Origin of the sequence: uncultured Ruegeria sp. (assembly GCF_947489545.1) — a bacterium.
GTDB lineage: Bacteria > Pseudomonadota > Alphaproteobacteria > Rhodobacterales > Rhodobacteraceae > Ruegeria.
Genome location: NZ_CANLDZ010000025.1, coordinates 1 through 42,603, shown reverse-complemented (window position 1 = coordinate 42,603; position 42,603 = coordinate 1). Strand labels below are relative to the sequence as shown.

Annotated in this window: 35 protein-coding genes and 2 pseudogenes; 16 read left to right on the top strand and 21 right to left on the bottom strand. The window is 55.0% G+C overall.

Annotated elements, in window-relative coordinates:
• The first annotated feature begins 96 nt into the window (after positions 1-96).
• From Q1B13_RS23540 to Q1B13_RS23520, 5 genes are all read left to right on the top strand, one after another.
• Positions 97-1,074: a CoA ester lyase gene (locus tag Q1B13_RS23540; protein ID WP_299084773.1), complete on the top strand. Its 978-nt coding sequence runs from the start codon at positions 97-99 to the stop codon at positions 1,072-1,074.
• Between the two features lie 273 nt (positions 1,075-1,347).
• Entirely contained in the window at positions 1,348-2,598 is a 1,251-nt protein-coding gene (locus Q1B13_RS23535) for a sarcosine oxidase subunit beta family protein (RefSeq protein WP_299084775.1), read from the top strand.
• A 13-nt stretch (positions 2,599-2,611) separates the two neighbouring features.
• Positions 2,612-2,899: a sarcosine oxidase subunit delta gene (locus Q1B13_RS23530; protein WP_299084777.1), complete on the top strand. Its 288-nt coding sequence runs from the start codon at positions 2,612-2,614 to the stop codon at positions 2,897-2,899.
• Positions 2,896-5,841, top strand: coding sequence for a sarcosine oxidase subunit alpha family protein (locus Q1B13_RS23525; RefSeq protein ID WP_299084779.1), 2,946 nt, complete (start codon positions 2,896-2,898; stop codon positions 5,839-5,841). The genes Q1B13_RS23530 and Q1B13_RS23525 overlap by 4 nt, the downstream gene beginning before the upstream one ends.
• Positions 5,834-6,394, top strand: a complete 561-nt coding sequence (locus Q1B13_RS23520) for a sarcosine oxidase subunit gamma (RefSeq protein WP_298934559.1) — start codon at positions 5,834-5,836, stop codon at positions 6,392-6,394. The genes Q1B13_RS23525 and Q1B13_RS23520 overlap by 8 nt, the downstream gene beginning before the upstream one ends.
• 7 nt (positions 6,395-6,401) lie before the next feature.
• Here the strand turns inward: Q1B13_RS23520 and Q1B13_RS23515 are convergent, their stop codons facing one another.
• Positions 6,402-7,406 carry a GlxA family transcriptional regulator gene (locus Q1B13_RS23515; RefSeq protein WP_299084781.1) on the bottom strand — a complete coding sequence of 335 codons (1,005 nt, stop codon included), beginning with the start codon at positions 7,404-7,406 and terminating at the stop codon, positions 6,402-6,404.
• Between the two features lie 360 nt (positions 7,407-7,766).
• On the opposite strand from Q1B13_RS23515, the gene Q1B13_RS23510 reads away from it, so the two are divergent.
• Together Q1B13_RS23510 and Q1B13_RS23505 are read left to right on the top strand one after the other, a co-directional pair.
• Positions 7,767-9,140: an aspartate aminotransferase family protein gene (locus Q1B13_RS23510; protein ID WP_299084783.1), complete on the top strand. Its 1,374-nt coding sequence runs from the start codon at positions 7,767-7,769 to the stop codon at positions 9,138-9,140.
• 21 nt (positions 9,141-9,161) lie between these two features.
• Positions 9,162-10,346, top strand: a complete 1,185-nt coding sequence (locus Q1B13_RS23505) for a M24 family metallopeptidase (protein WP_299084786.1) — start codon at positions 9,162-9,164, stop codon at positions 10,344-10,346.
• Positions 10,347-10,490: 144 nt separating this feature from the next.
• On the opposite strand, the gene glf is transcribed toward Q1B13_RS23505, so the two are convergent.
• Genes glf through Q1B13_RS23490 form a run of 3 tightly spaced genes read right to left on the bottom strand, consistent with a single transcriptional unit; the run spans position 10,491 to position 13,338 of the window.
• Positions 10,491-11,648, bottom strand: coding sequence for a UDP-galactopyranose mutase (gene glf, locus Q1B13_RS23500; protein ID WP_299084789.1), 1,158 nt, complete (start codon positions 11,646-11,648; stop codon positions 10,491-10,493).
• The gene (locus Q1B13_RS23495) at positions 11,645-12,541 is read right to left on the bottom strand and encodes a hypothetical protein (protein ID WP_299084791.1); all 897 of its coding nucleotides are present in this window, start codon (positions 12,539-12,541) and stop codon (positions 11,645-11,647) included. Before Q1B13_RS23495 ends, glf begins: the two co-directional genes overlap by 4 nt.
• Positions 12,538-13,338 carry a glycosyltransferase family 25 protein gene (locus Q1B13_RS23490; RefSeq protein WP_299084793.1) on the bottom strand — a complete coding sequence of 267 codons (801 nt, stop codon included), beginning with the start codon at positions 13,336-13,338 and terminating at the stop codon, positions 12,538-12,540. The genes Q1B13_RS23495 and Q1B13_RS23490 overlap by 4 nt, the downstream gene beginning before the upstream one ends.
• Before the next feature lie 582 nt (positions 13,339-13,920).
• Between Q1B13_RS23490 and Q1B13_RS23485 the strand changes: the two genes are divergently transcribed.
• Positions 13,921-15,705: an ABC transporter ATP-binding protein gene (locus Q1B13_RS23485; RefSeq protein ID WP_299084796.1), complete on the top strand. Its 1,785-nt coding sequence runs from the start codon at positions 13,921-13,923 to the stop codon at positions 15,703-15,705.
• A gap of 308 nt (positions 15,706-16,013) precedes the next feature.
• Here Q1B13_RS23485 and bhcD read toward each other — a convergent pair whose 3' ends face one another.
• From bhcD to bhcA, 4 genes are all read right to left on the bottom strand, one after another.
• Positions 16,014-16,979 (bottom strand): iminosuccinate reductase BhcD, encoded by a 966-nt coding sequence (gene bhcD, locus Q1B13_RS23480; protein WP_299084799.1) that lies wholly within the window; start codon positions 16,977-16,979, stop codon positions 16,014-16,016.
• Positions 16,980-17,040: 61 nt separating this feature from the next.
• A complete protein-coding gene (bhcC, locus tag Q1B13_RS23475) occupies positions 17,041-18,204 on the bottom strand; it encodes a 3-hydroxy-D-aspartate aldolase BhcC (protein WP_299084802.1) in 1,164 nt (387 codons plus the stop codon).
• 14 nt (positions 18,205-18,218) lie between these two features.
• A complete protein-coding gene (gene bhcB, locus Q1B13_RS23470) occupies positions 18,219-19,169 on the bottom strand; it encodes a beta-hydroxyaspartate dehydratase BhcB (protein WP_299084804.1) in 951 nt (316 codons plus the stop codon).
• A 14-nt stretch (positions 19,170-19,183) separates the two neighbouring features.
• Positions 19,184-20,374 (bottom strand): L-aspartate--glyoxylate aminotransferase BhcA, encoded by a 1,191-nt coding sequence (bhcA, locus tag Q1B13_RS23465; protein WP_299084807.1) that lies wholly within the window; start codon positions 20,372-20,374, stop codon positions 19,184-19,186.
• A 149-nt stretch (positions 20,375-20,523) separates the two neighbouring features.
• Here bhcA and bhcR point away from each other — a divergent pair, with 149 nt between their 5' ends.
• Positions 20,524-21,393 carry an HTH-type transcriptional regulator BhcR gene (gene bhcR / locus Q1B13_RS23460; RefSeq protein ID WP_299800578.1) on the top strand — a complete coding sequence of 290 codons (870 nt, stop codon included), beginning with the start codon at positions 20,524-20,526 and terminating at the stop codon, positions 21,391-21,393.
• Between the two features lie 91 nt (positions 21,394-21,484).
• Here bhcR and Q1B13_RS27090 read toward each other — a convergent pair whose 3' ends face one another.
• Both Q1B13_RS27090 and Q1B13_RS23455 read right to left on the bottom strand, forming a co-directional pair.
• Positions 21,485-21,724, bottom strand: coding sequence for an integrase core domain-containing protein (locus tag Q1B13_RS27090; protein ID WP_366871127.1), 240 nt, complete (start codon positions 21,722-21,724; stop codon positions 21,485-21,487).
• Between the two features lie 27 nt (positions 21,725-21,751).
• The gene (locus Q1B13_RS23455; protein WP_299084813.1) at positions 21,752-22,453 is read right to left on the bottom strand and encodes an aldehyde dehydrogenase family protein; all 702 of its coding nucleotides are present in this window, start codon (positions 22,451-22,453) and stop codon (positions 21,752-21,754) included.
• Positions 22,454-22,533: 80 nt separating this feature from the next.
• Here Q1B13_RS23455 and Q1B13_RS23450 point away from each other — a divergent pair, with 80 nt between their 5' ends.
• The gene (locus Q1B13_RS23450) at positions 22,534-22,686 is read left to right on the top strand and encodes a hypothetical protein (protein ID WP_299084816.1); all 153 of its coding nucleotides are present in this window, start codon (positions 22,534-22,536) and stop codon (positions 22,684-22,686) included.
• Positions 22,687-23,003: 317 nt separating this feature from the next.
• Here the strand turns inward: Q1B13_RS23450 and Q1B13_RS23445 are convergent, their stop codons facing one another.
• Genes Q1B13_RS23445 through Q1B13_RS23435 form a run of 3 tightly spaced genes read right to left on the bottom strand, consistent with a single transcriptional unit; the run spans position 23,004 to position 24,962 of the window.
• Positions 23,004-23,879 (bottom strand): DMT family transporter, encoded by an 876-nt coding sequence (locus Q1B13_RS23445; RefSeq protein WP_299084819.1) that lies wholly within the window; start codon positions 23,877-23,879, stop codon positions 23,004-23,006.
• Between the two features lies 1 nt (position 23,880).
• Positions 23,881-24,003, bottom strand: coding sequence for a hypothetical protein (locus Q1B13_RS23440; protein ID WP_298934574.1), 123 nt, complete (start codon positions 24,001-24,003; stop codon positions 23,881-23,883).
• A gap of 47 nt (positions 24,004-24,050) precedes the next feature.
• A complete protein-coding gene (locus Q1B13_RS23435; protein ID WP_299800574.1) occupies positions 24,051-24,962 on the bottom strand; it encodes an EamA family transporter in 912 nt (303 codons plus the stop codon).
• 98 nt (positions 24,963-25,060) lie between these two features.
• Between Q1B13_RS23435 and Q1B13_RS23430 the strand changes: the two genes are divergently transcribed.
• Complete coding sequence (locus tag Q1B13_RS23430) at positions 25,061-25,564, top strand: Lrp/AsnC family transcriptional regulator (RefSeq protein ID WP_299084824.1); 504 nt, start codon at positions 25,061-25,063, stop codon at positions 25,562-25,564.
• A gap of 849 nt (positions 25,565-26,413) precedes the next feature.
• Positions 26,414-26,665: a hypothetical protein gene (locus tag Q1B13_RS23425; protein WP_299084827.1), complete on the top strand. Its 252-nt coding sequence runs from the start codon at positions 26,414-26,416 to the stop codon at positions 26,663-26,665.
• Positions 26,666-27,404: 739 nt separating this feature from the next.
• Here the strand turns inward: Q1B13_RS23425 and Q1B13_RS23420 are convergent.
• The gene (locus Q1B13_RS23420) at positions 27,405-28,145 is read right to left on the bottom strand and encodes a class I SAM-dependent methyltransferase (RefSeq protein WP_299084830.1); all 741 of its coding nucleotides are present in this window, start codon (positions 28,143-28,145) and stop codon (positions 27,405-27,407) included.
• A gap of 217 nt (positions 28,146-28,362) precedes the next feature.
• Between Q1B13_RS23420 and Q1B13_RS23415 the strand changes: the two genes are divergently transcribed.
• Complete coding sequence (locus tag Q1B13_RS23415) at positions 28,363-28,728, top strand: VOC family protein (protein WP_299084833.1); 366 nt, start codon at positions 28,363-28,365, stop codon at positions 28,726-28,728.
• A 430-nt stretch (positions 28,729-29,158) separates the two neighbouring features.
• Here the strand turns inward: Q1B13_RS23415 and Q1B13_RS23410 are convergent, their stop codons facing one another.
• Both Q1B13_RS23410 and Q1B13_RS23405 read right to left on the bottom strand, forming a co-directional pair.
• Entirely contained in the window at positions 29,159-30,118 is a 960-nt protein-coding gene (locus Q1B13_RS23410; protein ID WP_299084835.1) for an FAD-dependent monooxygenase, read from the bottom strand.
• Between the two features lie 9 nt (positions 30,119-30,127).
• On the bottom strand, positions 30,128-32,392 hold the full coding sequence (locus Q1B13_RS23405; RefSeq protein ID WP_299800570.1) for a hypothetical protein: 2,265 nt from the start codon (positions 32,390-32,392) through the stop codon (positions 30,128-30,130).
• A 625-nt stretch (positions 32,393-33,017) separates the two neighbouring features.
• Here Q1B13_RS23405 and Q1B13_RS23400 point away from each other — a divergent pair.
• Positions 33,018-33,194 carry a hypothetical protein gene (locus Q1B13_RS23400; RefSeq protein WP_298934581.1) on the top strand — a complete coding sequence of 59 codons (177 nt, stop codon included), beginning with the start codon at positions 33,018-33,020 and terminating at the stop codon, positions 33,192-33,194.
• Positions 33,195-33,398: 204 nt separating this feature from the next.
• Here Q1B13_RS23400 and Q1B13_RS23395 read toward each other — a convergent pair whose 3' ends face one another.
• Complete coding sequence (locus tag Q1B13_RS23395; RefSeq protein ID WP_299084841.1) at positions 33,399-34,238, bottom strand: LysR family transcriptional regulator; 840 nt, start codon at positions 34,236-34,238, stop codon at positions 33,399-33,401.
• An 81-nt stretch (positions 34,239-34,319) separates the two neighbouring features.
• Here Q1B13_RS23395 and Q1B13_RS23390 point away from each other — a divergent pair, with 81 nt between their 5' ends.
• Both Q1B13_RS23390 and Q1B13_RS23385 read left to right on the top strand, forming a co-directional pair.
• Complete coding sequence (locus Q1B13_RS23390; RefSeq protein ID WP_299084844.1) at positions 34,320-35,306, top strand: aldo/keto reductase; 987 nt, start codon at positions 34,320-34,322, stop codon at positions 35,304-35,306.
• Between the two features lie 122 nt (positions 35,307-35,428).
• Positions 35,429-36,021 (top strand): annotated as a pseudogene (locus Q1B13_RS23385) (IS6 family transposase).
• 164 nt (positions 36,022-36,185) lie between these two features.
• On the opposite strand, the gene Q1B13_RS23380 reads toward Q1B13_RS23385, so the two are convergent.
• The 4 genes and pseudogenes from Q1B13_RS23380 to Q1B13_RS23365 form a co-directional block, all read right to left on the bottom strand.
• Positions 36,186-39,386 (bottom strand): endonuclease/exonuclease/phosphatase family protein, encoded by a 3,201-nt coding sequence (locus Q1B13_RS23380; protein ID WP_299084846.1) that lies wholly within the window; start codon positions 39,384-39,386, stop codon positions 36,186-36,188.
• A 903-nt stretch (positions 39,387-40,289) separates the two neighbouring features.
• Entirely contained in the window at positions 40,290-40,637 is a 348-nt protein-coding gene (locus tag Q1B13_RS23375; protein WP_299800565.1) for a hypothetical protein, read from the bottom strand.
• 608 nt (positions 40,638-41,245) lie between these two features.
• A complete protein-coding gene (locus Q1B13_RS23370) occupies positions 41,246-41,752 on the bottom strand; it encodes a hypothetical protein (protein ID WP_299084852.1) in 507 nt (168 codons plus the stop codon).
• Between the two features lie 587 nt (positions 41,753-42,339).
• A pseudogene (locus Q1B13_RS23365) lies at positions 42,340-42,603 on the bottom strand (integrase); the annotation flags it as partial.

Genomic DNA, 42,603 nt, shown 5'->3' with positions numbered 1-42,603 from the left:
AACGCCGCCGTCGAAGCCAAGGTCAAAGCCGAAGTCGCCAACCTATGCGCCAAATTCCCCCTATATCCTAACTTGTAAGACGAAGGACCCAAACCCATGAGCTTTCATTCCATTGAACAGGCCCCTGCCCGCCTGAACCGCAGCGAGTTGGCTGTCCCCGGCAGCCAACCCGGCATGTTCGAAAAAGCCGCGCAGTCTGATGTGGACGTGATCTTCCTCGATCTGGAAGATGCGGTTGCACCCGATGAGAAGGAACAGGCGCGCAAGAACATCATTCAGGCCCTGAACGACATCGATTGGGGCAGCAAGACCATGTCGGTGCGCATCAACGGTCTGGATACGCACTACATGTACCGCGACGTGGTCGATGTGGTCGAACAGGCGGGCGAACGGTTGGATCTGATCATGATTCCAAAGGTTGGCACCGCGGCAGATGTCTATGCGGTCGATATGATGGTCACGCAGATTGAAGACGCCAAAGGGTACAAAAAACGGATCGGGTTCGAACACATTATAGAAACCGCGCTTGGCATGCAGAATGTCAGCGAGATTGCTGCGGCCTCGAAACGCAATGAAAGCCTGCATTTTGGTGTTGCAGACTACGCCGCCTCAACCCGTGCACGCACGACCATCATCGGCGGCGTGAATCCAGACTATTCGGTTTTGACCGATCCGGATGCGGGCGCCAATCGCGCCACCCATTGGGGCGACATGTGGCACTATGCGCTGGCCCGCATGGTGGTTGCCGCACGGGCCAATGGGTTGCGCCCAATTGACGGCCCGTTCGGAGATTTTCAGGACCCAGAAGGTTATAAGGCCGCCGCCAAACGGGCCGCTGTGTTGGGCTGCGAAGGCAAGTGGGCAATTCACCCCAGCCAGATCTCACTGGCAAACGAGGTCATGTCACCCGGTGATGCCGAAGTGACAAAGGCTCAGCGTATCTTGGAAGCAATGGCCGAGGCTGAGGCCGACGGTAAGGGCGCAGTGTCTCTGGATGGTCGACTGATCGATTATGCCTCGATCCGTCAGGCCGAAGTCATGGTGGAAAAAGCCCGACAGATCGCCGCCGCCTGACATCAACCTCTCTTCCCGGCAAAATGAAAACCGCTGTTGGCGGAACAACCACAACGAAAGGGCGCAGCATCCTGATTATTGCCAGGACGGCTGCGCCCAAAGTGTTGCGACTGGTATCGCCTTACGCCGAATGCGGCTGTGCCGTGAGGTGTTCCTAAAACCTGCGCGGCCAGTCGACCTGCCCAAATGCGTCCGATTTTGTGCCATCGATGTCGGATTTGAGAGTATGCAAACGGTATTTTTTTGTTGATTCTAACAAAAAAGGTCCGATTCATGCGATATTCTGGCTTTCAGGTCATCAAACAGGCGTTAACCGGGCATAAGGGGTGGATCCCGGCCTGGCGTGATCCTGAACCCAAGGCACATTATGACATTGTGATCATAGGCGGCGGCGGTCATGGTCTGGCAACGGCGCATTATCTTGCCAAAGTATATGGCCATCGCAAAGTAGCTGTGATTGAAAAAGGCTGGATCGGCGGCGGCAATGTGGGCCGGAACACGACCATCATCCGTTCAAACTATCTGTTGGACGGAAACGAGCCGTTTTACGAATTCTCTCTGAAACTGTGGGAAGGGCTGGAGCAGGATCTAAACTACAATGCAATGGTCAGCCAGCGCGGGATCCTCAACCTGATCCATTCGGATGCGCAACGCGACGCCTATACGCGCCGCGGCAACGCAATGATACTGAATGGCGCCGATGCTGAATTGCTGGATGCCGAACAGGTTCTCAAGGAATGCCCGTTCCTGAATTTCGATGACGCCCGATTCCCGATCAAGGGCGGTTTGGCTCAGCGACGCGGCGGCACAGTGCGCCATGACGCGGTGGCCTGGGGCTATGCGCGCTCGGCCGATGGTTGCGGTGTCGACATCATCCAGAATTGCGAGGTCAGCGGGTTCCGCATCGAAGATGGAAAATGCCTTGGGGTCGAGACCTCGAAAGGGTTTATTGGCGCGGGCAAAGTCGGCTGTGCGGTCGCCGGAAACTCGGGACGGGTGATGGGTATGGCGGGCATGAAACTGCCCATCGAAAGCCATGTTCTGCAAGCATTTGTTTCCGAGGGGCTCAAGCCGGTTCTCCCGGGCGTCATCACCTTTGGTGCCGGGCATTTCTATGTCAGTCAGTCCGACAAGGGCGGTCTGGTGTTTGGCGGCGATCTTGACGGGTACAATACCTATGCACAACGCGGGAACCTGCCCGTGGTCGAAGATGTTTGCGAAGGCGGTATGGCGCTGATGCCAATGATCGGACGTGCGCGCCTGCTACGAATGTGGGGCGGTGTGATGGACATGTCGATGGACGGCTCGCCCATTATCGACCGGACCCCTGTCGACGGGCTCTATTTCAATGGCGGCTGGTGTTATGGCGGGTTCAAGGCGACCCCGGCCTCGGGCTATTGCTTTGCCCACCTGCTGGCGCAAGATGAGCCACATCCAACCGCAACCGCCTATCGCCTCGACCGGTTCCGCACGGGCCGGATGATTGACGAAAAAGGCGTAGGCAACCAGCCCAACCTGCATTGAGGGGACCAGAACCATGATCATTCCACATCCCCTTCTGGGACCTCGCGACAGTTCGGAATTTGTCTATCTGGGGGACGCGTCGCTGATCGACCGGCCTGACTGGCAGGCTGAAAATGCGGCAGAGGCGTTTTATGACTACGCGTATTTGCGCGGCAATCCAGCCGGAGAACATCACGAGCTTTGGTATCACGAAGGGGGGGACAGGTCCTGGCTGGTAGTGACACGCAACACAGTGACTCATGAGATTTCAAAGGTGGAACTGGCCCGTGATGTGGCCCGGGCGCAGGGGCGATCCAAATGACTCAAGTAAACCGGCTGAGCGGCGGGTTGGTCGATCGCAATTCAACCCTGAGCTTCCGCTTTGACAATCGTAGTTACACCGCACACCCCGGCGATACGCTGGCTTCGGCCTTGTTGGCGAACGATGTGCGATTGATCGGACGATCATTCAAATACCACCGCCCACGCGGCGTATTGACCGCCGGGTCGGAAGAGCCCAATGGCATCGTCGAATTGCGCACGGGCAACCGGCAAGAGCCCAATACGCGCGCCACAACGGCAGAGGTTTACGAAGGTTTGGAAGCACGGTCCCAAAACCGCTGGCCCAGCCTGAAGTTTGACGCATTGGCAATCAACGACCGGTTCTCGAACTTTCTGACAGCCGGGTTCTACTACAAAACGTTCATGTGGCCAGCAGCTTTCTGGGAAAAGCTTTACGAACCCATCATTCGCAAAGCCGCTGGTTTGGGGTCTTTGTCGATGGAGGACGACCCGGATGAGTATGACAAGGGCTTTCGCCACTGCGACCTGCTGATCATCGGTGCAGGGCCAGCGGGCCTGATGGCCGCGCTGACAGCTGGGCGCGCTGGGTCAGAGGTCATTCTGGCGGATGAAGATTTCGCTCTTGGTGGACGACTGAACAGCGAAAGTTTCTCGCTGGGCGATGACAGCGCAAGCGACTGGGCCGCAGCAACCGTGGCTGAACTGTCTGCATTGCCCAATGTCCGCCTGATGCCGCGCACAACCGTGATCGGCGCATTTGATCACGGCATCTTTGGCGCGGTCGAACGAATCGGAGACCACGTGGCCGCCCTGCCCGCTGGCAAACCGCGTCAGATCTTGTGGCGGATCTATACCAAACGCGCCCTGCTCTGCGCCGGCGCGACCGAGCGCCCGATTGCCTTTGAGAACAACGACCGCCCCGGCATCATGCTGGCCAGCGCAATGCGCACCTATGCCAATCGGTTTGCCACTACGGCGGCGCAGCGGGTTGCGATTTTCACCAACAATGATGATGGACATCGCACAGCCATAGACCTGCGCGCAAAAGGCGTGAAGATCGCTGCCGTGATCGACGTGCGCGACGATGCACCAATCAACTATGACTTTGAAGTTCTGAAAGGCGCGCAGGTTGTCGATACCAAAGGCCGCCTTGGCCTGACTTTTGTTGAGGTCGCACTGGCAGATGGATCGCGACGGGTATTGGAATGCGGGGCGCTGGGGGTTTCAGGTGGGTGGAACCCGAATGTGCATCTGACGTGCCATCACCGCGGGCGTCCTGTCTGGAACGACGACTTGGCAGCCTTTGTCCCCGGTGGCGACCTGCCGCCCGGCATGACCGTGGCCGGTGCCGCAAACGGAACCCTGTCCACACATGGCGCCCTGCTGTCGGGCGCTGAAGGTGCGGCAAAGGCATTGGGCTTGAAAGGCACCCTGCCTGACGTGCCCGAGGCCGAGGATGCCCCGATCAATCAGACGCCCTTTTGGTATGTGAAGGGCTGCGCGCGGGCCTGGCTGGATCAGCAGAACGATGTGACCGTCAAGGACGTGAAGCTCAGCCATCAAGAGGGCTTCCGCTCGGTCGAACATCTGAAACGGTACACGACGCTGGGTATGGCTACCGATCAGGGCAAGACCTCGAATATGGGTGGGCTGGCCATCATGGCCGAACTGGCGGGCAAATCGATACCGGAAACCGGAACCACCATTTTCCGCCCCCCCTATACCCCAGTCCCTATCGCCACTTTCGCTGGACGGATGAAGGGGCAGGATTTCCACCCGACCCGCCTGACGCCGTCGCACTATTGGGCGAAGGAGCGTGGCGCAGTGTTTGTCGAAGTGGGCAACTGGCTGCGTGCGCAGTGGTTCCCGCTGCCGGACGAAACCCATTGGCGTGAATCGGTCGACCGCGAGGTGCGCCAAACCCGTGCGTCGGTCGGCGTGTGTGACTGTACGACCCTTGGCAAAATCGATGTACAAGGGACAGATGCCGCGGCTTTCCTGAACAAAGTGTACTGCAACGGTTTTGCCAAATTGGCCGTCGGCAAAACCCGCTATGGTCTGATGCTTCGCGAAGACGGTATCGCCATGGATGACGGAACGGCCGCTCGGTTGGCCGAGGATCACTTTGTGGTCACGACCACAACGGCCAACGCCGTCAATGTCTACCGTCACATGGAATTCGTGCGCCAATGCCTATTCCCGGACATGGATGTTCAGCTGATCTCAACCACAGAAGCCTGGGCGCAATATGCGGTTGCCGGTCCGAATTCCCGCAAGTTGCTACAAAAGATCGTGGACCCCGAGTTTGACATCTCAAACGATGCCTTCCCATTCATGGGGTGCGGCAACATCACCGTTTGCGGTGGGTTAAGGGCGCGGTTGTTCCGAATTTCCTTCTCGGGAGAGCTGGCCTTTGAAATCGCCGTCCCGTCCCGCTATGGCGATGCGCTGATGCGGCGTCTGATGCGGGACGGAGAAGAGTTCGATGTTGTCCCTTATGGCACCGAAGCCCTTGGGGTGATGCGGATTGAAAAAGGTCACGCGGCGGGTAACGAGTTGAACGGAACCACCACGGCGCTGAACCTTGGAATGGGCCGGATGGTGTCCAAGAAAAAAGACAGCATCGGTTCAACCCTGTCCGAGCGCGCAGGGTTGAACGAACCGGACGCGTTAATGATGGTTGGGATCAAACCTGTGAACGCGGATGACAAAGTCACAGCCGGCGCGCATTTGATGGACGCCAGCGGGCCTGTCGATGCCCAACATGATCAGGGTTATGTCACATCGGCTGCGTTCTCGCCCTCATTGGATTGTCATATCGGCCTGGCTTTCCTGAAAAACGGAGGTGCGCGTCAAGGCGAACGGATGCGCCTTGTTTCACCGCTGACCGAAGAGAATGTCGAGGTCGAGATCGTCTCGGCCCATTTCGTAGACCCCGAGGGAGAACGGCTTCGTGCATGATCTTGCCGCAATAACCGCCCTGGGCGGATCTGAACCCAGAGTTGACACTGTGGCAGACGTGACCTGCACCGAAGTGCCGGACGTCGCGCTTGCCTCGGTCGCAGCACGATCAAGCCAGGAAACCAAAGCTCAGAAGGCTCTGACCAAGCTGATCGGAGTTACAACCCCAGACATCGGGCGGTTTGCGGGCGATCCGGTTTCGGCGTTCTGGACCGGGCCTGACCAATGGATGGTCGAAGCCCCGTTCGAGACACATGAAGATCTGGCGCAACAGGTCAAAGACGCTGTCGGTGACACGGCGTCGGTGACCGAACAAACAGATGCCTGGACTCGCTTCGATCTGAACGGTGCACGGGTGTTGGCAGTGCTTGAACTACTCTGCCCTCTCAACGCGCGCAAAATGGCTGAGGGCGATGCAGCCCGCGCAGCGATCCACCATCTTGGATGTTTTGTCCTTTGCCATTCGCCTGATGCGTTTAGCGTATATGGGCCGCGGTCTTCTGCCGGATCACTGCATCACGCCATCACAACAGCCATGAAAGCTGCCCTTTAAGGGAAGATCAGCTTGAGGGCAGCGGGGCGTTGTCCTCGACACGGAATCGGTTGATCCGCCGCCGGTCCTCGCTGGGGCTTAGCCCGAACGCCGACCGATAATGTGTCACCAATGGCGCGACCGAGCTATAGCCGATAGCCGCAGCAATATCGGCAATCGGGTCTTTGGTATAAACCACCATCTGACGGGCGGCTTTCATACGCATCGCGCGGAAATAGTGGCTGGGGCTTTGTCCGGTGGCTTGCTTAAAGGCCCGTTCAATCTGCCGGGGTGTGACACCCGTAAGACTTGCGACTTCGGCGATCGAAATCGGATCACTGATATGGGCTGCGAACAACTCGACGCACTGCGCGACAAGATGCGGCAGCTTTTCACCCGTGTCCGGTCTGCTGGTGCTAGGCACCTGTTGCCGCACGCCTTCACCGCGCATTAAGGGGTGTTGAAACCAACAGGCGACCTCATGAGCAACTTCGCTGCCCAGACGGTCTTCGATCAGGTGCAGGGCCAGATCAAAAGCAGCAGCAGCACCAGCGGCGGTATAGCGCGTGGCATCGGACACAATCACGTCACGCCGGGCATCCATGTCCGGAAACTCGGCCTCGAACGCGGCTTCATAACACCAGTGCACCGAAATAGGATGGCCGGTCATGACACCGGACCGCACCAGTGGGAACACACCTCCGCTGATGCCACCCAAAATGGTGCCGTGACGCGCCAGCGTGCGCAGTGCTCCGTTGCCTTGGCTCGGATCAGAAAACCCCGACGTTGGACTGCTGAGAAGAAACAAGATATCGAACGATTGGCAGGTGGTCAGATCGCACTCAGCCTCGAAACGGACATTGGCGCTGGACCTGACTTTCTGTCCACGCTCGGTGACCAGTGACCAGCAAAACACGGCCTGCCCTACGATCTCGTTCGCGGCACGTAGCGGCTCGATCACAGAGGTCAGACAGGCCATCGGGAAACCGTCAAAGAGGAGAAATCCAATCTCTGATTTTTTTTCTGTCAACATGAATATTTACTATCAGGAAAATTAGGTGCGAAGGTAGTCCGAATGGTTCTTTACTGACTTTGGTCAGCCTGCCACTGCGCAACGAAGCGGCCGTGATCCGTAGTATCCCAAAGCTGCTTTGCAGCGCGCTCCTGAACGACTGCTCGACTAAATGGCGCAGCAATTATGATTTCAATTGATTGACATAGGCCAGTCATGGTTCATTCACACTATAACCTTGGCAATAAAGGCATCGCGCGCTGCTGCTTGGGTGAGCGGAGCCTTTCTGCTCAAAACGATGGCAGACGACTGTCATTGGCGTGCAATCGGCTCCTTTCATTTTGACCTGACGGCGCGCCGTCACAGCCAATAGGAAATGCCATGCTTCACAATGACCAGCTTGAACAATGGGATCGGGATACCTTCTTCCACCCTTCCACCCATCTTGCCGATTTCGCGCGGGGCGACCTTCCGCAACGCCTGATCACAGGCGGTTCCGGATGCCATATTCTGGATCGTGACGGCACTCGATTGTTAGACGCATTTGCGGGGCTTTACTGTGTCAACGTCGGCTATGGGCGTACAGAAATCGCAGAAGCTATTGCGGATCAGGCCAAGGAACTGGCCTACTATCACTCCTACGTCGGGCACGGCACCGAAGCTTCGGTCACGCTTGCCAAAATGGTATTGGATCGCGCACCAGATCATATGTCCAAGGTTTATTTTGGGCTGTCCGGTTCTGATGCCAATGAAACCAACATCAAACTGATCTGGTACTACAACAACATCCTTGGGCGCCCCGAAAAGAAAAAGATCATCTCGCGGTGGCGAGGGTATCACGGATCCGGGTTGATGACCGGGTCACTGACTGGGTTAGAACTGTTTCATAAGAAGTTCGACCTGCCGCTTGCTCAGGTTATTCACACCGAAGCGCCCTACTACTTCCGGCGGGAGGATACGGATCAGAGTGAGGGCGATTTTGTCGCCCATTGCGTGGCCAAACTGGAAGAATTGATAGCACGAGAAGGCGCGGATACCATTGCGGCCTTCATCGGAGAACCGGTACTAGGCACTGGCGGCATCGTACCGCCACCCGAGGGGTATTGGCCCGCTATTCAGACGGTTTTGGACAAGCACGATATTCTTTTGATCGCAGATGAGGTCGTGACTGGGTTTGGTCGCCTTGGTACTATGTTCGGCTCGGATCACTATGGAATGCGCCCGGATTTAATCACCATCGCCAAAGGGTTAACCTCTGCCTATGCCCCTCTGTCGGGCTCCATTGTCTCGGGCAAAATCTGGGCTGTGCTGGAACAGGGCACCGATGAAAACGGTCCGATAGGACACGGCTGGACCTATTCCGCCCACCCTGTTGGCGCAGCGGCTGGCGTTGCGAATTTACAGGTGATCGACGCAATTGGGCTGATCCAAAACGCCGGTAGTGTCGGGGCTTATCTTAACACAGCGATGCGTGGCGCGTTGGCGGATCATCCCAATGTCGGCGACGTGCGTGGCGAGGGCATGTTGTGCGCTGTGGAATTTGTTCAAGACAAAGACACGCGCCGCTTCTTTGATACCTCCGACAAGATCGGGCCCAAAATTGCTGGGCAGCTTTTGGACCAGGACAATGTGATCGCGCGCGCAATGCCCCAAGGAGACATTCTTGGCTTTGCCCCACCTTTTTGTCTGAGCCGAAACGAAGCCGATCAAGTGGTCGCCGCGACGGCACGCGCAGTTAAAGCCGTGTTGGGTTGAGACATGGAAGGGAATGACTTGATGCAACCAACAAAAGCGCCCTTCAGCCTTTCTGAATATGAACGACGCTTGTCCAAAACCCGTGCCGCAATGGATGCTGCTGGTCTTGACGCGCTCTTTGTGACTGACCCGTCCAATCAAGCATGGTTGACCGGTTACGATGGCTGGTCATTCTATGTCCACCAAGGCGTGATTGTTCCCCAAGAAGGCGAGCCAATCTGGTGGGGCCGCCATATGGATATGTTGGGTGGGCGCCGCACCTGTTGGATGCAGCAGGGCAATATTGTCGGCTATGGCGATCACTATGTGCAATCCAACATCCATCACCCGATGGAGGATTTGGCCGACCAGCTGCGCGTGCGCGGGTTGGATCGGGGGCGCATCGGTGTCGAGATGGAAAACTACTATTACTCGGCCAAGGCGCACAACGTTTTGGGGGCGGAATTGCCAGATGCCACGCTGTCTGACGCCACAGCATTGGTAAATTGGCAGCGGTTGATCAAATCAGCCGACGAAATCGCCTTTATCCGCAAGGCGGCGCGGATCTCGGACAAAGTCATGCAGACCGCGATTGATCGCGCGGCACCCGGAGTACGAAAGAACGACCTTGTCGCCGACATCTTGCACGCGGGCATCACCGGGGTTGGGGAGGATTGGGGCGACTACCCTGCTATTTTGCCCCTAACCCCGTCTGGGCTGGACGCGACCGCTGCGCACCTGACCTGGGATGGATCCCCGATGCGCCCGAACGAAGCCACGTTCTTTGAACTGTCCGGGTGTTATCGCCGCTACCACGCCCCGCTGTGTCGAACCGTTTTCCTCGGCACGCCTTCGGATCACGTTCTCCGAGCGGAAGACGCACAATTGGAAGGGATCGCCGCAGGTATAGAGGTCGCGCGCGCTGGCAATCGCACCTGTGACATCGCCAATGCGTTCATGCAGGTCCTGGCAAAACATGGGATCGAACGGTCTGGACGCATGGGATATCCCATCGGCCTCAGCTATCCACCGGATTGGGGTGAGCGAACGGCTTCAATCCGCAGCGAGGACGAAACCGTTTTACAACCGGGCATGACGTTACACTTCATGCCTGCGCTTTGGATGGACGACTGGGGTTTGGAAACGACGGAGACCATATTGATCACCGAAGACGGACCAGCAGAACCTGTTTGCAACGTCGAGCGTAAGTTGTTCGTAAAGGCCTGACCGGGTAGGTAGTCTTTCGCAGCCCGCAATCGTGAAAGAACTTACTTTTGCGGCTCGCTACGTTTCCGCCCAGAGGCCGCGAGTGCGGCGGCCGCTATCAATTCTTTTGTTTGACATGGCCACATGGCAGCTAAGCCAAACTGCTCAAAGAACAGGCACGTAAAAAGGCCGTAGCCGCTGCCCTTTGGAGATCGCATCCAGCGCGGACTTAGCAGTCTCAAAAGACTCTCGGATCGTTACGTCCATATCCAAGTAGCGGTATGTACCAAGACGCCCGATAAAGGTCACTTTTTGGGTTCTGGTGGCCAGTTCAACATACTCACCAAGCAACGCTTTTTCTTTCACCTGACGGATGGGATAGTAGGGAATGTCATCTGGACCAGCCGCTCGGGAAAACTCGCGGTAACAGACTGAGCCCTCGTGTGTTTCCCATGGCGCGAAGTGTTTATGTTCAGTGATGCGCGTGTAGGGTACGCTTTCTTCGCCATAGTTCATCACTGCGCAACCTTGGTAATCTCCGTCATAGGTAAACCGTTCAAAATCCAAAGTGCGATAGCCAAGACGACCAAGCTCGTAATCGAAGTAGCCATCCAGCGGACCAGAATAGAATACATGGTCGAACTCATCGCTCATGGCCCGCTTGAACGTGGTGTTCAATTTCACGGTGATCGAAGGATGATCCAGAATACCTGCGATCATGTCGGTATACCCGTTTTCAGGCATGCCTTGGAACTTGTGAAAGAAATAGTTGTCGTCGTAGTTGAATCGCACGGGCAAACGCTTGAGGATCGATGCCGGCAGCTCAGAAGGGTGACATCCCCATTGTTTGATGGTGTAGCCTTTAAAAAACGCCTCATACAAATCGCGACCTACGAAACGCATCGCCTGCTCTTCAAAGCTTTGTGGATCGGTAATCGTCGTATCGGCTTGTTCTTGCGTGATAAAGTCATGCGCTTCGTCTGGGCGCATAGTCTTGTCAAAAAACTGATTGATGGTGTGCAAATTCACCGGTAGCGAAAAAACCTGTCCCTGAGAGGTGGTTTTGACCCGGTTCTTGTAGGGAAGGAAATTGGCATAGCGGTTGACGTACTGCCAGACTTCCTCGTCATCCGTATGAAAGATATGCGGTCCATAGACATGCACCATGACATCAGTGTCTGCATCACGCTCGGTGTGGCAGTTGCCCCCGATGTGATCGCGACTGTCCACGATGGTAATTTCATGCCCCTGCTCTGCAAGTTCACGACCAATCACCGCGCCGGATAGCCCGGCACCAACCATTAAGAACCGACCTTTGTTCATTCAAAGACCTTTGCAGAGTTCATCGATATCGTCGTCATATCCAATGGTTTGCTCAGCTGCCGCCGGGCAATCTTGAAGATCCCGGCGCGCGCCTCGCCCGCGCTACGAAACCTGGACAGCATCGACATCCAACTCCGGCACATACGCCACCCAACCGGGATCCGGCCCGAGATCGGCTGCCCCCCCTCCAAGATCGCCGCGAAGACCACTGGTACAGTTCGGCGCGACAAATCAAACATTTCTTTCAACTTGGCCTCCTCATCTTCCGAACTGAGGTTGCCGGTTTCAGCCATCACGGCCTTGAGATTCTTTCCGACTGGCCGCGTATGATGCATTGCGATTTCGTCAAGGATTGCGGCGCGAAAAGCCCCCGCTTCTGCCCAACGACACCAGATGTAATCCAGACCATAGCCGCTCATCGTTCCACGGAACAAAGGCAGGGCCTTCACCAAGATATCGCGATGCAAGCATGGCGCCATAATCTCGATGTAGTTTGTGTATCGCAGCGCAAAGCCTGGGCATTGGCTAAACACGAAATGCGAAAAGTAACTGTCTGGGGTCAGCGAAGGCTGCGCGATCTTCAGCCCATACAACCGCATGGCGTCAAACAGATAATTCACATCCGTCGCACTTATGTCGAGATCGTCATCGGGAAGCCAGAAATAGTCATACTGGCTGAGATCCCGATCCTGAAGTGTCTCGTATAGCCCATCCCATTTGCCACCTTTGATCAAAACGGCTTGGACGCCGGGGGCAGCTACAAACTCTGCAAATGCATCATCCGAGAAATAGCTAATCAGAAGATCATAGCTACGATCTTCATATGCAATTTCCTGCCAACGATTGTGCAAAGACTTGCCGCCTGCACGGACAACCACAAGGTTCTTTTTCATGTGCAAGTCCGAACGCGGCTTTCGGCCTGCATCAAAGGGCCCAATCCTTCAATCGTGTGCGGGTTCAAAGGATGACTTAGCCGCCCGTATGTATAGCTTGCCTGATACAGAGTATTGCGAACAAACCTGCTGAATGATGAACCAGGTTTGGTTTCTTGCCGCGTGGATTCTATGTTGCTGTCGACCGCCGCGCGTTCTGCGATCATCTGTTGCTGAAGCGTCAGAATAGGCACTTTGTGTTCCCAGTAAAACTTCAGATCGATGTCAATTGGCCTGGCAATTGGCGCATCGAAGGCTATCAACCGTGCCGCAGCCCGTCGCCCAATTATGTAACCCGTGGTTCTGGGTGGCAGTCGATCAGACAGTACAAGGCTCTGGTCCGCAACAGATCTAACGATCTGCGCATTCTTTCCCGGCGGGCCGTCAAGCTTGACCATGACCTCTTCGAAACACTCAGGACACTGAGATATCGCATCAAGAAACGATGTTGGATTCTGAACAAAAGTAGCATCGTCTTCCAACACCAGGCACATATGATCCTCTGAGTTGGCAATCTTCTGCCAAATCTGACGGTGGCCTAAGGTGCATGCGACTTCGTTCCGGCTGAGTGGGCGCTTGAACTTGCGGCGGTTAACGCCCGCATCATAGCTTTGCAGTAGGTGCAATTCTTCCAGTTGGTCGCCGGAAATCGCATCCGAAAACTCACGCGCAAGATTAAAGCGATCAAGTTCAAGTTCGCAGGAACGTCGCCGCTCTACATCTTTTGGTAGACTGAGAATGACGGCCTTGATCGACACTTGTATCACCAATAAAAACTTCGCGGCGTTACTATGGACCACGATCCAAAAATACAACTGATAAAACAGGTCCTAAAACTTTACCCCCTGCAATCAGGGTATATTAGCAAGATTCCGCTTGCGGCACAGTCGAGTCTTCTTGCACCCTGTCGGATCAAAAAAACAGAACATTGCGAAGAGCTTAAGAGAAAATACCACAATGAGAATGCGGAATCAATTCGCGCAGGATGCGTTTGTCCATGGCACAGCTTGTCGCCCACGTTCCAAGCGTTTTTTGCTCGGCCACCGAGAAAACTTCTGCATACTGCTTAACTCAATGACGTATGAGCCCACGAAATGAACAAGGCAAATTACTGATGCCGCAGACCTAGACGAAGCATCAAAGCACTCTTCCGGGTGACACTGAAGATACCTATATCCGTTCACCGCGCTTGCTCTTTGTCGAACCGGTTACTATCTAGCACACTCAATCGCCAAGAGGCGGGGTCAGACAAGCTTGTCACCCACCACCATCTGCCCTTTAGACCGGAAAGAATATAGGTTATCTGAGCGAGCGCATGGTTTCATGATCTGGAGAACGCAATGATAAAGCGCGCCTGGAAAAACTGGCGATCAGGTTATATGGGTCGCCTCATAGGCGAGAGCTTCTACGCTCAGGGCGGGCTCTATGGTATTGCGATTGTGGCGATGATTGTCGTCGCTGTGACGACCGCGGGCTCGGCTTATATGATGGAGTATATAGTCGACGCCATGACCAGCCCCGACATGCGCGGCTGGGCGCATATGATTGCGTTAGGTGTGGTTGGCCTGTTTCTGGCCAAAGCACTCGCTTCTTATGTTCAGGCCATGTATCTGGCCCGGGCCGGGAACCGGATAGTCGCCGCACAGCAGGACCGGGTTTACCGCAAGCTGCTTCGACACGGCGTGTCTTTCTTTGCCGCGAACGAATCCTCTGATCTGTTGATGCGGACCACTCACGGGGCCCAGGCGGCACGACAACTGATTGATGTTCTGGTGACCGGGTTTGTGCGCGATGCTCTGACACTGGTGGGCCTGGTTGTTGTCATGGTGTACCAACAGCCAGTTCTTTCGGTGATGTTTTTCGTAGTCGGACCTATAGCCTTGTTGGGCGTGCGGTATCTGTTGAAAAGCGTACGCGCAATCATGCAGGCTGAGTTCAAGTCACTGGCTGAAATCATCCGGGTGCTTCAGGAGACGTCCAGCGGCATTAAGGTAATCAAGGTGTTTTCGCTTGAAGACCGGATGATCACACGTATGGACACTGCCATTCGGAAGGTCGAACAGCGTTCGAACGACATTGCCAAGTTGCAGTCTATCGCCAGCCCGCTCATGGAGTTTCTGGCCGGACTGGCCGTCGCGGGTGTTTTGGTCGTAAGCACTTTGGGCCTTGCAGGAAGCGAGCCGCCCTCTGCCGGTCAGCTGATGTCTTTCATCACCGCATTGTTGATGGCGTATGAACCTGCCAAGCGCCTGTCCAGGATGCGTGTTCAGATAGAAGCCTGTATGGTCGGCGTCGGCATGTTATTCGGATTGCTCGATCAGGAAGATACGATGCAAGAAAGATCGGATGCGAAGGATCTTTTGGACGGTCCGGGTGAGATCAGGCTGCGCGATGTCACCTTTGGCTATCACGGTGCGATCCCGGTTATTGAAAACATGAATTTGACCTTCCAGGCACGCAAAACCACTGCGCTGGTTGGTCAATCCGGCGGTGGTAAGTCGACCGTCTTTGGGTTGCTGATGCGTTTCTACGACCCTGACGAAGGCAGCGTCGAAATTGATGGTCAGGACTTGCGAGATGTGAGTTTCGCGTCATTGCGCCGGAAGATCTCTTATGTGGGTCAGGACACTTTCTTGTTTTCGACCTCGGTGATGGAGAACTTGCGCTGTTCTGCGCCGGATGCAACCGATGAAGAGGTCATCGCAGCAGCCAAAGCGGCCCATGCGCATGACTTCATCACTGACTTACCTGACGGGTATGATACACAAGTTGGCGAGAACGGGACGTTCCTTTCCGGCGGTCAAAAACAGAGAGTTGCAATCGCCCGTGCCATTCTGCGCAAGGCCGAAATCTTGTTGTTGGACGAGGCAACCAGCGCGCTGGATGCCGAATCGGAAACCCTTGTCAAACAGGCGCTTGATGCGCTAACTCAGGATGTCACGGTGATCGTGATTGCGCACCGACTGTCTACGATCCTGGAGGCAGACAACATCATGGTCGTGCAGGATGGTGCGGTCGTTGAACAGGGAAATCTGGATGAGTTGATGCAGAACAACGGCCGTTTCCGCAACTTGTTCGACCAGCAGTTCAAAAAACACGAAGCCAAGTCAGAAGTAGCGGAATAAGCTCAGTACCCGGAATCGCATATCCAGGGGGATCTGTCGCAAACTTTGACCTGAGTGACGCACGATGGAGTTGTGATGGTTTGACTGCGCCAACGCTCAGGAATGCCAATGCTCGGCTTCAAAAGCTTCATCCTACCCGCGGCGACACTCGCAGTGTATCGAAGCGGCAAACATGATCCGCAAGGCCCAACTCGGATCTTCGACAAACGGATTCCGCCAGTTTACAGCGCTCGCTGGAGAATTGGGCCCAATCAGAGCGTTAGCTTCGAACCACGCCTAAGTTTGCGATAGGTTCACTCGACCCGTCTTTAGAATTTGATGTCCATCGCTGTACCGGCAGCGCAGGCGCGCTCGACAACCGTGGCTGCAACGGCCAGATCCTGAAGGCCAACTCCTGTTCCGTCAAAAAGAGTGATCTCTTCCCTTGAAACACGTCCAGGATGCGCCCCGTTGATAACAGCTCCCAGTTCAATGATGTCAATTTCACGAAGCGAGCCATCGGCTACGGCATGCTGAGCTTCGCCGATCGTGATCGATTGCGCGATCTGGTCTGTAAACACACTGACGCGACCCATCAGCGCGGCATCTACCTCTTGTTTTCCCTTGGTATCTGTTCCCATACAGGCGACATGAGTGCCTGGACGCACAAGGTGCGACGGAACGATAGGATCATGACTCGAGGTGATCGTTACAATGACATCGGACTGTTCGCAGAGCCCCTCGACGCTGACGCACTCAAACGGCAACCCAAGCTCATTTGACACGGCTTCCAGAGAAACAAGCTTTTCGGGCGATCGGTTCCAGGCCACGATCTTTTCAAACTTTCTTTGCTCTGCCACCGCGCGCAGTTGGAACGCAGCCTGATGACCAGCTCCCAAAATGCCCAACACTCTTGCGTCCGGCCGAGCCAGATGCCCAACCGAAACCGCGGCAGCGGCGGCTGTGCGCAATGCTGTTAAGAGGTTGCCCCCGACGATGGCACTGCATTTTCCGGTATCGGCATCGAATAGAAACACAGTTGATTGGTGATTGGTCAGGCCTTTTTCGGCGTTATCGGGCCAATACCCGCCAGATTTTAGGCCCAGGTTCAGCGCATTGCGATCAAAGCCGGACTTAAACCCGTAGAGCGCATCCGCATGGCCGATAGCCTCGCGGATCACCGGGAAGTTATAAGCTGTTTTTGCCGCCATAGAGGCAAAAACCTGCTCAACTGCTTCGAAACAATCGTCTCGACTGATGTGGTCACCAATGATGGCTTCGGGAATGACATACATAACTTTCGCCTTCGATAAAAATGGGGCGAGCATGCTCGCCCCTCAGTCACAGCGAGATTCGTCAGTAGGCTTTGCCACGGGCAGAAACCGGCCACAGAGTCTCAACCTTTCCGTCGCGCACACCGACATACCAGTCATGCACATTGGCCGTCGGATCGCAGTGACCGGGAACAAGCCGCAGTTTGTCACCAACGGCCAAGGCACCATTCGGGTCTGCAATCACGCCATGCTCATCAGAGCATTTGATGTATTCAACATCGTCACGCCCAAAAACAATAGGCAATCCGCTATCGACTGATTGCACTTTCAGGCCAGCATCAACAATGGCTTTATCGGTTTTTGCGTGGCTCATCACCTGAGTTAGGATGAAGAACGCATTCTCCCACTCGCCCTGGTCGATCCGATTGCCGTCCTTATCGAGAATTCGGCCGTAATCGGCATCCATGAAAGCGTAAGAACCGCATTGCAGCTCGTTGTAAACACCTGAGTTACTTTCAAAATAATAAGAGCCAGTACCGCCACCCGACACCAGTTCGCAGCCAATACCTGCGGCTTTCAGACCATCAACAGCGTCCTGAACCATTGCGATGGCCAAATCGAGTTTCTCTTTTCGGGCTTCGTATGTGTCCATGTGTTGCATGGCGCCTTGATAGGCTTGGATGCCCGTGAACTTTATGTTTTCAGCCGCCACTATTGCCTTGGCGATTTCGACAACGGCAGACGTTGTAGTGACCCCGCAACGCCCCGCGCCACAATCGATTTCCACGAAGATTTCTAGTTCAGTACCATGTTTTTTTGCTGCAGCAGAAAGGTCAGCAACGTTGGCTAGATCGTCAACGCAAACGATGATCCGCGAGCCCAGTTTCGGCAGTTTTGCCAGGCGGTCGATTTTCTGCAGATCACGCACTTGATTTGAAACCAACACATCCTTGATGCCGCCGCGCACAAAAACTTCGGCCTCGCTTACCTTTTGGCAACATACGCCGATCGCACCACCAAGGCTTTCCTGGAGCTTGGCGACATCGACCGACTTGTGCATTTTCCCATGCACCCGATGGCGCATCCCGTGTGCCTTGGCATAGTCACCCATCTTCTTGATGTTGCGTTCCAGCGCGCCGAGGTCGAGGACCAAACACGGTGTTTGGATGTCAGCCTCATCCATTCCAGGTAATGCCGGAACATCGAAACCCACTTCAAGATCGTCAAATTTTACAGGAACATTCATCGGTTTTGCCTCTTTCATTGGATCCAGGGAAGTTTGTCGAGATCGACATTGCCGCCAGTGATGATGACTCCCACGCGCTTACGTTTGAAAGCGTCGGGGTTTTTTAGAATTGTTGCCATCGGCACGGCACTCGACGGCTCCATGACCACCCTCAGGTGTTTCCAAATGAGCTTCATCGCATCGATAATTTCAGGGTCAGATGCCGTGAAGATCTCGGACACATGGTTGGATACGAAGTGCCAAGTCAAATCTTTCAATGGCACCAAAAGCCCATCAGCAATGGTCTTCGGTGCATCGTCAGCGATGATGTGACCGGCTTTGAAACTGCGGTAAGCATCGTCTGCCTGATCTGGCTCGGCCGCGATGACCTGGCACTCGGGCGCCAGCGTCGCAAGTGTCAAGCAAGTACCTGAGATCATACCCCCGCCGCCAATCGGAGCCACAACGAAATCGAGCCCATCGCTTTGCTCCATCAGTTCTCGCGAACAGGTCCCCTGCCCGGCGATAACACGTGGATCATTGTAGGGGTGCACAAAATCACCGCCAGTTTCGGCTTGCACCTTGGCAAAGGTTTCTTCGCGCGATGTAGTTGAAGGTTCGCATTCAGTAATGTGTCCATCGTAGCGGCGCACAGTATCCTTTTTGGCCTGAGGCGCAGTTCGGGGCATCACAACATTACACGGAATACCGCGCAGCTTAGCCGCATAGCTCAGACAGGAAGCATGATTGCCCGAGGAATGCGTCGCCACACCCTTTTCGGCCCGCTCGTCGTCCAAACCGAAAACCGCATTTGTTGCACCGCGTACCTTAAAAGCACCCGGCTCTTGAAAGTTCTCGCATTTGAAGAAAATTTCTGCCCCGGTCAACTCGTTCAGATAATCTGAGCTCCGTACTGGCGTGCGACGAATATGCGGCTCGATCCTTCTATGAGCGGCAAGCATGTCTTCATAGGTAGGGATATACATCACCTTCGTCTCCGCTACGCTGCTTTGCACAAATCTGCCGCCGGGTTCGAACGGAAGTATTCTTGAGCCGCGGCCACACCAGATCCAAGACGGACATCAAGTCCCAAATCCGCCATGCACATTTCCGCGGTCGCGATCCCGCTCAAGGTCATCACGTCCGTCAGGCTCCCCAGATGCCCGATCCGGAATACCTTACCTGCAACCTCACCGAGGCCCACACCGAAAGCCACGCCATAGGTATCCGCAGCATGGGTCACAATATCTGTCGCGTTGAACCCGTCCGGGGTGAGGATCGCGCTCACCGTGTCGGAATAGACATCAGGCGATGTCGCACAGAGCTCCAGGCCCCACGCCTTCACAGCATATCGCACGCCTTCGGCAATACGATGATGGCGCGCGAATACGTTATCCAACCCCTCGTCTAAGAGCATGTCGCATGCCTCATTGAGGCCATTAATTAACCCAACGGGCGGTGTGTAAGGAAAGGCACTGGCGGCATAACCGTTGGCCATATCATGGATGTCGAAAAATGAGCGTGGCAACTTCGCGGACTTTGTCGCCTCCATCGCCTTGGCGCTGAAGCCGACGATGGCCAGACCAGCCGACAACATAAAACCTTTTTGTGATCCGGTCACGGCAACGTCCACGCGCCAATCATCAAATTGAAAATCCATCGATGCGATCGAACTCACCCCATCGACAAGCAGCAAGGCTGGATGACCCGCGGCATCCAAGGACCGACGCACGCCAGCGATGTCAGATTTCACACCGGTGGCGGTTTCATTGTGGGTGGCCAGCACTGCTTTGATTTCGTGCGCTTTGTCTGCGGCAAGAATCTCCTCGTAGCGATCTACAGGCACGCCCTCTCCCCAAGGCGTTTCGACAATCTGAACATCCAGCCCGTGGCGCTTGCACATATCGATCCAGCGATGAGAGAACATACCGTTGCGCGCCGCTAAAACCTTGTCACCTCCAGACAAGGTGTTGGTCAGTGCGGTTTCCCAACCACCAGTGCCGGACGACGGGAAGAAAAATACTTCTGCGTCTCGGCTTTTCAGCACGCGTTGGACACCCTTTCTCGCCGGGTGAAGCATTTGACCGAACAAGGGTGACCGATGGTCTATCGTCGGCATGTCGCACGCTTTACGCAGCTTTTCGGGGATGTTCGTCGGCCCCGGAATGAACACAGGATTCTGAAAACTCATTGAGCGCCTCGTTTGCGATGATTCTGGCTCTAGTATTGTGTGCGAGACGCAAACTGGCAATTTTTTTGAAAAATATTTTCAAAAATAAAAGAAACCGTATTTAGTGTTTCTGCATAATGTGTTAATTTTTTTCAATTCCGTTAAGATTATTGAAAAATTACAAAAATAGGAAAACCTGGGAAATGCCATCAGAAAAACGTAAACGCGGGCGACCGAAAAGCTTCACCGACAAGCCAGAACAGAATACGAACCAGTCGATCGATAGAGCGATAGACATCCTTGAATCCCTTGCCTCGAAACCAGGACTTTCGCTGTCGGATTTGGCCCAACGTTTGGACATGTCACCTGCCACGACCTACCGGACACTAAATACGCTTGAAAAGCGTCGTCTCGTAGACCTGAAACCAGAAAACCAGACGTGGCATGTCGGACCAGAACTGTTTCGTTTGGGTTCGGCGTTCCTCTATCGCAGCTCACTCGTAGAGCGCGCTCGTCCGATCATGCGCGGCTTGATGGAAGCCACCGGGGAAACCGCTAATATCGGCATAGAACGTGAAGGCCAGATCATCTTCTTAAGTCAGGTTGAAACACAGTCAAATATTCGTGCCTTTTTTCAACCTGGCACACGCACGCCACTTCACGCTTCGGGGATCGGAAAAGCGTTATTATCCTGCTATGATCGCGCGCGGATCGACCAGCTCCTTCCCAATGCGAGACTGGAGCAATTTACTATGAAAACGCTGTTTGACAAAGAAAAGCTGTTGGCTGAACTCGACCATAGCCGCCGCCGCGGATGGGCATTGGATGATGAAGAAAGAACTCATGGCATGCGCTGCGTCGCTGCCCCGATCATAGATTTTTTCGGTGAGGCGGTCGGAGGCATATCTGTATCGGGGCCTGCAGATCGTATGCCCGACGAAAGGCTTGCCGAGATTGGCAATATTGTCCGAGGCGCCGCAAAGGAGTTGTCACATAGGCTGGGTGCGTCTGGTGCGAAGGTAAACGGCGAAGACGGTTAGTCTTTGCCAATTGTCGCTCCGGTTTCAAGTGCGCAGCGCAAATATGCGGGCTGAGAATGGCTCCGGAAAATGCACACGCCGATCTACATCTTCATAGGGATCTCAAGCGCCTTAGTTTCATGGTTCTGTTTTTTGTCTTGTCGGGTTCAAGCAATACTGTTTGGCCGCGGCCTGTGTAGACATCGGCGGGTGTCAGATTTGTGAAGCTCTCATGGCGGCGTTGATGGTTGTAGTAACCGACGAAGGCAACAACATGTGCTTCGGGATCGCCGGTCAGGAAGCCGTTCTCCAACGAGATGCGGTTCTTAAGTGTGTGATGCCAGCGCTCGATCTCTTCCCGCGTGAAATATGTTGGCCGTCAACCGGTCGCCGTCTGCACCCAAATGGTTTTTGTTTGTAGGTATTGCTCAAGCGCTTCCGTCCCATTGTCACGGGCGAGCGACCCGGATTGCTTGTAACCTCCAAACGGGGTCTTGATGTCGCCCTCGGAAAACCCATTGACCGAAACCGTGCCACAAGGCAGCGAGCGAGCCATGTGAAGGGCCCGGTCGATGTCTTGGGTGAAGACGATTGCGTGCAAACCGTAATCTGTGTCACTGGCAACGGCCAAAGCTTCCTCGGCAGTCTTCATGGGCATGATGTCCAGAACGGGTCCAAAAATCTCTTCGCGCGCAGTTTTCATTTCAGGGGTGACGCCCTGAAAAACCGTTGGTTCAACAAAGTAGCCGGGAAGATCGCTGTCCCCGCCCATCGTCATCTGTGCACCATCCGCAACGCCGCTTTGGATGTAGTTCATCACCAATTCTTTGTGATCCTTGCTGATCATCGAGCCGATGTCAGTGGCCGGGTTTAGCGGATCGCCCAATGTGAAACCTTTCACCCGCTCGATGATGCGACCGGTAAACTCCTCAACCAAAGGTGCAGCGATCAACTGGCGCATATTGGCAGAACAATTCTGACCGCCATTCCAGAAGGCAGACATGGCAGCATGTTCGATCAAGTCGTCGTTAAGTCTCGCATCCTCCAGCACGATGAACGGGCTTTCAAACGATTGCGCCAAAGGGGCTTGCTCTGGTCCCGGTCATTGTCGCGATGGGACAGTTTGGCTACGACCACCTCATTGCCCCTAAGCATCGCCTGGTGGAGTATCTTGACCGCGAAACCAACCAGTCGGTGCGCGTTGGATTTGTCCGCGACGATGGGCAGGTGCGACAGCTTCAAGATCTGGAGATTCGCGTCACACCCTCTGCCCATACCTCTGGATACAAGGCACCGCCCAGCCGCAAACGTTAGTGCCCATCGGCAAGCAACTCCGTCGCGTTGAAAAGAGAGTATGCAGCGAAGGCATTTGGCCATGGTGCCAAGCAGACGCCACGCGCAAGACTTGGAATGGCAACTTCTTCTTCCTCTGCCCACCTTCCAATTACTCCGTTTGTGCTGATGCAGCTAGTATCGGGAATGCGGGCTGCGATTGCGGAATTCAGAAACAGTGCTAAAGGTCGGCTCTGGGCCGCCACAATTCCAGCTTTCGAGTGGAGCAAAGAGGTTTCTGCACCGCCTCGGGTGTCCGCTCAAAGCCCACAGCCAAAAAGTCCTGCACCGAACGAACTTCAGCTTCTGGTTTTCAGACATATGACCATCGTCGCCAATACAATGACAGCACACACGATGGCGGTCAGCGTGATCTGTTCTCCGAGAAAGAGCGCGGACCATCCGAGTGCGGTTAATGGTAAGAGAAGATTGATTTGGCCAATGCGGGCGATGCCGCCTAGCGCAAGCCCGCCATACCAGAGCACCGACGCCAGAAACATGCTGACCACTCCAAGATAGGCCAGTGACACCCAGCTTGCTGCCGAGATGGTCGAGGTATCGATTTGGCTGATCCGTGGCAACAGTGGGAGTACTGCGAAAGGGGTCAGGAACAGCATCGACCAACTCAGCGCAACACTGCCGCTGAGTTCGCGCGACACGCGCCCGCCTTCGACATAGGCGATGCCCAAGCTCAGCATCCCCAGAAATAGCCAACCATCGGGAAGGGTCAGATGGCCGCCTCCGGCGTCGTAGGCGAAGTAGAGAACCGCACAGAACCCCGTCAAACAAGCGATCCAGAATACGGGCGGCGGCCTCTCTCCGGTGCGCAGCACTGCGAAGATCGCTGTTACAGCGGGTGCAAGACCTGTGACGACAGCGCTGTGCACGGCTGGCACGCTTTCAAGGGCCATCGCGAGAAAGAATGGATACCCAATCGCCAGACCCAATCCCATGACGAGGATTGGCACGAGGAAACGGCGTTCTGGTGGTTCGCATTGACCTGTGAGAATGAGGAACGCCGCGCCCAGACCGCCTGCCATGACAATCCGGGCGCAGGTGATGTCGAGAGGGGTGAAATCAACGACGGCGACGCGGGTTGCCACCAATGTGCCGCTGAAACCCAGCATTCCTAGGATGCCAAGAACGACTCCGGCTGATCGGTTCGGCATTGACATGCTAATGTCCAAAGCCTTCCGGCGTGATGACCTTGTGGGCGCTTGGGGTCACCTGAAACGCGTCACTATCGAGCTGGCTGAGAGTGCAGGGAAGCCGCAAAACCCACAACAGAAGCGAATACATGGTTGTTCTCCTTTGAGACGTAAAAAGCTAGCCCGGCACGTGGCCGGTTAGGCTCCATCCTCTTGAGCAGAGGTGGGAGCCGGCATCGGCGCAGGCTTGTGGACGCCCACGCCGATCATCACAAGCGCCACACCAAGCACGTCGATGGCGCTTGGAATCTGACGCAGGACGATTACTCCGATGATCGTGGCAGTCGCGGGCAACAGGGTCAGCAGAATCGCGAAGCTGGCGCGTGGCAAACGGGCCATGGCCAGTTGGTCGCAAACATACGGGACGACTGACGAACAAATACCGACGCCGATCCCGGCGAGGACCAACAAGGGGACACCGAAGGCGTCGAGCGCCTGCAAGAACCCGATAGGCATCACAAAGATGAATGCCGCCGTCATTGCTGCACCCAGGCGTTCCACACCGCCCGATGCACCACCTTCAGAAATCTTGTGGCCAAGGACGATGTAAAGGACGAACAGGGAGCCATTCAGCACGGCCCAGAACAAGCCTAGAAGGTCGGACGTGAGGTCTGGTCCTTCTGCTGCCAGAAGAGACGGCACGTCGATTACGAGGGCCACACCGACGATGGCAAATGCAAAGGCAAAATAGTTGCGCCCCGTACGCAGACCCCAAAGGGCGATCCCGATCGTGCCAACGAACTCGATGGCGGAAACCAGGGAGATCGGCAGCCGGTCGAGCGCCAAATAGAAAGAGCTGTTCATCACCGCAAGACAGCCACCAAGCGCGAGAAAAAGAAGACACTCACGGGGCGTTGATTTCTTGAAAGTGCGCCACGGCTTCGTGATGGGGGCGAAAATCAGAGCCGCAGACGCGATGCGGAACCAGGCCACGCCAAGCACGCCGATAAGGGGAAACAACAGAACCGCGAATGCAGGGCCGAGATAGTGGAAAACGGCAGAGACACCGAACCATGCGTGAGGGGGAACGGCCTCGGACAGGCGGGACATGGTTCCGAGGGCTTTGGTGAGGGCCGGTTTTATAAAGGCTCGATCTGGCATAACATCACACTGCAAGGTGATAGCGGCACTAGATATGGAGATCTGATATGTCTATCGCAGAAATAGGCTCAAGAAAGAAGGATATCGTAACCGAAAACCTTCGATCTGAAGAAACTGGCCTCGACAATATCGACGCTGCGATTCTCCGGGCGCTTTGCGCGGATGCACGCATCCCGCGTGCCGAGTTGTCCCGCCGTGTGGGCCTCTCGGCCCCAAGCGTCGCTGACCGGGTGCGGCGTCTCGAAGATGTCGGCATCATCACCGGATATGGCGCACGCATCAATCCTGCCCGTCTCGGTTATGGCCTAACGATCCTAATCCGTGCGCGTCCCCTACCAGGCGAAATGCAGAACATGATCGAAGCTATTCAGAAGACGCCCCAGATCGTAGCCTGTGACCGCGTGTCGGGAGAAGATTGCTTTGTCGCCCGCGCACATGTTCGCGACGTTGCTGAAATGGAAGCGGTTATTGACCGGATCGTACCATTCGGTGCAACAAACTCTTCAATCGTTCAGTCTTCGCCAGTGGAAGAGCGGTTGGTGCAACTCTGAGTCCAAAGCGGACACTAGTGCTGCTGCCTTTCTAAATCCAACGTGGTGGCCACCTTTCAATGAACGCGGCCACTCTCTCTTGCTTCATCGGTTTACCAGACTGTCGCTAGCCGCTCGATCTTGTCCTCTATGATCTCGCTCGTGATCGCAGAGCCCAGTGAACGGGCTAGCGTCTTCGCTTCGCTGACCGCACCCGTTGCCGCGACAAGGGGCGGGTTACTTGACGTTCTGTGGCTACGTGAAGCCGAGCCTCATCAATTACTTCCGCAACAAGGCCAATTTCACCTGGCTCTTTCGCGCTTATGACCTTTGCCGACACGAACAATCTTAGCGCCATACCTTCTCCTGAACGTGCAATCCGTGATGCAGCTCACATAACACCTGACATGCAAATACGGTTCCTGTCAGCTGCAATGACTGGTTCGAACTCCGCAAGGCTGTCTTCAACAGTGCGGTTGATGTTTCTTTGACTGAAGCCTTCGGAGGCGGACACGAAATGGCGACGTCATCCACAGACTACGACTGCCACGCCTCAAATCCCGCAGGTTGGGCTTCAGGAGTAAGTATTTTGTTCGCTGCCACCTGTCGACGCCTGAAAGGACTTCTTATGCGTCGGCCAGTTGCGGCACCCAATGAGTGCGCGATACGGCAAGACCGCAATGTAGCCGTCTTTCGTGGTGTAGAATTTTCGATACTTGGACATGGTCTGCGATTATCCCATTAGCCCTTTAGCGGGCGGAACGCCTCGCCCGCAAGGTGCTCTATCATGATCAAAGAGGTGAGACCTTCGAACATGGGCGCCTCGATAAGACAGCCCTGGCCGGTTCTGAGTTTCTGGAGGACCCCGCCATGACCGCCATGGTGCGTTGCAGTCTGTGTTCTGTTTGTCAGATACGAGCTGATCTTTTTGAAGACACAAAGCGACGCGATGTCGACGATCGCCAGAGCATTGCGAAGTCGGTTTTAGGTGTTTCCGAAGCGCAGATGTTGCTGGCTCGTCGTATCTTAAAAGGGGATAATCTGACTACCGCCTCAGAAACGCCCAGCATCAACATCAACTCTCAAACCTCCTTAGTCCGGACATTGCTTAGCGTTGGCTGAAGTCAGTTTCTCCGAACATCGAACGGACACCTCGATGTTCTCTATAAACCGCAAGTTTGGTCCACAGGCCGGATATTGTGCGATTGTTAAGAGCAAGGGCAGCGTGCTGCCCTTGCTTGGTCGGCTGCTCAGAACGGGAACCGATGGCGCAGAGGCGGCGGTCGTTCAATCTCTGGTGGGAGTCCGACGTCCTTCCTCAGGTAATCCGGCAACTCAGATATCCTGCGCAGAACGGGCCGCTCTCCGTCGGGTCGCCGGGCGAAAATAGCCACCAGCCGCAGCAAGAGGCCACTTGATCGGTTGACGGGGATATAAAGTGATACGCTTGGCATTGTTCTCTCCATGAATGATGGAAAGCCGCCACGTGAGGAAAACACAAAAAAGGCCGCTCACGAGGCGGCCTTCAGATCGGAAACCTGTCAGACCGCTTTAGCGGGCTACTGCGCCTGTCGCGCGAAGCATTGATGTCTGACGATTCATCATATCCGATATCTCCTGTATCAGGGTTTCCAGTTCCGCAATCTACCAGACAGATTGCTTCGGTTCAACAACCCTTACATGTATTGGTCGAATTTCGCCGGATTGCGAACTTACGCCCATTTGCAGCGAACCAGCACTTTGTCCTGGTTGTCTCCATATGCAATGCCTGGATACGGTGCTTCTGTCTGCCGCGCCACCTCTGAGTTCGGCTCAGAGCCGAGAGTCGCGGATGCTGCAATTTGCATCAACGTCCGCAATCCTAGAATTGAACGATAGGCTTTGTGCCCGCAACACTGGTTGCGCAGCCGAAAAAATGGCTTCTTGATGTCACCTCAAGGCCCGCCGCCTTGAGAGCGTCGGCCATCTCGGCACAGTCACCGAAATTGCGCGTATAAGTTCCGATCATGCTGAAGTCATTCGCGCCTCTGAGGAAATAGCGCTCTACCGTGGGAAGCACCTTGTCCAGATAGAAACGGTAAAGCGGCCGCAATGCCCAGCCCTTTGGATCGGACGCTTCTATCAACGCAAAGCCGCCGCCAGGTTTCAAAATCCGCGCGATCTGCTTCGCCAATTCGGTCTGCTGCTCGGGGTTGAACGTTTTGAGGCCGAACGTGGATACTAGCAGGTCCGCGTGATTTGCTGGCAGGTCAGTTTGTAAGGCGTCGGCCTCAATATGCGTGATCCGATCGGCATACTCACCATGCAGGCGATCAACGGCCTCGAGATGCATACGATGGGAGATATCTAGAGCGCAAACCGTATCCAGGTCTGGGAAACGGCGTAGCAGATACGGCCAAACCTCTCCAGTTCCAGCCATCAAATCGACAATGACGGGCCGGGGGTTTGACGCAGCGATCAAACGCGCGACGCATTGATGCCTCCATAACGAGACAAACCCAAAAGAGCTGACGGAACTCCACCTTCGATAGCTTGAAGAGCAGCGGTCAAAAAGATCCGCTACGAACTCGGGGGCATAGATATCAGTGTTTTGGTCGTTCATGGTCGGACCGCAGTTGCAGTGTTCGAAATGAGCAAGCTACCGAAGTCTTGGTCATCTTGAAAGCGGTCATTCGTGCCGATGCAGCGAAAGCCCCGTTCTACAGGTCGCAATGCAGCATCAGGATAGCGTATTGAGCGAGAGCAAACGGCCGCAGCTTATCAAATGCCACAGATTGAAGTAGCCTTCCATTGCAGCATAATCGGGTTTGAATTTGACAATGGAAAAAGTACTGGGATTTGGAGGGTTTTTCTTTAGGGCAGAGGATCCCAACGCTTTAGCGAGATGGTACTGCAACAACCTGGGCATTGATCTTGTGCCCAATGACTATGAAACGCCGTGCTGGAGACAGGAAGCAGGTGAGACCGTATTCGCCCCGTTCGAAAAGGTAACAGAGTATTTCGGGAACCAAGAAAAGGCATTCATGCTGAATTTTCGTGTTCGCGACATCGAGAAAATGATCGCACAGCTCGAGTCCAAGGGTGTTGAGGTCCGCCGAGATCCGGATTCGCCTTATCCGAACGGCAAGTTCGCGTGGCTCAATGATCCGGAAGGAAATCCAATCGAGCTTTGGGAACCCGCCTAGCCTGTGGTTGGAAGCTTGCGTGAAGTGCCTCGGCGTTGAAAATTTCGATTCTACGAACTGACGTTCTGGAAGGCATACAGAGGGGGTGTTCTTGGCAGTTTGGTCAGAACGCAATCGTTCATTCTTATGCAAATGGGCTAAACTCAGAACCACTACGACCCAACGCGGGCTTTACAGCCATCCAACTCTTTCGGGTATGCGCGGCTGGGTCTTGACCACGCATTACTGGCTGTTTGCGAAGTTTCTCCGCGGCTCTCGGGTCACTTTGAACTCGAACTGTTTGCAACGCCTATCGGCAAGCTCCCCGATCTTTCATGTGGGTTTGAGACGCTTGAAAGCATTGAGATTCAATCCGAAGACAGTGTGCATTTTGAAGGCTTTAGAAAGCAAAAACACTCAACAACGCGTTGAAAATGCAATTTCGGCACTCTTAGGCCGTTGTTTTCAAGAGATGAAGAGGTGCTTTTTGCAGTCGTCGTAATTGCTCAGCATCATATTCAAACCAGATCTGAAGCCAACGGTTAAAGCTTTCCGCAGCCACATCCGGTGGCAGTTTGATGTCTTCAACTCCACGGATCAGGTGGGCTGCCATGATCCCCGACATCAAGGCACGCAAGACTCCATGGCCGTTGCGAGGGTCGAGGCGGCAGGCCGCATCGCCGATGCGGAAGACGTGGTCACCTGCCGGTTGGGCAGAGGCTTTCCATGTCCCGTCCATGATCTTTGCATCTGTGCGCGTGTTGAGGATACGGGTGGTGCGACCCTCAACCCAGGCGGTTTGGCCATCGCCCAAGGGAGCTTGCCAGTGCCACTGATCCGGCCGGACATGCAATGTGGGATGAGTGTCTTCGGGAGCGGTATCTTCATAACCGAAATGCAACCAGATTTGCGGTGAGTGGTCGATCATCCGCGTTGCCAGCTGGCGGTCAAGCCAGCCCCCAACGCCAGTTGCATCGATCAGCCAGCGCGCGTCAATTTCGGCGTTAGCGGTCCACACCCGGTGAATACCAACGGTTCTTTGATATCCGATCGCAGGGGAGGACATGACAAGCTCTCCGTCAAGGGCAAGGTAACGGTTGCACAGCACTTGGGTTAGGTGAGGTTTACGAATCTGAAAACCGCGCCAACCTTGGCCGTATGATTGGAAGGTCTTGACCCCAATACGGTCGATCGTAATGCCCGCATGGCGGCCTAGCGACTGGGCCCGCAATGCATCGCCGACGCCGAGTTGGTCAAAGATCGCTTCGATGCCTGGATGAAATGTTTCGCCGGGACCACGAGCGGGATGGGGCGCGCGCTCCAATATGGTGACGCGCGCGCCAGCTTGGCGCAGGGCAATACCAGCTGCCAGCCCAGAGGGGCCAGCACCTATTATCAAAACGTCCTGCATTAATACGCCCTAGACCAACAGCTGCTGATGTGGCTCCCAAGGGCCATCGGCGGTTTGAACGGCGATTTGATTCAGCGCATCGACAACAATCCGATGTTCGAGCGCAATCAACTCATGTTTCAACCAACGCGTCGGATCATTGGGGTCTTGTTTAAGCGCTTCGGTCGAAGTGACCAGAACCATGTGGAACTTGCAAACTTGGTCGTCAAACACCAACCCCGTGGCAGCTTCGGCGGCTGGAATCTCGGCGTCGCCATCGCGACCATGGCGAAAGGACATCATCCTATAGCTGTTGTAGACGGGCCGTAGGTCATCGCCGATCTGGTGCAAATCGCCAATCAGGCGATACATCCGCGCCGTGGACATAATGCGGAACTGATAGTCTTGTTGCGAGACTTTCATCGTCTCGACCATCGTAAAGCGGTTGTTCAGTGCGTTGGGGATGTAATCGACGTGATCGAAATTATCAGTCTCAAAGAAAGCTTCGCCGTTTGCCTCAATACGGCGTGGACCCAGAATGCCATCCCAGGCAGGTGCGCCTTCAAGCCCAATCTCCTTATCTGTCAACGGCGCAACGACGCGGCCACCAGCGCTGCGAGAGCTGTCAGGCGCAACGCCAGGCCAGTATGCGGATAGGGCGGCACAAAGCTTGGCGTCTTCGGGGAAGGGGCTGCCTAGGCCATAGGCGGCAAGGTGCAGGACGTTTTCAGCCAACCCTGGATCAAATGTAACGTCAGTGCTGACATCCCAACCGGGTTGATAAATGCCAGCGGCACCATCAGGAAGGTACGATGCGCGTTGTACTTCCTCCACCGACCCAAATGATTGCCCACTGCCAACAGACCCCTGAAGCCCTACCAATGCGCTAGGCGTAGTGTTTTCAGGGCGAATGTCGGCACCATGGGCGCGCAGCGTAATGTTCGCGGCAGAGCGTTGGTCGGCCAGTGTCAACGGGGCGCGATTCCAGATGGCGCTGAAGCGCGAGGGTACTTGTGTTTCCCACCAATCCAGCAGCACGGACTGATCTACGTATGGGTAAAAATCGGGCGCGGCGAGAACCGAATAGGCGGGGACCATCCGCGATAGATCGCCGTCTAATCCGCCGATGCGCGCGTCGATCCAGCCATCACCTGCAAAATCTGTGTAATGCGCCGCCACATAGTTGCGCACACCGTCTACACGCGCCTGTTGCACGACCTCAGCTACGCGGCGTTTTTCGTTGAGGTTTTGCAATGTTCCGTCGTTGCGGATGCGGTGGCGCACGTGCATCCATTCTGGCGCAGGATGTGCGCGGCCACTGGCCGCGATGTTGAAACTGGGGGCCAAGCCATTGCCAGGCATTGCGGGTACGCGCGTACCAATATGGATACCATTGCGCAAAGTTGGCTCGATCATGCTGGCGCGCGCAATTGGAGAAAGCACACCGGGGCCTACTTCCGGTCCTGCCAGGAACTCAGCGAGGTCAGAGTCAATGAGGAATGGCTCGCCGTCCGTTTCTGGCGGTTCAAAACCGGACTCGAAACCTATCGTCCCGACAGCGCCCATGTTGTGTTCATGGATGCGCTTGAGCTTTTCATTCATATGATGGGCCACAAGCTGCACATCGAGATTTTTGCCGACCAAACAGTCCGGGCCAGAGAACAGCTTATGCACCGGAACCCAGAAATCCATGTCTTCATCCGCGCCAGGAACAGCTTGGCGACCCAGTCGCAACCCTCGGTTCATTTTGAAGGGGCCGAAATCGCTGTCGTCGCCTTTCAACTGCACGGACAGATAGGCGGCATAGCGACAAGCCAAGGCGCGGAAGGCAAAGGTGTCATCGGCGGAATCGCGCGGCAGATAGGCGCGCGCTTGGCCGTCCCATAGCGGATCGAGCGTACCTACGCGCGCAACGCCGGTACGAGAGAAGACCATATCCGCGTGATTGCCATGCACGGTTTTGGCGGCCTGACGGTATTCGCGGGCGAAGACGACCACGGCCACGTTTTGACCCACATCGATCCGCGCCAGCAAAGCGTCGAGAGATTGTGGCACAAGCCCAAAGACAACGTTCTCAATCAGATCGAGATCGGCGGGCGTTGGAAAAGAGGTGAAGCTATTGCCATCAATGTCGCGCGCTACGTTTGGTGAAGTGAGGGCGTGAAACAGTATGCTTTGTGCCGGACGGCCCGGCTCGATCAAGCGGCGGGCATCGGGAGCGATATCTCCAAACCCATCAATCGGCGCCAGTTCCAGCGCAGATAGGTGCGTTGGCGCTAGCAGATCGTCCCGCAAGGTCGGAGAATTGGGATCAAGATTTAGGTGGGCGAAAAGTGGCTGCCAGCCCCCACCGGAAAGGCGCGAAAGGCATGTGCGAAGATCATCAAGCATATACTCAAACCTAATTGCATAAATTTAATAGGTGATAATGTACCATAAATTGTTGTGTGGACGAAGTGGGCCCGGTGCCTAGATCTCCAACGGCTGGTACGATCCTCCATCGACGTGTCGATCAATTTCTCACGGATCGCCGTATTCGCGCTCTGTTGAGTTACGCCTCGCCCGATCTCGCGGTTGCCGCAAGCGGCAGCTTCGACGGATCGCTCCGCAGCATCGCAATGGCATCGCCCAACGTCCGGAAAGTGCCGCACCCAACTATCTGAAAACTGTTGAACCCGTTCATTGAGCAGGTTTGACAGATGCTCCGTAGTTTGAGACTCTCTCAGCATTCGCAAAGGAGACTCTTGCAATGGACCAGCATACTTTCTGATCCCGCCGCGCGCTGACCTGGATTGGCAGAATGCGCATTGAAACACTCCTGCGGAGGACTCTGACAATGGACAATCGACTCTAACCCCTTGCGGGCGTTCACGGTCGTGCATCTGCGCGACTTCAGCTTCCTTTTGTCATGAGGTGCATCATGCCCTTCAAACCACCAAAAACCACCCTCGGGCGGACCCTTCCTGCTGTGGAGGATACGCCGAAATCTGCTAAACTAGAGACGATCAAAGCCAAGCCGCCGCGCAACCTGCGTGTGAAGACGCCACCGCGTGCGGCCAAACGGATGGACATTCCCGGCAAAGCGAGGGGTCGCTAGAAACTGGTGCGGGGCGTGTCATGCGCCCCGCGTTGTGACCGGTATGGTCTACCTAGAAGCACGAGAAGTCCCGCGAGCGGAATTTGAAACCAAGCATCAGCTTTGCGGTTTTTGCGACTGCAGCGGGAGTACTTGCTGGATGGCGGCGAGGGGTCGTCATCATTGGCGGGACAGGAATCGACTACCTTGGGTGCCGGAGTTAATTCAGGCATCCAATTGCCCGTTCTGGCTGGCTTCCATCAGTATCGCGTGGGTGCGATCAATGACGTGTCGTACCTCTGGGAGAAATCGGTCGTCGTGGTGGGACACAAGCCACTGGTCATGTTCTAGATCAACAATCAGAGGCGATACCGGCTTGAGCCCTCGCTGTGCATTTCCGATAAAAGTTGGCAGAACAGCCCGAGCCATTCCCGCATTTGCGAGATCAAGGGCATTTTGCGGCGCGGTCACTTCAATGGCGTCGTGACCTTGCGAATGCTCCCGCAACCAATTTGCGGATGGTGTATTGGACAATACCCGCGCCCATGTCGAAACACTCTCGTCTACGGCATAGACGGCAAATCGGACCCGCCCGATTTTGCGGCCAGCCAAGCCGATCTCTTCTGGCCGATGGTTTCGAATACCAATCGCTGCTTCCCGGTGCCCAATTTTCAGCACGTCTTCAGAGGAAATGAAACGCAGTCGCACCGGTATTGATCCGCAGAGCTTCCCGACAGCGCCAACCAAAACCCGTGTGACCCAGGTTCCAGCCGAAATCTTAACCAAGGGTGGCGCAGTTGCGAGACTGCTTTCGGTGACAGGCAAGACACGCGCCTCAATACTTGCGACCTTTTCCAGCAACGCTTGCCCGTCCTTAGTCAGGTCATAGCCTCGCGGTCTGCGCCGAAACAACTCGATCCCTAAATTACGCTCAAGCTCGATCATACGTCGGCCCAGTGTGGGTGCACTCTTGCCGGTTTGTTCTGCTGCCGGGCCGAGCCCACCTGCTCTGGCAACTGCGAGGAAAAGCCGGAGGTTGTCCCAGTCAAAGTCACGTTCATTCATGAAACGATACTTACATTATGTGTTGTTGATGAAAAGATGGAGATGGCGTTTTTTCTGAGGGGTCACACAGGAGATCCACTGATGAAATTTCTCGAAAACGAAATCTACCCACTTGGCATGGGATGCTGGCCAATCGGCGGCAAGATGTATTGGGGCGAACAATCCTTAGGGTATACACGGTCAGACGACGATGTTTCGATTCGGACGATCCACGCTGCTTTGGATGGCGGGATCACACTATTTGATACGGCTGCTGCGTACGGTGCCGGGCATTCCGAACGGCTATTGGGTAAAGCGTTGAAGCGTCGACCCGATGCCTTGGTTGTCACAAAGATCGGTGTGGGAATCGATGAGGCGAGCAAACAGATCTCATTCGAGCCCTTCTCCCCCGATCAGGTTTCTCCCGCCGTTGAGGGATGCTTGTCGCGGCTGAAACGTGATCGGATCGATCTTCTGCTGTTGCACGTGAATGATATGCCAGTTGCAAAGGCCGAAGCCGTATTCAATGAAATGGATCGGTTGAAAGACGCCGGCAAAATACGCGCCTACGGCTGGAGCACCGACTATTCCAAAAGTGCCTCGGCCGTTTCATCAAGAGATAACTTCAAGGCGGTTGAATACGTGATGAACGTGTTCTTCGATGCGCCTCGCATGCAGACAGCGGTGCAAGAAGAAGGGCTGTTCTCACTTATACGCTCACCTCTCGCGATGGGTCTGCTTTCCGGAAAGTACGATCAGAACTCTGTCATGGCATCGGATGACGTGCGCGCATCCAGCGAAGAGTGGATGGAATACTACAAGGATGGCAGGGCAAACCCTGACTTCATTCAAGAACTCGATGCGGTTCGAGACTTGCTGACCTCAAATGGCAGAACACTTGTGCAAGGGGCTCTCGGATGGATATGGGGCCAATCTGAAACGTATGTTCCGATCCCGGGCGCGCGGACAGAAAAGCAAATCGATGGTATTGCAGAAGCACTAACCTTCGGCGCTCTGCCGGCAGAAACAATGAACGAAATTGAAAACCTGGTTAAGCGCATCCCCCACGAACCAGACCGCCCGAGATAGCCTATGGCATTACTCAAAAAAGATGCGCCGCAAGGGATGTGTCGCAAACTTTTTGTCTGGATTGACGAGCACGCAGCTTCCGACGTTTGTTCTCAGCGTATAGTTCTCTAACAGGCCTCCGTATGCTCTCTTTGAAAGGCTGCCACTTTGCCAAGGATGCGGTGTTACACGCTGTGTACTTCTATTTGCGGTAGGTAGGTTCGTATCGGGATTGGACGAGATCATGGCCGATCGCGGTGTGCAGGTCGACCCCGCCACCTTGAATAGGTGGGTAGCCAAGTACTCGCCGCTGATCACGTCGCGAGCGCAGTCTAAGAAGCGGCCAACGTCGAATTCTTGGGGTATGGATGAAACCTATCTAAGTGTCCGCGGCAAATAGATGTATCTCTATCGAGCCGTCGAAAAGGCAGGAAACACTCTTGATTTCAGGCTGTCTGAGCGCAGGAACGGTCCGGCGGCAACTAGGTTCTTTGCCAAAGCGCTGTCCAAGAATGGGTTTCCGGGCAAGGCCTTGATCGACAAGAGCGGAGCCAATGCGGCAGGTACTTGGGAAGTGAACAAGACCCTGAAGCGGTTTGGCGGCCCCGCCAAAATTCAAACAGTCAGGCCCAAGTTTCTGAATAGCATGATTGAGCAGGATCATCGGCTCAAAAAGCGGCGATTTCCCAGCGCTATGACCTCAGGTTTCAGGCTATTTGCCGGGCTCGCTGGATAGGTGCGTCCAGTAGGTCGCCGCCTCTGGCCGTTCCAAAAGTTTGCGACACATCCGGTCATACTGGCTAACTCAATCCGTTCGAGGTCTCCGGCGTTCGCGATGCGGCTAAATCTGTCGACAGTGTGCCACACGGTAGTACCGGATTGACCCCGTGTGGCATTGCCCTAAGCAATCAGGTTCTGATCAATCACCTCGAACGCAAATTCGTCGACTGTAAACATGGTGTCATCTATTGCTGATAGCTCTACGGCATCAAAGGTCGTGCGCCCCAGCGATCCCGCGAAATCACCGTCGTCAGCATCCGCCACCGTGGTGCCCACAAGAACACCGTCGTCGTAGAAAGCAACTTCGACTTCACCGCTGCCGTGACTGTCGCCAAAGCTGAAGATGAACTCCACCGCTTCTAGGTCCGTGTCTTCCAGCGCAATTCTGAGGCTTTCGTCACCGTCAACCGACGCGGCATCGCGGGCAAACAACGAGTCGTCAAATGAGAACACACCAATCGCCCCATGTTTGATCGCGACAAGTTCAAAATCGGTCGGATCGACAGCGTCCACTTTGATACCCACATCCGAAAACTTGAGGCTGTTGCGCACAGGGCCAAGCCGTTCGACATCCACAACTTCGCCGTCAATGCTTTCAAAGGCCTTTGTTTTGAACCAGCGACCCGCCTCAAACTCAACGGCCAAAGTTTGAGTATCTGGCAAAAACAAACTGGTCAGTATCGGGTCGTGATCCGAAGCCCGCGCACTGGTAGCGGCAAATTCGGAATTGACATGGACGATGTCGACAAGCGCACCCGAATGCAAACCCTCGGACACCAGAATATGGTCTAAAGACTGGCTGTTGCCCTGAAACTCAAAGCTATAACGTTCGTTTTCCGGGATATCGTTTGTCAGGTTGACGAGGTCGGTATTGGCCTCAAGGTCGGCCACGGGTGAGACAAATTCGAACTCGTTGAAGTCACCCAACACAACCGCATTGGCGCCATCACCCAGTCCATTGACGAAATCCTGAACGGCCTGGCTCTGGGCCTGGCGCTCATCCAGACTGCCGTTCACATCAACGTCTTCCTGGCGAGCGACAAAGTCCTGTTCGGTTCCCAGAATAGGCGCGGATCCACCTTTGGATGAAAAGTGATTGTTGACCACCGTGACGGTTTCACCGTTGAAAACAAAATCCGCGACCAACGGCAAACGTGCGCCCTCAAAGGCCTCGCCTTCACCTTGCCCACCGATGGTCTGCACGGATCCTTCCACTAACGAGACACGATCCGGATTGTAGAGAAAGGCGGTGCGGATATTGCCGCCGGGCTGACCCCCGGATGTTCCGTCCCCGATAAAGGTGTTGTCGATCACCTCATAAGCCGGACCACCCGCCGCGAGGATCGCCGCTGCCAGTTCCGCGAGAGTTTCCGCCGCCGAGACGGTTCCGTCATCATCCGAACCCGAGTTGTCCTGAACCTCTTGCAGACCAACGATATCGGGGCTGTTGAGGTTGTTGGTGATCTGCTCGGCAATGGCTGCAAACCGACCATCGGCAACGTCCTGATCGCCGTCACTATCATTGGGGTCGAGATTAAGCACGTTGTATGTTGCAATCGTCAACTCGTTGGCGGAACCGGCGAGGGTGGTCGTTTCCTGTTCCAATCCGGCTGGCTGGATGTTCGGTGTAAAATCCTCGGTCGGGAGAATTTCAAAGTTTCCGAAACTATAGCTCACCACACCGGTGACGTCGCCAAGGAGATCGCCGACATTCACCGTGGGAAAGTCGAAATCGAAAATCCCACTGTCTTCGTCAATCTGGATTTTCTCCGGATTGAAATCGTCTGGCGAAATATTGAGCGTGCCACGCTGCGAAAGACCCGTCGCGCCACTCCCCTGATCGGCAACCGCAAAGATCTCGCCAAACCGGCTGGTCCCACTGACAGCTTGCAGATCGGTTGCAGTCACGCGCATCCCTTCCAGGCTTTCGAAGAAATCGATGCCGTCCTGGGTTGGATCGAATGAAGCAAACGCATCATCGTCGATACTTTGATTGGGCACTGCCCGCTCACCCGGATCATTGCCGATCAGAACCGCTTCGGGCAGCGCATTGCCCGATGACTGCACCTCAAGGTTAAAAACATTGGTCAGTTGGGTGGTCGGCAGGTTGCCACTGCCTGTGCCGCCGGGAAAGAACTCGGCAACTGTTCCGCCCACGGAAATAGCATCACCCACGGTGACGTTCGGGCTTGATCCGGTGAACACGAAAATCGCGTCGGAGGTCGCATCATTGCCGTCACCTTCCGAATCCTGAAGATAGAACCCGTTGGAATCTACCGCAGTGACGATGCCGCTGGTTGAAACCATATCGCCCAGAACGTTTGATGGGCCGGCAGGCAAGTCCTCGAAGAATTCGGCAACCGTTTGCCCATCTGCCAAAACAAATTCCGACACATGGCCTGCGCCCTGGATTTCATAGATCGACACGATTTCGATGTCGCTGGCCGAGATGGACACCTCGACAACAGGCGCCAAAATTCCGTCGAAGGCGGGGTCGTCAGAGGTGACGGTGTGCTGAATGTCCTCGACCTCGGCTGCTTCGGGCAGATCGTCATCGACGGCGGTGACTGTGACTTGTTGAGGCTGGTCAAAATTGGCCGCATCAAACACAAGCTCAGTTGGCACAACGTCCAGATCAGCCCCCGCGGCTATGGTGATCGTGACGGGCTGCTCGGGCGCGACAGACAACGTGACTTCATATGAATCCGCCATACCCCCTTCATCGGCTGCCAAATTCAGATCATTTATGATGACCGATGGCGAGGGCGCGGCATCCGTGACCGTAAAACCCGTAGGCTCGATATCTTCAATCCTGGAATTGTCGTTCGTCCAGTTGGCGGGGTCGTTAACTGCGGCCTGCAATTCAGCTTTGGTACCGCTAAGCGGGCCGCTATAAACGCCATTGTCGGTTTCGGGTAAAGCAATTGCGCTTGTTCCGATCGCCAGCCCGGAAGGCAGCGCAGAGGTGTTGGAAGAGGTTGCGTCAGCCTCATAGCCGTTGCCATTGAAATGAACTGATGCGACAAAAGAAGGTGCAGCGTCATCACCTTGATAGGCGTGAATCTGATCGCCGCTGGCCGAGAAATTTGGCCCGGTAAATGCAGGGTTTATCACTGTACCCGCAGCGATGTTCGCCGATGCCGTCCAGACGAATACCCCCTCGGTGCTGCGGAACCCACCAGCTGCGAACCAACCGTTATCGGTGAATTTGATCTCGGTCCCCGCCTCAATGTCCGTCAAAGCAACAAATGTGAATTCGTCAGGATTGTCCGAATTGAACCCTGTAAACGCAATATCACCCGCAGCCAATGTAGTAACCATGTGAGCCTCCCTTTTTTGATCTGGTGAAAGAACGGCGAGCCGGTATGCGACTCGCCACAGCACAACCCACGGTAGCTCAACCTGGAGATGTTAGTTAATTGGTTGTACGTAACCGGCCCAATACGGCGGAGCTTTGCCGTCTGAGAATACGGCATCGTTTTTGATCCGTGCTCGACCGTTCAACCCTAGTCCATCCGAGGGCAGTACGATCGCCGCAGGGCTGACTAAGCCCTCGTCTAGCTGATTTGTTCGAATTGTTGCATACGGCCCATAGCGACCGATGCTGTGGTTTGTAGGTAATGTCTGATATCACGCTCCCAGGAGCATTTGTTCGGGCACATGATTTCTAAGTTTGTTGCAATTTGTCCAAAAGAGATGTGTTAAACTTCGTATCATGAATACTTGGACTGCAATAAAGAAGCTTGAAAGTGAAAACGGGGAACGCAACGTGGAGATATGTGTGAACCCTGACGGCAAGCTGTTTCGTTTTTACGAAAATGCTTGGATTGAAGTTGGCGAGGAAGAGCTGCTTTCACCCCGAAGGAGGCTACTGGACATGTCCGAAAATGTCCGGCTACTACGCCAGTATCAAAGAGTGCGAAGACGCGGCTCGTAGCGATATCGCATGGCTTGCTGACAACCGTTCTTGAAGCCTTGAACTAGAACAGCCAACTGCGCAGCGGTCGCGAATTGGCGCTTTGTCCGCATAGCCGACACTCAAGCAAACCGCGGAGACCATCCACTCTCCGCCCGTTACTGTGCCAATCTCCGTACCCCCCCTTGAACTTCCTTGCGGAAGAATCTGGTTACCCCCGGCCGGTCCCTTGGCTTAAATCCTGTAACTTTTGACACCCCCCTCTCAAGGATTTGGCACAGCAAAGCGGTGGCGCTGTGTAGCCTGCCTTAGCTTAGCTCTTTGCCCTTCGTCGCCGTGACCCAGTTGAAGAACGCAAGGTGGCGGTCTGCGTCTTCGTTTTTAGGAAAGCGCGTCGGCAACATGTAGGGCCCTGCTTTTCTGAGCAATTGCAGAAGCTCGAAGACATCACCCGGCCAGTGGTTTCCAAGCCAGAGCTTCCAACTCTCCAAAGCACCGCTTTCAAGATCGGCAATCGGAATATATGGCATCGGACGGCCAACCAAGTTGTTGTTTTTTATGTTCTTTCCTTCGTTCTTATAAGAGGTGACGGCTGTGTCACTCTTGAGCGACAGCAATGCCGACAGGCTGTCACCCTTTAAGTCGAGCATACACATCTGATACGCCCAGTGTGCATTCCGAACTTTGACCCGACGCAGGTACCCTGCCTATTCTAGCATCTTGATGTGGCGCTGCACTGTTCTCTTATCGACACAGGCGCTTTGCCAGTGTGGCGTTTTTTGGCCAACAGCGACCGATGTCTTTGTTCACATACGTATCGCACAAACAACTGGCCATTTGCTTTGCACCGCGTGACAGGTTGGCATCTTCATTGACCAGTCTTTTCCAAACGAAACGCAGCTTGCCGAACGCAGGGGTGTTCTGAGGCTTTCCCATCTGAACCCACCTACACCGTGTTTTCTTCGATCCAGGCACGAATATCTGCCAGCTTATAGCGGACTAGGCGGCCGACACGCACAAAACAGGGGCCACTACCCCGAAGCGCGCTCAGCTCCAAAAATCGTTTAGCTATCCCAAAACGCTCTTCAACCTAGACTCGCGTCAGCAGCCGGCCTCTTTCAGTTTCGCTCGTCCTCATCTCACTTCTCCTGCTACGCTGATACTGCGGGCAGTGTCGCAAGACCGAACTCGAAAGTCGTGTCCGTATAAATCAGCGAAAGTAATAAGAAATCGGAGAAGCTATTTTAGCTTCGTAATCAATGGTTTATGCATCCAAAACCCGTCTTGTCTGTGCCGCCAACCTCTTGATTGTTCCATCGACACCATGATTGGCAATCTCTATACCGTGAATGGCAATTAGCTTCCTCGCCGCTGCGGTAGCACTGTTTACGTTTCCTTCGCGAAGCATCTGAGCCCCTCCTTCAACAAAAGGTGCATCTAGTTTCTCAAAACCAGTTCCCTTCGGACGCCCGCGCGGCCTCGCCTTGAGCGTTTGTTCTTCGCTTGTTGCAACGCGATTGGCCGTTTCTTCCTGGCCTTTCGACTTGGATGCAGCAACTAGCATACAATCTGCCAACTGCTCTGCACCGATGAGCATCCAGGTCCCCTGCCCCGGATATGGATCAGAATATGGGTAGTTTTCTAATCCAAGCTCACTTTCCGCTTTGTCGAAGCGGTGAAGATAGGTCGCCCTGTCGATTTCATAGTGACCACCAGTGCCAAACCCCGTACGGGGCATCATCGGAACATATGCGCCTGCATCTGTTGGCATGAACCCAATCCAATGACCATGCGTGTGCACGTCTTGCAAATGCCTCCAAAAGAGCTGACGACATTCGTACTCTGCTCTCGCATAAGGTCGCAGCACTTGCGACAGATACGCCTCGCTCAAAAACTCCCGATCTGGGATAGGTAATCCGGGGCACAAATGCGCGCCGCGACGCGCTGGCCTTTTGCTTCCGGTTTCAGGAGGAGAGTCGTACCGGCTTTCGTGGCGGTAATCTATTTCGCGCCATTCGAGAAACAGGCGCTGAGTATTCTCTTGGTGTAGCTTTGCCGCTGCGCCAACCTGACGTTCAACCTCCGGGCTACACAGAGAAGTAAGCCCGCGATGCCACTGCAAGCCCCGGTCATCCAGGGCCGACGCTAAGCGCCCATTCGGACAAATCCTGCGATGATGCCCTGAAAGGCGGCAAGATCGATCTTCGGGCCATCCAAGGCGCTTTTTGCGTAGGTTCGTAAGATCATTTCAAAGGGCCCCCTTTTTGCGGTGTGGTGTCCCTTGCTTATCCGTTCTCAATGGTTTCCATGGGTCGATCTTTCTACCCTGTGACACGGAAGTAACCTCCCCCTTATCAATCAAATAGCTGTCCGCTCCCGCTCAATGCGAAAGCTCAGTTCATCGCACAGAGTATTCATAGCTGGTCTGAGGGCATCGAGAGACGGTTTCACGTAACGCTGTCCGGTGATCGAAAGTGGTGTGTGGTTGAGCAAACGGCCAACTATCTCTTCGAGTATCCCTGCCTCCATTGCTACTGTTGCAAAGGTTCGACGATGGGCGTGGCTGGACCATTGCATGCGCTCAGGTCCCTTCAGATGACCCGTGGGGGATTTGGGTGACGG

Coding starts and splice junctions, on each gene's coding strand:
- bhcA (WP_299084807.1), bottom strand. CDS start 20,374: ATGAGTTTTCAGAATCCTGTGTTCATTCCGGGGCCGACGAACATCCCC.
- Q1B13_RS23515 (WP_299084781.1), bottom strand. CDS start 7,406: ATGTTGACAGAAAAAAAATCAGAGATTGGATTTCTCCTCTTTGACGGT.
- Q1B13_RS23430 (WP_299084824.1), top strand. CDS start 25,061: ATGTCTATCGCAGAAATAGGCTCAAGAAAGAAGGATATCGTAACCGAA.
- Q1B13_RS23395 (WP_299084841.1), bottom strand. CDS start 34,238: ATGAATGAACGTGACTTTGACTGGGACAACCTCCGGCTTTTCCTCGCA.
- Q1B13_RS23530 (WP_299084777.1), top strand. CDS start 2,612: ATGATCATTCCACATCCCCTTCTGGGACCTCGCGACAGTTCGGAATTT.
- bhcC (WP_299084802.1), bottom strand. CDS start 18,204: ATGAATGTTCCTGTAAAATTTGACGATCTTGAAGTGGGTTTCGATGTT.
- Q1B13_RS23420 (WP_299084830.1), bottom strand. CDS start 28,145: ATGAACGACCAAAACACTGATATCTATGCCCCCGAGTTCGTAGCGGAT.
- Q1B13_RS23380 (WP_299084846.1), bottom strand. CDS start 39,386: ATGGTTACTACATTGGCTGCGGGTGATATTGCGTTTACAGGGTTCAAT.
- Q1B13_RS23410 (WP_299084835.1), bottom strand. CDS start 30,118: ATGCAGGACGTTTTGATAATAGGTGCTGGCCCCTCTGGGCTGGCAGCT.
- bhcB (WP_299084804.1), bottom strand. CDS start 19,169: ATGTATATCCCTACCTATGAAGACATGCTTGCCGCTCATAGAAGGATC.
- Q1B13_RS23510 (WP_299084783.1), top strand. CDS start 7,767: ATGCTTCACAATGACCAGCTTGAACAATGGGATCGGGATACCTTCTTC.
- Q1B13_RS23370 (WP_299084852.1), bottom strand. CDS start 41,752: ATGCCAACAGATGCAGGCGCATATGTTCCGATGATGCCCCGTACGGGG.
- Q1B13_RS23445 (WP_299084819.1), bottom strand. CDS start 23,879: ATGTCAATGCCGAACCGATCAGCCGGAGTCGTTCTTGGCATCCTAGGA.
- Q1B13_RS23400 (WP_298934581.1), top strand. CDS start 33,018: ATGCCCTTCAAACCACCAAAAACCACCCTCGGGCGGACCCTTCCTGCT.
- glf (WP_299084789.1), bottom strand. CDS start 11,648: ATGAACAAAGGTCGGTTCTTAATGGTTGGTGCCGGGCTATCCGGCGCG.
- Q1B13_RS23535 (WP_299084775.1), top strand. CDS start 1,348: ATGCGATATTCTGGCTTTCAGGTCATCAAACAGGCGTTAACCGGGCAT.
- Q1B13_RS23415 (WP_299084833.1), top strand. CDS start 28,363: ATGGAAAAAGTACTGGGATTTGGAGGGTTTTTCTTTAGGGCAGAGGAT.
- Q1B13_RS23435 (WP_299800574.1), bottom strand. CDS start 24,962: ATGTCCCGCCTGTCCGAGGCCGTTCCCCCTCACGCATGGTTCGGTGTC.
- Q1B13_RS23525 (WP_299084779.1), top strand. CDS start 2,896: ATGACTCAAGTAAACCGGCTGAGCGGCGGGTTGGTCGATCGCAATTCA.
- Q1B13_RS23375 (WP_299800565.1), bottom strand. CDS start 40,637: ATGTGTATGCTCGACTTAAAGGGTGACAGCCTGTCGGCATTGCTGTCG.
- Q1B13_RS23390 (WP_299084844.1), top strand. CDS start 34,320: ATGAAATTTCTCGAAAACGAAATCTACCCACTTGGCATGGGATGCTGG.
- Q1B13_RS23425 (WP_299084827.1), top strand. CDS start 26,414: ATGACCGCCATGGTGCGTTGCAGTCTGTGTTCTGTTTGTCAGATACGA.
- Q1B13_RS23440 (WP_298934574.1), bottom strand. CDS start 24,003: ATGTATTCGCTTCTGTTGTGGGTTTTGCGGCTTCCCTGCACTCTCAGC.
- bhcD (WP_299084799.1), bottom strand. CDS start 16,979: ATGTATGTCATTCCCGAAGCCATCATTGGTGACCACATCAGTCGAGAC.
- Q1B13_RS23485 (WP_299084796.1), top strand. CDS start 13,921: ATGATAAAGCGCGCCTGGAAAAACTGGCGATCAGGTTATATGGGTCGC.
- Q1B13_RS23495 (WP_299084791.1), bottom strand. CDS start 12,541: ATGAAAAAGAACCTTGTGGTTGTCCGTGCAGGCGGCAAGTCTTTGCAC.
- Q1B13_RS23540 (WP_299084773.1), top strand. CDS start 97: ATGAGCTTTCATTCCATTGAACAGGCCCCTGCCCGCCTGAACCGCAGC.
- Q1B13_RS23505 (WP_299084786.1), top strand. CDS start 9,162: ATGCAACCAACAAAAGCGCCCTTCAGCCTTTCTGAATATGAACGACGC.